Genomic DNA, 56482 nt, shown 5'->3' on the forward strand with positions numbered 1-56482 from the left:
ATAACCGCGGCTGCAGTACTAATGAGATCGACGATCTCTCGCACGCTCCACTGTCCGGCAGCTCCTGGGCAAGCTGCCACGTAGGCCGCAATGGTGGCTTCGTCCCGCGGCCATGCTTCCAGTAGCCCCGTTGACAGGTGTCGCACGTAGGGAGGGGAGGGCTTGACCCACTCGACATCGTTCATGCCCCATGGGGCTGTGAAGGTGAGCACTGGCACGCCATCCACCGTGCCGGGGCAGATGAGCGTTTCGTAGCGCCCGTCCCCGAGCTTGGCTTTGCCTTTACTGAGAGCCTCGCGCAAGTCGAGATCGACGCCCGGTTCTCGGTACATCTCCTGTGCCGCGATATCCGAGAACTGCTCAGCCGTGACCAGGTGCGCCCGCGCGAAGACGCGCCCGCTCGCCTAGGGGTCGTAGAAGGCGCGCCCTCCGGTCCACACGGGAGATTCCGTAGCGAAGTAGAGGGCTCCTTCCAGCTCTAGCGGCACAGAGGCTGCTGGCGCGCTTATCTCGGCATCCTGGGTAAGTTCTGGCCGCCCCCGGTGGGCGACCGCCCGCGATGTAGAAGGCCAAGCGGTCCAAATGCATGTTCGACCCGTAGGACGTGTACCAGACCTGATGCGGCATAGCGCCTTCGAACTGCGCCTTGTCGACGACGCGTGTGCTGACCATTGCTTCCTGGTATCCCATGGATGCTGCGCGAACGGTCATTACTCGGCCGACACGTCGTAGCGGATGACGTGGCGATCCCCAGGCAGGTTGGTGATCATGTCTCGCAAGGGGCGGTCGTCCTTGTCGTAACCGGTCCGCATGTGGACCGCTACGGGCGTCGCCGCAGGCAAACCGAGCTTCTCGGACTCGCCGCGTGTGGGCATCCGAACCGTGATCTCGTCCTGGTAGCGCACTTGGATCAGCCCAATGCTGGCCAGCACGCCACCGGGGGCGGCGACATCCTCGGGCAACATCAGCGCGGTTCCACGGACTAGCTCTTCTGGGAAGTACGAGTCAGCCAGAGCGTAGGGGTCCTGATCCACTATCCGCACTCGCTCCCGTACGACCGTCAGTGCTGTCTCGGGATCGAGTTGTAGCTGACGGGCGATCTCGGACGAAGGGCGACGGATCGTCACCTTCACCTCTTGCCGGGGCTTCCGACCGCTCTCAGCTACGACGCTGGCCCACTGATCACCGTTGGCGTCGGACCGATGACGCGAGCGGGACTCCAGTACCGACCAGTCCCAGACGGCCGGCGTGAGCCGCTTGCGCACGAAGCTACCGCGACCCTGACCAGCAATGATCAACCCCTCGTCGGTCAGTCTACGAAGGGCCAGCCGCACCGTGTTCCGACTGACTGCGTACTGCTCCATCAACTCGAACACGGTCAAGAGCTGCTCACGGGGGCACCAGGGCGGTAGCGGAGGTAGCGGAAGTAGCGGACCTGACAGGGAGGGGCTGCGGCCCCCGGAACTCCGCCTAGGAGGGACTTCCGTGACAGTCATCCCCGCGCTCGAACTCTCGGCAGTACAAGCCGCTCCGAGCGAAGACGAATTCGACCCCACTCTTCTCGCGCTCACGGTGGAAGAGGCAGCCCGTCTACGGGTGGAGGAGATCGCCAAACCTTCGGTGCGGGAGAACACGTACGTCGGGTACGAGGTCGCTGTCCGGGTGCACCTGGTCCCCGGCGTCGGTGCTCACCGGCTGGACAAGCTGGAGCCCGAACACCTGGAGCGCTTCTACACGAAGATGCTGGCCAATGGCAGCAAGCCCGCCACCGCGCACCAGGCCCACCGCACCATTCGGACGGCGCTCAACCACGCCATGCGACGCGGCCACGTCACCCGGAACGTCGCCACGCTCGCCGTACCGCCCCGAATCGAAGACGAAGAGGTCGAGCCGTACGGCCTCGAAGAGGTGCAGCGGCTCCTCTCTGAAGCGAGCAAGCTCCGGAACAGCGCCCGCTGGTCCATCGCGCTCGCCCTCGGTCTTCGGCAAGGGGAAGCGCTGGGACTGCGCTGGTCGGACGTGGATCTCAAGGCAGGCATTCTGCGGGTTCGGAAGAACCGTCTTCGGCCGAAGTACCTGCACGGTTGCGGCGGTGAGTGCGGACGCACGCCGGGCTACTGCAAGCAGCGCGTCAGGAAGAACGAGGACACGGCGAACACGAAGTCTCGCGCTGGCCGCCGCCTGATCGGGGTGCCGGACGAATTGGTCCGGCTTCTGGAGCTGCACCGGCAGGAGCAGGAGCAGGAGCGGGAGCGGGTGCGGGCCGCGCAGGAGTGGCGGGAGACCGGAATTCGTCTTCACCTCGCCCGTGGGGGCGCCCCTGGTGCCCAGCACCGACTACGACGCGTGGAAGCAGTTACTCGCGGATGCCAAGGCGCGCGACGGCCGGTTGCACGACGCCCGGCACACGGCTGCCACGGTGCTGCTCATCCTCGGAGTCCCCGAGCGCGTCGTGATGCAGATCATGGGCTGGTCGTCCACGGCGATGGCGGCCCGCTACCAGCACGTGACCGGCGGCATCCTGCAAGACGTCGCGAAGCAGGTCGGCGGACTCATCTGGGAGGTCGCGAAGAGCGACGACGGGGCGACGGAGGAAGATCCCGAACAGCCCCGTTGAGACTGCGGATGAGACTGGAAAGGCAGAAGGCCCGGTCCGCGTGAGCGGTCCGGGCCTTCCAGCTGCGGAGGATACGAGATTCGAACTCGTGAGGGGTTGCCCCCAACACGCTTTCCAAATGTTCGCCTGGGGGTCCGGGCGGGTTCGCCGACGTTCTGACCTGCGGTGCAGGGGTAGCGGACCGGTCGTATGAACGATCCTGAACGCCCCTGAATGCAACCCGAACTGCAACCCTCTGTCCTGCCTTCAGGACTGCCATAAGCTTGATCCGGGGGCTCGGCCTGGCTCCACCAGTTCAACGTCTCCAAATCCGCTATGAGATACGAGCCGACCTCCACCTTCAGGCGGAGACGTCGTACGACAGCCTCCCACCCGGAAGGCTGGAGCGCGGCGTCGGAGGAGTTCAGCGGGCGACTACCTGAAGCCTCCGCAAGATTGAGGGCGTCAGCCACGCGGCGGCTCAGGAGACGGCATCGGGCGAGACCAGCCATTCGCGAGCAGTGCTGGCGGTCGCTCTGAGCTGGGGATGCTCCCGCACGATCTCGCTTTGCCGCTCAGCAGGCAGGCCGAGCTCGTGCAAAAGATTGAGAATGACGACTGCCATGGTCACCTCCACGACGGCAAATAGCTCCTCTATGCGGTGATTCGGCGTCTTTCCCTCGTGCGTCAGGTCGTTGCGGGCCTTTGTGGTCCTTTCTGCCCACCGGTCCACGTCTGGCATGAGAAGCGCGATCGCGTCCTGGTCGGGGCGCGCGGCGAGGGCGTACAGCCGGTCCCGGAGCGTCGGGTCGTTGCGGATGGCTCCCTTGAACCTCTCCCGGTGCTTCTCAGGAACCTGCTCGAGCATGGCGTCGCGCATCGCCTTGAATTCCGCCCTGGGGAACGGCTTCTCGTCGATACGGAGACCGCGGTGGAGCACTTCGGCGGCTCCCACTGCCGTCAGGAGGTTGTTCTCCACGTAGCGGGCCGGCGCGTAGCGGAGGCCCAGGATCATGCGGGTAGCCGCTTGCAGCCGGCCGCGTGCCTCGTACCAGCGGGGCACGACCTCTTCGAACGGGAGCGATTCACACGTGAAGAAGACACGGTGGTGGTCGACTGCCTTGGCGTTTCCCCTGCCGAGCGCGGTAGGCGAGTAGAGCACATTGACGCGTCGCCTTGGCGCGGGACGGCCGTCCGGCAGCAGCGCGGGCTCCTTCTCCGCCACTTCAAGCCGGAGCCAGATCAGGCCGGCGGCTTGATGGGTCGCAAGCGAGATGAGGTCCTGCACCAGGCTGGCCGCTTCCCGCGCGCTGCCCAAGGAGAACGGGGCGGCCGGGACAACGCGCACGAACGCCGTGTCGCGCATGCGCCCGACGGTGCCGCCTTTGCGCTGGTCGAAGAACGGCAGCGTGTGCTGGTGCTGTAGGCGGAACTCTGTCCCGTCGACTAGGACCGACCGCGTCTCCACCGGCTTCACGGAGATGCTCCCAGTCCCGTCGATCTTGCCATCGGGAGCACCTAGGGACCCGTCGAACACCGACGAAGCGGCCCAGAGGCCGAGGTCCTCGACGGCGATCTCCGCGGCGGAAAAGACAGCGTCGTCCTCGCCGCTGACATGCGCCCCGACGAGGGCGGTCATCGCCACCACGGTCTGCTTGTCAGGGCTCTTCACCCGTGCGCCAATGGTTCGCTTCACACCGTTCGGGTAACAGCCGAGGAGGGAGATCTCCCGTTGCTCGGCAGCGCCATGGATGACGTCCCAGTTCCGGCTCCCCTCGTGGAACACGGTGAGGCCAGGAGAGGGCGTCGACATGATGCGGTCCTCGAACGCACCGATCAGCGAAAGCACCAGGCCGTCGTCCGGCGAGTATCGGAGGACACCGGGTATCGGCTGGTTAGGGTCGTCGGGCAGCCACCAGATGCCCGACCATTCGCCGACTTCGTCAAGGTTCAACGGGTTATTCGCCAAGAATATCCTCCGAGAAATTGCGTCTCTTGGGTCCGCAGAGAATCAAGAAGCCTTTCCCAGCCTGTCCGCCGGATGGGCGGCTCCGCAGCGCGATGAAGCTCCTAGTAGGAGGTGTCGCAACCAGCACACCGTTTCTCACCAGAAGCTTCGCGTGCTTGGCTACCCATCGTCAATTGATCTGGCCAGCCGCGCTTGCGGTACCTGAGCACCTGTCGCAGCCCGCGATCCAGAGACCCGTCCTGGACGCCGTGGGCGAGCGCTTGGCCGGTGCTCCGGAAGGCGGCAGCCCACTCGGCGACGGGTTCCGGCGGGCCTCCAGAGCGCAGTAGGGCGTCGCTGTCGGCGAGTAGGAGAGGGCGAATCTCGCCGGCTCGGGCGTTGAGCCGTTCCGCCGGAACGTGCTGATGGTCGAGCGGCGTTCCGTCGTGATGGCGCGGTCCCACATCGCCCCGCCCCTACCACTCCAACCGGGCGGCGCGCATCATGATCGTGCACAGCAGGTCGGACAACTCCCTGGGCCCGATGGTGAGATCGTCGCGCTGGCGCAACTGCTGGATCTCTCGGCTGTCGGTGACGAACAGCGCCTGCGCAGCCGTCATGTTGGCTTTCCCGCCGAACGCTGGCGTCTCCGGTTCGTAGATGCCGGCCCACCAGCGTTGGAGGTGCCCTTCGGAGACGAGGAGGTCGAAGCCGTCCCCGACGGTCATTGCTGGATTGGCTGGCGGAGCGCCAAAGGAAGGGCACCGTCGAACCACACCACGGTCACCAGTTCAGGCGGCGCCGTCCAGGCCAGAGCGTGTGTCAGGGTGGGTCGGGGCTAGGGTGAATGACCTGGACACTGGCTGCTGGTCCCAAAACTCGGCTACTCGGCCGCGCCTTGCTGTATCCGCTGCTGGGCCTTCTCGTAGAACTTGTTCGCCATCGGTGTGTCGGTAGAGGTGATGCGGACGTAGTCGGCGCTCAGCTCTCGGGTTCTAGCTTCGAAGACCGCGAGGTCGGATGCCTCGGTTAGGAAGCTGATCTCGGTGTCTGCGCGGTGCTTGAGCGCGGTGTAGGCGCGGGCAGACGCGAGATGGTCAGCCGCGGTCTTTGGCGAGCCCAGGAAAGCCGCAGTGGCTGCGACGGCTCCGGAGACGGCACCGAGCCCGCTGAAGAAGACTGCGGGGCCGACTTTGACAGCAACCAGAAGGCTGCATATTGCGGTCACGCAGGCGGGGATGAACACCATCAGTCGTCCCCACTTCTCCGCGCTCTTGGCCGCTTCGAAGTATCCTTGAGCGGCGTAGAGGCAGTTGCTCTGGATGCGCGCCAGTTCGGTCTTGATGCTCTCGTACGGCGTGTCAGAAGTAGACATAGGGTCCAATCAGGGGCGGACTTATGTGCGGGTTTGTGGCAAGAAAGCTGCACAGCCATTCCATGCCGGGCACGGAGGATCTGATCTCGTTGCGGTAGCGGGTCGTGAGGTAGCGGGCCTCGTACAGTGCGACGAGCACGGCGCGTCGGACGGCAGCGTTGGTCTCCCCCTCGAAGCGGTGGCGGAGCATCTGGGCCTCGGCAATGGATGCGTGCTCTCCGATGTAGCGTGCTGCGTACTCGCGGGCGTATTCGGCCCGGTTGCGGTCCCCGAGAATATTCCACGCTGCTTCTTTTGCCCGTTCATCCTTGATGTCCATGGCGATGAGGTAGCGAAGGATTCGCTGCTCAATCAGTGGGTGTGTGGCGCTGTTGTTGGAGTGCAGAAACCGGACCAGGGCGACTTCGATCTCGGACGCTCTTCTCTTGGCTGCGTTGAGGTACTTGAACACGTGCGTGATGGCGTGTGGGAGGCGGGTGAGGTTGTCCAGGCACCAGCTGACGGCTCGATCATCTCTGATCATGCGGAGCTGGCCGAGAACGAAGCGGACCTGGTTACCGTTGAACTTCCCCTCTTTGACGATCTTTTCGAAGTAGGCTGCAAGATCTTCGCGAGCGCGTGGGCGCCCCCTTCTGATGGCGCCGGCGAGCGAGTCATGCTGGATGTCGGTTTCGCGTTCCCGGGCGTCCTGGGGATCGAGGATGACGGTCTTGCTGGAGGAGATGGCGAGCCTCCTGGAGCGCAGTTGGCTGTTCACGCCGAGGAACAGATCGCGCAGCTCACTCCAATCGGGATGGAAGACCTTGATGTCGTCGGAGTAGCGCAGGAACCGGGCGCTGTTCTGGGCCAGGTAGGAATCGACAGGGGCCAGGTAGAGATTGGCGAGGATGCCGGAGGCGTCCGGCCCTTGGGGCAGGCCCCAGGCGTGGTTGATGGTCTGGAACCGGGTGAGAAAGTCGATGATGTGGTCGGCGGCTCGACCGTCACCACCGAGGGCTTTTAGATCGTCCCCGAGCATGGCTACGTCGATGTGCTCATAGAAGGCTGCTATGTCGAGATAGGCGACCTTAAGTGAAGTATCGGAGCGGATAGCCAGAAGAGACTTTGCCCGGTAGGAGGACCAGTTGGACCACCATCCGATGGGCTCGCCCTTGAAACGGTCCCATCGGTAGCTGGAGACGCCGGGGTGAAGCTGGCAGTCGATCTGATCAGCGATGGTGAAGACCAGCGCGTCGTAGATAAGCCGGTCTCGGGTGGAGAAACGGGCCAGTGGCCGTACGGTCAGATCGGTCTTGGGGAAGTCGATGATGCTGGTACTTTCCGGGCCGCATGCGCCGTCCTCGATGGCCCGCGCCAGCGTCTCGCGGTATCCGCGTTCCCACTGGTGTTGTATGTCTTGGTACCCGATGACGTCGGGGACCTCTGACTGGTGTTCGCCCGATATAAGCAGGTTTTTGGCTTTGGTGAGCCTGTTGGGTAGGTTCACCGGTCCCCTTTATCGAATGACGACGCCTTACCGGATGGTATCTGGGAGGGGCTGAGATTTGGTCGCGGTCTGCCTCGCTTGTGACCGGTCCCCCACCAGCCGGTGAGGCGGCAAAACCGGGCAGTTGAGGGGGATGTGACCCACTGGTCACTGAGGTGGTTCCCTGCGCCCGCTACGGTCGGCCGTATGGCCCCGACTGGCTGTCGAGTAAGGCCCAAGTCGAGAGAGGCTGGCCGCACCGACCGCACGTGCGGGCGCCCCGAGCACGGCGGCATCGTAGTTGTGCTCGGGAGTCGCCGGCCCTCGGTGCTTAGAGAAGCGCGCGGGCGACCCGTTGCTTCAGCTGCTCGTCGGCGAGGCTCTCCACCGTGCGCCACGCGGCGTCGGTGACCTCTTCGGTCTGCAGTTCGCCGATGTCGGTGATCGTACGGAAGAGGAAGCGGAAGTCGAAGTGCTGGTGGGCGGGCTCGTCCTTGGCGGGGTTGGCGTCGATGGGGTGGACGTCGATGTGTAGTGGGATCTCGCTGTGCGGGGTGACGACGTAGGGCGGGATGCCGGTCTCCTCGGCGAGCTCACGGCCGGCGGCCTGAAGGAGCGTGTCGTCCGAGGGCTCGATGTGACCGCCGGGCAGCAGCCATTTGCCGGTGGCGTTGTGGAGGATGTGCAGGACATGGCCGTCGCGGCCGACGAGGATCGCGCCTGCGGTGACGTGTCCTGGTAGGGACTTGCGGCTGGTGAGGTCGTCGCCGTCGTCGAGGAGACCTTGGACGATGTCGATCTCGCGCTTGTCCTCGGGGTGCTGGTCGAGGTACGCGGTGATGGTGGTGTGGATGTGGCTGGCCGTGATGGGCATGGTGATCACCTGTTGAAGTAGGAGAGCCAGGTCGCCGCGATAGCCTCGCGGTCAGGTGCGGGGACCTCGTGGATGCCAGGGGTGAGGTCTCCGCGGGTGAGCATCCTGATCGCGGCGAGGATCTCGGCCTGGATCAGGAAGATGAAAGGTCCAACGCTCGCGCCGTGGATGAAGTTGACGGCATTGCCGCCGTTCGCCAGATAGAAGTAATGACCAGTGGTCTGGTAGCGGGTGACGTGGTCCCCGACGACCGTGCGGGTGTAGACGTCCGGCAGGCCGGCGAGGTCGAGCTCGTCCTCGCTGGAGGTGACGGTCGCGACGTATGCGCCGTTGCGCAGGTGGGAGAAGTCCTCGCCGCACAGGGAGACCGCGCCGGTCGCGCAGAGCACCAGGCCGGCGCCAGTGAGCGCGGTCTCGCGGTCGCGTGCGACGGTGAACCCCTGGGACAGGGCCTGGGTGCGGCGTACTGGGTCGATGTCGAAGACGGTGACCTGTACGCCCTTGGCGTGCAGGAGCCGGGCAATGGAGGAGCCGAGCTTGCCGAAGCCGATCACGAGGGCGGGGCGGCCGTGGAGGATGTCGCCGCGGCCGCGCATGACGGCCTCGGTGGAGAACACGACGGACTGGCCGACGAGGTAGTCCTCGGGGTCCTTGAGCGGGGAGCGGGCCACCGAGATGACGGGGCAGGGCAGTTTGTCGAGGGTTTCGTAGCGGCGGTGGCCGTTCTCGGTGTCCTCGACGACGCCGACCAGGCGGCCGGTGAAGCGGCTGTGGAGGTCGGTGAGGGTGGGGGCGAAGTAGCCGCCGACGTCGAGGAGGGAGACGGGTTCCCCGGCGGCCCGGGATTCGAAGTAGTCCAGCGCGGTGTCCGGGTCGGTGAACAGTTCGCGGGTCAGGGTGTCGACGGCGACGGTCCGCTCGGTCTCGCGCTGGGCAGCCGGGTGGACGGACTTCGGCTTGGGCAGCACCGCCGTGAGCCGGGTCATCGCGGCAACGGCGCGGACGAATGCGGGGCGCTCGGCCAGTAGGTGGGTGATCAGGAACGACGAGGTCTGCTCGTCGGGGGCGAACTGGACGGCGATCCGGGCGAAGTATGCGTCCAGCTTGGCGCGTTCGAAGGTTTCCACGGCAGTTGCCTCTCATCCGTGCAACAGGGGCGTGCAGGGAGTTCCAGGGGGTCAGCGGCTGCGGGCAAGCCCGAACAACAGCCGGTCGGCCCCGCTTGCGGTATCCAGGTAGGTGTCGAGCTGAGAGGCGCCGGCGGACTGCGACAGCGGTTCCAGACCGAGCAGGAGAACGGCTGTGCCGGTGCGGGCGACCAGCGCTGTCCAGTCGGGGCGGCTCGGCAGCCGCAGCCTGCGGGAGGCGCCTGGGAAGTGCAGAAACACGTGGTCGCCGATGATGTGCAGGCAGCGGCCGGCGTCCCGGACCACGTCCTCCGCCCGGCCCAGTCCGCCGAGGCTGTCTGCGAGACGCCGCATGCGGGCTTCGGGCGCGTCAGCAGTGCAGGGGAGGGCGGAGGCAGGACTGTGGGCAATCAGGATGTGGGCGATCTCGCGGCCGTCCGGACCGGTGCCCGGCCAGCTCCAGGCGGCGAGCGAGACCAGTAGCCGAAGCTCGGGGCCGGTCGGAGTGAAGGTGGCGCTCACGCGGTCGTCCCTCCTACGGTCTTGAAGCAGGACCAAACGATCTTTCCGAGCGGTGTGCGGTCCTGCACTCCCCAGCCGTCGGCGAGCGCGGCCACCAAGACCAGACCGCGTCCGGACAAGTCGGTGTCGGCGGCCTGGCGAGTCTCGGGGCGCCGACGGCGGCTGTCGTGCACCTCCAGGCGTACGACGTCGTCCTCGGCGTCGAGCCGGACCAGGAATCCATGGTCGGAGACAGTGCCGTGGACCAGTGCGTTCGTCGCCAGCTCGGAGACGCAGAGGCGGATGTCGTCGATCCGTTCCGCGAGGCCCCATCCGGCCAGGGTCGCCGAGGCGAATTCCCTTGCGTGTCCCACGGATTCGGGATGGGCATTGAAGAAGCGCTGCACCGATTCGATCATTGTTGCCCTCATGACTCGGCATCCAGGAGGCGGGTGGTTCCCGGGCTGTGGCGGCGGGCCGCCGTGCTGGAGGCAATCGGCGGGCATGCGGGGTGGGACCGGCGGACCAGAAGCAGCCGGGAGCCGGCCGCCTCGATCCGCCGACCGCGTTCAGCGGCTATCGCCTTCGGGCCGAGGTGTGACGCCGCCGGGGCGAGCACGCCGTAGACGTCCGGCAGGGCCAACACGTCCAGCAGACCGGTGAAGGCCACCGAACCGGGGCCGGCACTCGCCTCGCGATCGGTGAAGACGCCGGACAGTTCCAGCTCGTGGCTGCGGCAGTACTCGGCGAGCGAGGCGACCAGCGCCTCCTGCCGGGCTTCGGAGACCCGCACCAGCCGCAGAAAGCCGTAGACGACAGGCCCGCTGACCAGGCGATGTTCCGTGAGGGGTTCCATGCGGGGGACCGTCCAAAGGGTCGACAAGTGGTGACGATCCTGAGCATGGATGTCGCCGAACTCCTGGCCAATCACCTGCCGTTCTACTTCCGTTCCACTTCCGTCCCGCCGCCATCAGGCATCTGCTTCGATGACAGTGGAAGGGAGTGAGGCGTGGCAACCGTGCACCACTGGACCGGCCTGGAGGCCAGGGCACTGCGTCTCGCCCTGCGCTTGAGCGTGCGGGCCTTTGCCGAGCACCTCGGCGTGGCCGTCGCGACGGTCTCGAAGTGGGAGAGCAAGCGCGCCGAAACCGAGCCCAGACCCGACACCCAGGCCATCCTCGACACCGCCCTCGGACGCGCGGACGCCGCCGCCCACCTGCGCTTCGAGACGCTCCTGTCGGAGATGGCCAGCACCGTGCAAGGCGCCGGACGGCGCGTCACCCCCGTCGGCCCCCGAGCCTGGGAATACGAATCGTGGGCGGACGACCTGGACCGCGTCGTGGTCGCGCTCTCCCGTCAGAACTTCGCCTTCGCCGACAGCCTGCTCAGCCGCTGGTTGGTGCGGTTCAACGCCCGGGAACTGGACGAAAAGGGCCTGTACCTTTTCGCCCGCTCGACCGCGCTGCTCGGTGACCTCAAACGCGACCAAGGCTCTGTGCTCGGCCCCCTCTCCGCCCAGCATTCCTACGCCGGGGCTCGCGCGGTCTTCATCCAGCTCGACATTCCGCGACGTGTCGCCCAGCTCGACCTCTCCCTCGCGGTGGTCACGGAAATGTCCGGCAAGCTGGAGGTCGCCGCCCGTCACTACGAAACCCTCGCCGTCGATGACCGGCTATCCCGTCGCGACCGTGCCAGGGCCCGCCTGTGGGTGGGTACGGCGCTCAGCAAGAACGGTCGCCACGACTACGCGACCCGTGTCATGCAGGCCGCGACCCGCGACTTCGAGGACCTCACCGAACCCGACGACTGGTCGGTCGCCCACCAGAAACTCGCCCTCGCCCGACGTGGTGCTGGCGACCTCACTCAGGCCCTGCACTTCATCGACATCGCACGCAGCAGCGGGGCCGCGGACTCTCCGATGCAACGCGTACGGCTGGACACCGCTCATGGCCACATCCTGCTCTCCGACGCGGCGACCCGGGATGATGGGATCCTCGTCCTCGATCAAGCCACTCGCACGGCCGCGCAGTACGGACTCGTGCACCAACTGCGCAGTATCGAGGGCATCAAGGCCATGAACAAGGGGCCGACCGGCCCCCGGCGACGGTGACCAGGGAGAGACGCGTGAGCGACAACCAGCAGGCCATCACCGAGGACCAGCGGCACCGGGCCGTGCTGATCTGGGACTACCACCAGATGCACCACCAGCTGCGGCCCGTCGACGTGGCAATCGGGCTGGGCAGCCACGATCTCGGTGTCGCGACCCACTCCGTCGAGCTCTACCGCGCCGGGCTGTTCTCGACCCTGGTCTTCACCGGCGGCAACAGCCCCACCACTGCCAAGGTCTTCCCGCGCGGCGAGGCCGTCCACTTCCGTGAGCATGCCATCGACCTCGGCGTCCCCGCCGAGGCGATCCTGCTGGAACCGGAGGCTGGCAACACCGGGCAGAACGTGACGTTCTCCCGAGAGGTCCTCGCCGCCGCCGGCATCACCCCGACGACGGTGATGCTGGTCTCCAAGCCCTACATGGAACGACGGTCGTTCGCGACCGCCCGCAAGCTGTGGCCCGACGTCGAGATCCTCTGCGCGTCGGAGCCGCTGGAGTTCGACGACTACGTGAAGTCCATCGGCGACGAGAAGCTCGTCCTGGACATGCTCGTCGGCGATCTCCAGCGGGTCATCGAGTATCCGAAGCTCGGATTCGCCATCGAGCAGGAGGTCCCGGAGGACGTGCATGCAGCGTATGAAGCCCTCATCCATGACGGCTTCACCAGCCGTCTCATCTCTTCCTGACCTGCCCGAGTCGGGCGGACTGTGCGCAATTCACCAGCCCAATCTGTTCCCGAGACTGACCACACTGGCCAAGCTGTTCGCGGCGGACTACTGGATCGTCCTAGACGACGTCCAGTTCACCCGCCGCGATTACCAGCACCGAGCCCGCCTCGGTGCCCTCGACGAACCGGATCGTCGGCAGTGGCTCACCGTCCCTACACACCTTCCCCGCGGACGGCCGACTCTCATCCGGGAGGCGCTGATCGACGATCCTGACCGGGCCCGCCGGAAAACTGCGGCGATGCTGCGGCAGTACTACGGTGCGAGCCCTTACTGGCCTGTGCTCGCACAGGCTCTGGCCCCAGTACTGGATGCCTTCGGCGCAGGCAGGACCGCCATGGTTGCCGAGATCTCCACCCGTGCTCTGCTCGGTCTGCTCGGCTGGCAGGGCAGGATCCTGACCAGCAGCGATCTTCCCGCCAGGCCGGGCCGCTCCCAGCGACTTGCTGATCTATCTGCCGTCACTGGCGCCCGCGCGTACGTGTGCGGGACCGGCGGCATGACGTATCTCGACCCGGCACTGTTCGCCGCCGAAGGCATTGCCGTCCTGCCGTTCCAGCCGCCGATGACCCACATCTGGTCCTCCGGCCGAAGTCTCAGCTCGCTGTGGGCGTTGGCGGCACTCGGCCCGCAGGAGGTGGCCGCCCGCATGCAGCGGCTCGCCTTCGACCACGGCCTGATGGTGGCCGCCGCTTGACCGCTGCCTGTTCGTGCGTCGTCCGGATCAGCGGTGTGGGCGGGTCGGACGGCTCGTGGGAGTCGCGGCTGGCTTCGACGGCTGGTCGGTGGAGGAAGAGCCACCGAAGGCTGATGCGGTAGTGCTTCGCAGGCGGGCTGCCTCGGCGCGGAGATTGGGCGCGGGCTCGCGGCTCGTGTGCTGGATGCGAGTGATCAGGACGCGGGCGGGCCTGTGAGCGGTGCCGAGCTCTCGGCGGGCGGCGGCTTCCTTGAGGAGCTGGTGGGGCTGGTGGCCGTCGGCTTCGGCGTCGGCGAGGACGGTGGCGAGGGCGGGCCAGCCGGGGTCGGCGAGTATCCGCTCGGCGTGTTCCGGGACGGCAGCGTGTACGTCATTGACCAGGGTGTGGCGGACCTCCTCCGGCGGTATGCGCTCCATCCGCGACGGGATGCCCGAGCGGACGGTGGTCTTCCACGCCCGAGCGGCATTCCTCCTCAGCGGCGAGCCGCAGGCGACTGGTCTCCCCGCAGAGTGGGCGGTGCCAGCCTGGGACTTCGAGACTGATGCCTACACCGACCGACCGGCGGCCTGGCGTACCGCCCGCAGCACCGCGCAGGATGTTGTGGCCCAGGCTCGCGGCATCGACAAGGAGGCTGTGAAGGTCGCGTTCACCGAGGCGTGCGCACAGGCTGTGGACCGCGCACAGAACCCGGGAAAGTACGGCGACGCCGACGACTGGTAGACGCTGCTCGGCTATCCCCCATGACGTCAACATGAGAGGGCGCCAACACAACTGGTTGGCGCCCTCTGTGATGGGCGGATCGCACTGGATCAGCGCTTGTTCTTCCAGTTTCGGATGGCCTGGTCGAGCTGCGAGCGCAGCCGCCTAGCGGCATCAGTGCCCGGCAGTAGTTCGGGGTACGACTCACTCGGGCGCCCAGCGATCAGGGCCCCCAGATTGGTGGAACTCTGCGACGGAAAAACGAGCGAGCACTTCTTCGCACCCATTTCCTGGGCCAGCCCGAGGAACCCCCTGCCGACGCCAAGAGGAGGTGAGGAGCTGTAGTGCTTCGCTTCGATCGCCGCGACGAGCTTGACGGTCCGTGGGTGCACCCTGGCCTGCCGGCTCCGCTCGGCTTCCTTGTAGTCGATGATGGCGACGTCGCATTCGTGTGCGACCTTAGAGTTGGCGGCGACGACGTACACGCCGAGGTGGATCTCCAGTTGCTTCCGGATGCCGGGGAAGCTGACCAGGATGTAGGTGAAGGTGCCCGACCAGAGGTTTCCCGGTGACCTGCGAAAGCGCAGCGCAGTGGCTGGAGTCGTGCCGTCCTGCGTGAGCATTGTGGTCCCGCCGGCCGCCCTCGCGGCATCGAGGCACAGCGTCAGAATCGATGCCTCGTAAAGGTCGGACTCATCCGCGCTGTTGCGGTACATGGGTTGCAGGACCCCGATCGCCTTCTCGATGGCCTGGATCAGGCTTACCCTGCTCATCGGTTGGCCTCCGCGCGCGCGTCGATCCCCTCAGACAACAACTCCCGCACCAGTTCGAGCGTGACACGCGCCCGCCCTGTTTCCTCATCCAGTTCAATTGAGGAGGGCGTTTCCAGCTCCGGGTCACCGAACTCGATGGTCAGCTCCATCCCGTGAGCCTCAGCTACGTCTAGCGCGGCCTTGCGCGATGCGTACATGGTCTCGGCGAGCGTCAGGAGGGCCGCACGGATGAGTTCGATGTTCTCGTCGTCCGTGTACGGGATCACCGCGACGTCGGACTCCTCAAGGCGTGGCAGTTTCCTCTCCGCCAGCCGACTGGCACGTGCCGCGTACTGGCTCGCCTGCTCCTGCTTGAGCTTCTCCTCCGAGACTGCCCGACCCTGCCGGACTTCTTGATCCAGCTGACTCGCCAGATCCCCCAGCTCGGCCTCTTTGAGCTGCTCCATGATGTGTGTGTACTGATCGCTTTCGAAAGACACGCGGCCCCTCCCCAAGTTCCCTTCCAGGACTGTACTCAGGGGCACCGACAGGCGGGGGCGGGTTGATCGACATCAGCCGATCGAGGCCGGACGCCTCCGGCGGAAGCGCGAGCGAGCCGCCGCCTTTCACCACGCACTCTGTTGGAGACTCACCGCCGTTCCTATGGTGGAGAAATGGCAAATGGGGTGTGGCACACCGGATATGGCCTAGAGATCAATCTGTCACTGTCTGTCCTCGGTCACCCGGGGCGTCCCGATCTGTTGCGGGAGATCACCGTGAGCGTCGCCGAACGCGACCCGCAGCTGCTCGAATGCCTCGCGCACCATGACGGCCGCGACTGTCTGTCTGAGTCGGGCGGCAAGTCGCCGTGGATGTTCATCCGCCGAGGCCGCGTCGGGGGCCGTCGGCCCCTCGTCGCCTCGCACCTGCCGGTCACGCACAAGGCCACACCGGCGGAGAGCGAGCAGCACAAGGCCACGAAGGAGCGGGTCGTCGAGACCGCCTCGCGCTACGGCCTGGACGCCGATGCCGAGGTGCCTACGGCTAACCGCCGGAGCATCTCCGACGCCCTCGTCACCGGCCCCGGAGGTATACGCATCGGGTGGGAGATCCAGTACCACCACCTCAGCCCGAGCAGCGTGCACCGTCGCTCGGCTAACGCCGTGCAGCAGGACATCACTCCGTTGTGGGTCGCGAAGGACCGGACGGCTTCCCTTATAGACCGGGCGCCCTGGGCACGCGTGGACGACATGCCCTGGAGGGATATCGCCGACGGGAAGGAGATGGTGATCCGCGGTGGCTACCGCCACCTCCAGGTCTGGAAATGCGTGGCCAGCAGCGAGCGCCACTGCCTGTTGACCGATGGCGCCGGTCACTGTGGCGAGGTTCACTCGGAATGGTTCCTGCCCGCCCTGTGCCTGCCGGAGAAGAAGGCGGTGCACCTCGAAGACCTTGTGCTGTCGAGCGCGATGGGGGAGAGCGTGCCGGTCTACGTGCCCAATCGGGGGAGCGGCCGGGCAGGGCGGCACATGTGGGTCTCGGCGGCCGACTGCGAGCGCTGGCTGCAGATGGTCGGCGAGAAGACTCCTCTTCCCGAGGCGCCAGGGCAAGAGGAGGACGACGAGATCACCTTCGCCGAGCAGGAGATCGACCGAAACTGCCGAGCGGGTGAAGAGGGTTGGTTCGTCAGCGACGCACGGCCCATTCGAGACCTGGGGCAGCCGACCGGCGGATTCACCCTGCCTCGGATGCCGGCACAGCGGTCGCGGAACCCCATGCTGATCTTGCCCGTCGAGCGGGCTGCTGCCTCTGCGGCACTGGGCTGTCCGCCGTGGGAGCTGGGGCCGTGCACGGGGTGTGACCAGCTGATGCGCCGGTACGGGCGGGACGCGGCCATGTTCTGCGGCGTGTGCCGTGAGCTCCTGAACGCTCGGTAGGCCGCGGCGGCCTGCTGGCGACAACTGCAACCAAAACTGCAACCACCAACGCCGAAGGGCTCCGCAGCAAGCTGCGGAGCCCTTCAACGTATTGCCCGGTGAGAGCAATGGCGGAGGATACGAGATTCGAACTCGTGAGGGGTTGCCCCCAACACGCTTTCCAAGCGTGCGCCCTAGGCCACTAGGCGAATCCTCCGCCGCAAACAATACAAGACGTTGAGGAGTGCTCGCGAACGCGTTCCGCCGACGTTGGCCGTGGTCGGGGCCCGGCTCGTTTTCCTGGGGGGCGATCCGCTAGTGTGGGGGCCAGCCCCTCACGTGGCGCTATCTCACCGAACTCCCCCAGGGCCGGAAGGCAGCAAGGGTAAGTGAGCTCTGGCGGGTGCGTGGGGGGCGCTTGCGTTGGGGCGGGGCCGGTTGTCAGTGGGTCCCGATAACCTCGTATACGTGTCGTCCCTTGCGCTCTACCGCCGCTACCGTCCCGAGTCGTTCGCCGAGGTCATCGGGCAGGAGCATGTCACTGCCCCGTTGCAGCAGGCCCTGCGTAACAACCGGGTCAACCACGCGTACCTGTTCAGCGGGCCGCGGGGCTGTGGAAAGACGACCAGCGCCCGCATCCTCGCCCGCTGTCTGAACTGCGAGCAGGGCCCCACGCCGAACCCCTGCGGCGCGTGTCAGTCCTGCGTCGACCTGGCCAGGAACGGCCGGGGGTCCATCGACGTCATCGAGATCGACGCCGCTTCGCACGGTGGCGTGGACGACGCCCGTGACCTGCGGGAAAAGGCGTTCTTCGGGCCCGCCAGCAGTCGCTACAAGATCTACATCATCGACGAGGCGCACATGGTCACCCCGGCGGGCTTCAACGCCCTGCTGAAGGTGGTCGAGGAGCCCCCGGAGCATCTGAAGTTCATCTTCGCGACGACCGAGCCCGAGAAGGTCATCGGGACCATTCGGTCGCGTACGCACCATTACCCGTTCCGCCTGGTGCCTCCGGGGACGCTGCGCGAATACCTCGGTGAGGTGTGTGGCAAGGAGGGCATCCCGGTCGAGGACGGAGTGCTTCCGCTCGTCGTACGGTCCGGAGCCGGGTCCGTGCGTGACTCGATGTCCGTCATGGACCAGCTGCTCGCCGGCGCGGCCGACGACGGTGTGACATATGCCATGGCGACCGCACTCCTCGGGTACACCGAGAGCGCGCTGCTCGACTCGGTCGTGGACGCCTTCGCGGCGGGCGACGGAGCGGCCGCGTTCGAAGTCGTGGACCAGGTCATTGAGGGCGGAAACGATCCCCGCAGGTTCGTGGCCGACCTGCTGGAGCGGCTGCGGGACCTGGTGATCCTGGCCGCCGTTCCCGACGCCCGCGAGAAGGGCCTGATCGACGCGCCCGCCGATGTGGTGGAGCGGATGCAGGCTCAGGCCTCCGTGTTCGGCGCGGCGGAGCTGAGCCGCGCCGCCGACCTGGTCAACACGGGCCTCACGGAGATGCGGGGCGCGACATCGCCGCGGCTTCAGCTGGAGTTGATCTGCGCCCGGGTGCTGCTGCCCGCCGCTTTCGACGACGAGCGTTCGTTCCAGGCGCGGCTGGACCGCCTGGAGCGCAACGGTGGCGGTGCGTTCATGGCCGCGGCCGCAGCTCCCGGTCCCGCGATGGGGTACGTACCGGGGCCCGAGGCGCATGGGGCTCCTGGGGCGACTGGGGCTCCGGGCGCGCCTGGGGTGCCTGGGGTGCCTGGGGGAGTGGCGGCCCCCTCCCCCTCCCCCGCTCCTGCACCTGTGATGTCCGCGCCCGTAGCTGCCGCGCCTGCGGCGGCCCCCGTGGCCGCCCCCGCTGCCGCCGAGGGTGGCCAGCGTCCCGGTGCCTGGCCCGGCTCCGGTGCGGGTGCCGGCGCTGGACAGGACGCCGGGGGGCGCCGGCCCGGTGGGTGGCCCACTGCCTCCGCTCCGGGCCAGGGCCGGCCCGAGCCGCAGCCCGCGCCCGTCGCGGCGCCGACTGCGGCCCCTGCCGCAGCAGCGCCCGCGCCCGCCGTCTCCCAGCCGGCCGCCCAGGGCGCCGTACAAGTACAGAACATGTGGCCGGGCATCCTGGAGGCCGTCAAGAACCGACGGCGCTTCACCTGGATCCTGCTCAGCCAGAACGCCCAGGTCAGCGGCTTCGACGGGACCACGCTCCAGATCGCCTTCATTAACGCCGGCGCCCGGGACAACTTTGCGAGCAGCGGCAGCGAGGACGTGCTGAAGCAGGCACTGGCCGAGTCCTTCAACGTGCAGTGGAAGATCGAGTCGGTCGTCGACCCGTCCGGCGGCGGCGGTGGCGGTGGCGCGCAGCCGCCCGGTGGCGGCGGCTTCGGTGGTGGTGGCGGCGCAGGCGGTGGCGGTTTCGGTGGTGGTGGCGGCGCAGGCGGTGGCGGTTTCGGCGGGCGCGCCCCGGCCCCGGCTCCGCGCCCCGCCCAGCCCACCCCGCAGGCCCAGCCCGCCCCGGCAGGCGCCGCCGGGCCGCAGCGCCCCGCACCCGAGGCCTCCGCGGGCAGTTCTTACGCGGCGGAGCCGACGCCGCCGCCCGCACCGGCACCCCCGCCCATGGCGATCGAGGACGACGTACCGGCAGAGGACGACGCCGACCTCGTCGACTCGGCGCTCTCCGGCCACGACCTGATCGTGCGGGAGCTGGGCGCGACGGTCGTCGAGGAGTTCACGAACGAGTAGCGCGGCGGGGGGAGCGCGGCACGCGGGCTAGGCTGCACACCGTGAAGGTCCTCGTCATCGGCGGCGGCGCCCGCGAACACGCCCTGTGCCGCTCTCTGTCCCTCGATCCCGACGTCACCGCGCTGTACTGCGCCCCCGGCAACGCCGGCATCGCCGAGGTGGCCGAGCTGCACCCGGTTGACGCCCTCGACGGCGCCGCCGTGGCGAGGCTCGCCCGCGAGCTCGGTGCCGGCCTCGTCGTCGTCGGCCCGGAGGCGCCGCTCGTCGCGGGCGTCGCCGACGCCGTGCGCGCGGCCGGTATCCCCTGCTTCGGCCCGTCCCAGGAGGCCGCCCTGCTGGAGGGCTCCAAGGCCTTCGCCAAGGACGTGATGGCCTCGGCGAACGTCCCCACCGCCCGCAGCTACGTCTGCACCACCCCCGAAGAGATCGACACGGCGCTGGACGCCTTCGGAGCGCCGTACGTCGTCAAGGACGACGGCCTCGCCGCGGGCAAGGGCGTCGTCGTCACCGACGACCTCCAGGCGGCCCGCGAGCACGCGCTGGCCTGCGACCGCGTGGTCATCGAGGAGTTCCTCGACGGCCCCGAGGTCTCCCTCTTTGCGATCACCGACGGGGTGACCGTCCTTCCGCTCCAGCCCGCGCAGGACTTCAAGCGCGCGCTCGACGGCGACGAGGGCCCCAACACAGGCGGCATGGGCGCGTACTCCCCGCTCCCGTGGGCCGACCCCAAGCTGGTCGACGAGGTCATGGCGACCGTGCTCCAGCCGACCGTCGACGAGCTGCGCCGCCGCGGCACACCGTTCTCCGGGCTGCTGTACGCGGGCCTGGCGATCACCTCGCGCGGCGTACGGGTCATCGAGTTCAACGCCCGCTTCGGCGACCCGGAGACCCAGGTGGTCCTGGCCCGACTCAAGACTCCGCTGGCGAGCGTGCTCCTCAACTCCGCCAACGGCACTCTCGATGTCGAGCCGCCGCTGACCTGGCGCGACGACGCGGCCGTGACGGTCGTCATCGCCTCGCACAACTACCCCGGTACGCCGCGCACCGGTGACCCGATCGAGGGTCTCGACGAGGTCGCGGCCCAGGACGCACCCCACGCGTACGTACTGCACGCCGGGACCCGCCGCGAAGGCGACACCGTCGTGAGCGCGGGCGGCCGGGTGCTGTCGGTGACGGCGACCGGCAAGGACCTCACCCAGGCCCGTGAGCGCGCGTACACAGCCGTCTCCCGGATCCGTCTCGACGGCTCCCAGTACCGCACGGACATCGCCGAAAAGGCGGCGTCCGGGGCCTGATCCCACCCGCCTCCTACGCCCGACGGCGTCAGCAGCGTTCCCCAAAGCCATTCCATCGAGTGACCGCTGGGCCATCCGGCTGACGGCCGCCCCACCCCCAACTAGGGTGCGGCGCAAGCATTCCGGCACTTGGCCCACCGACATTGCGATGTCAGTGGCGGGTGCCACAGTGGGGGAGTGAGCAAAGCCGTCGCAGGGCGAAGGGGGTGACGTCCGGCCGTGTCCGGTACCGGTATGGGTGTGGAGAGGGGCGCGCAGTCCGCGCGTTCCAGGGCTCTCGCCGTGCTGCGTGTCCGCAGCGCGGCGTTGGCCGTCGCCCTGCTGCCCGCGGCCGTCGCCGTCGTCCTGCTGGTGGGCGGCGCGACGGGCCATGTGGTCGGCGGGGCCTGGGACGCCGTGCGCTGGGTGATGACCGTCACGGCGGTGGTGGCCCTGCTGGCGGCCGTCGCCGTAGGGGCCGTGATCGTACGGGCAAGACCCGCCACCACCCCGACGGTGGAGGTCGCCGAGCACTCCGCACCGGATCTCTACCGGCTCGTGCGCGACCTGGCGGACCGGCTGGAGGTGCCGGCGCCGTCCGCGATAGCGCTCACGCCGGACTGCGACAGCTGGCTGGAGGACCGTACGCATCCGGCTTCGGCGTCCATAGCGGGCGCCCCCGGACGCCGCAGGTCCGCGGCAGCGCCCGTGCTGGTCATCGGGTCGCCGTTCCTGTGGTGGATGCGGGTGGCCGAGCTGCGGGCGGTGCTCGCCCCGGTCGTCGCCGGTACGGGCCCCTCCGCGCACCCCGACATAGCCGCCGCCCGCCGCTTCGTACGCGGCCTGGACGCCGCGGTCGCCGTCGCAGCCGCCCCGAACCAGGGACCACTGCGCCGGGTCCCCCTGCGCTTCGTCGGCTGGGTCTCGAAGCTCCTCCTGCACGGCTGCAGGCTGCATGCCGCCGAGATGGAGCGGGGCGTCGCCACGGCCGCTTCGGAACGCGCGCAGACCGTCGACTACGGCCTGCGGATCGTCGCCCAGGAGCAGGTGGGCCTGGCGTACGCGGGCTGGGACCGGCTCCTGACCCGGGTCGCGCTGCCCGCCTGGCGCATGGGCCGCTGGCCGTCCCGTCTCGATGCGGGCGTGGTCTCCGCCCTCACCGAACTCTCGCGCCGCGACCGCCTGGCGGACGGTTTCGCCTCCCGCCTGGGCGAGCGCCCGGCGTGCGACCTGCTCGAAGAACCGGGCTCGGTGGACGAGGCCACCTCGCTTCTCGCCGCCCGCCTCTTCCACGGCGGCCCCGCCGAGCCGGGCCCGGACTGGTCGCCGGTGGACTGGCAGCAGTACCCGGAAGAGGTCGTGGACCGCAAGTGGCGCACCGACGCCGCCCGCCTGCACCGAGTCCTGGACACCATGGGCGTACGCCGTGCCTCGGCGCCCGCGGCTCCGACCCTCATCCGGGTGATGGATCACCTGTCGACCGCCGCGGCTCCCGCCCCGAACGGGAACCGTCCGCCCGCCACGGCCGACGCCCTCAACCCGGCGGCGGAGACGCTCGCCGCCGCCATCGGGGCAGAGGTGGCCCGGGAGGAGGCAGCCGCTCCGCCGCCGGCGCCACTCGGCCTGGGAGAAGGCGACGACCCCTGGGACACCGGCCCGCTCCCGCTCTTCCCGCTTCAGCCGCCGAGGACGGGCCGTGATCTGCTCGCCGACCACGTCACCGCGATGGTCTGCTGTGCCGCCGTCGACACGGCGGGCGCCGCCCCCGGCCTGGACTGGCTCGACGGCCCCGCACTCCTGGTCGACGGCGAACGCCGTGCGGACCTGGGCACCCGAGTCCTGAGCCTGGTGGAAGACGGCGACGCGGCACCACTGCGCTCCTGGCTGGCCTCGGTAGGAGTACGGCCGGAAAAGACGGTCCGCCTGGTGTAACCCACGTGGCTTCGCCGTCCGGCCCGGCACAGCATGCGGACGTACTCGCCCACACCCCGCCCAGCACGTCACGGTGCCGGGAGGGGACGTGCCGGGGCGCTCCCCGCAGGGAGTCGAACGCAACCACCGCGAACGAAACAACGAAATACCCGAACGTTCGGCTCCCGAGGAGACGCCCCGGCTCGGCGCCGACCCCAACGCCGCCCGCCCACAAGACGCAACGCCCCCCGGAAACGCCTCTACCACGCCCCCGCTTACCGGAGGCTGACATTCCGTTAACGTCAATTCGCGACGAACGGTGACGGAGTGCGTGCGTTATGTGATGTGCTGGAGGCAAGTAGCTGACAAGTGACGCACCACAGTTGTCTCGGGGGCTAGAGGGAGGGAAGCGGCATGGGGGACGAGTTCATCCGACGCTGGGAATCGGGCGCCCTGGCGCACGCTGTTTCCGATCCCTTCGGCCAAGGCCCCCTGCCCTGGCTGCGCGGCGGCGAGCACTACTTCAGCGACAGCGGCCAGGTGATCCCCTGGTACGCCGAGCACATCGACCCCGTGACCGGAGTCAAGCTCCCGCAGCCCCGCTCCGCCCCCACCGGCGGCCCTCGCAACGCCGACGACGTACGCCAGCAGATCAAGGGCTTCGCGTCCCCCGGCGCCGCCGCCCCCGGCGAGGCGATCGACTTCCACATCACCGTGGACCCGCCCCAGCAGTTCTCCGTGGACATCTACCGCATCGGCCACTACGGCGGCGACGGCGCGGCAAAGATCACCACCAGCCCCCGCCTGGCCGGCATCGTCCAGCCGGCCCCGCTCGCCGCCGACCGCACCGTCTCCTGCCACCACTGGTGGCTGTCCTGGCGCCTCCAGATCCCGGATCTCTGGAACGTCGGGGCGTACGTCGCCGTGCTGACCACCGCCGACGGCTACCGCTCCCACATCCCCTTCACGGTCCGCGACAGCCACCCCGCCGACCTGCTCCTCCTCCTGCCGGACATCACCTGGCAGGCGTACAACCTCTACCCGGAGGACGGCCGCACCGGCGCCAGCCTCTACCACGCGTGGGACAGCCTGGGCCGCCTCCTGGGCGAAGAAGAAGCGGCCACCACGGTCTCCTTCGACCGCCCCTACGCAGGCGCGGGCCTCCCCCTCCACGTGGGGCACGCGTACGACTTCATCCGCTGGGCCGAGCGCTACGGCTACGACCTCGCCTACGCGGACGCCCGCGACCTGCACGCGGGCCGCGTCGACCCGACGCGCTACCGGGGCCTGGTGTTCCCGGGCCACGACGAGTACTGGTCGGCCCCCATGCGGCGCACCACGGAGCTCGCCCGCGAGGCCGGCACGTCGCTCGTCTTCCTCTCGGCCAACACGATGTACTGGCAAGTGGAGCTCGCCCCCTCCGCCTCCGGCACAGCCGACCGCCTGCTCACCTGCCGCAAACGCCGAGCTCCCGGCAAAGCCGCCCTCTGGCGCGAGATCGACCGCCCGGAGCAGCAGCTGATGGGCATCCAGTACGCCGGAAGGGTCCCGGAGCCGAGCCCCCTGGTCGTACGCAACGCGGACCACTGGCTCTGGGACTCGACCGGTGCCTACGAGAACGACGAGATCGAGGGCCTGGTCGCGGGCGAGGCGGACCGCTACTTTCCCCGTACGGCCCTGCCCGAGCACCAGGGGCGCATCCTGTTGGCCCACTCCCCGTACCGGGACGGCGACGGCGCCCTGCGCCACCAGGAGACGTCCCTCTACCGGGCCCCCAGCGGCGCGCTGGTCTTCGCCTCGGGCACCTTCGCCTGGTCCCCTGCCCTGGACCGCCCGGGGCACGTGGACCCACGCATCCAACGCGCGACGGCGAACCTCCTGGACCGCATCTGCAAACGCGACTGAGAAAAACACCGCCGACGCACCGCCGACGCACCGTAGGCAACCCCCAGGACACCGCCCCCACGCCCCCGCCCCGACACCCAAGCCCCGCATACGGGAGAATCAGAAGCGCTCCTGGATCAACCTACGCGGAGGAACCGTGTCCGGATTCGTAGAAAAGCCCGAGCCGCTCCAGCTGCCGGGCCTGACCCACCTCCACACGGGCAAGGTGCGTGACCTCTACCATCACGAGGCCGGCGACCTCGTGATGGTCGCGAGCGACCGCATGTCCGCGTACGACTGGGTGCTGCCCACAGAGATCCCCGACAAGGGCCGGGTCCTGACCCAGCTCTCGCTCTGGTGGTTCGACCAGCTCGCGGACCTCGCCCCGAACCACGTGATCTCCACCGACCTGCCCGAGGGTGCCCCGGCCGACTGGGCCGGCCGTACGCTCATCTGCAAGTCCCTGCGGATGGTCCCGGTCGAGTGCGTGGCCCGCGGCTACCTCACCGGCTCGGGCCTCACCGAGTACCAGGAATCCCGCACCGTCTGCGGCCTCGCCCTCCCCGAGGGCCTGACCGACGGCTCGGAACTCCCGGCGCCGATCTTCACCCCCGCCACCAAAGCGGCCGTGGGCGACCACGACGAGAACGTCAGCTACGAGGAAGTGGCCCGCCAGGTCGGCGCCGAGACCGCCGCCCACCTGCGCCAGATGACCCTCGCCATCTACAACCGGGCCCGTGACATCGCCCGCGACCGGGGCATCATCCTCGCCGACACGAAGTTCGAGTTCGGCTTCGACGGCGACCGGCTGGTCATCGCCGACGAGGTGCTGACCCCTGACTCCTCCCGTTTCTGGCCCGCGGCCACCTGGGAGCCCGGCCACGCCCAGCCGTCGTACGACAAGCAGTACGTCCGCGACTGGCTGACCTCGCCCGCCTCCGGCTGGGACCGCAAGGCGGAGCTGCCGCCGCCCGCGCTCCCGCAGGAGATCGTCGACGCGACCCGGGCGAAGTACGTGGAGGCGTACGAACGCCTCACCGGCATGAGCTGGTCCTAGAGCAGCGCCGGGGCACCGCAGAGGGCCCCGGCAACGCCCCGGCAACGCAGAAGGCCCCGGTCGGGATGACCGGGGCCTTCTGACTCTGAGCGGACGACCAGGTTCGAACTGGCGACCTCAACCTTGGCAAGGTTGCGCTCTACCAACTGAGCTACGTCCGCATGCACTGTGTTGCCGTGTGCGATGCCAACTATACCCAACCTCGCTCGCGGGCGAGGCGCACCGCGGTATGACGATTTTCCGCACCGAGCTTCGAGGCGGCCGAGGACAGATAGTTGCGCACCGTGCCGGGCGACAGCGCGGCCCGCTCCGCGATCTCCGCGACCGGCGCCCCGTCCGCCGCCAGCTCCAGCACTTCCGCCTCCCGTACGGTCAGCGGGGAGTCCCCGGCGGAGATCGCGTCGGCCGCCAACTCCGGGTCCACGTACCGGTTTCCGTCCCGTACGCTCCGGATGAGCTCGGCCAGCCGCTGCGCGCTGACGGTCTTCGGTACGAACGCCCGCACCCCCGCGGCGAGCGCCCGTTTCAGATGTCCGGGCCGCCCGTGGCTGGTCACGATCATGCAGCGGCAGCCGGGCAGCTCGGCCCGCAGAGCTGTGGCCACACTCACACCGTCGGCGCCCGGCATCTGCAGATCGAGTACGGCGACGTCCGGCCGGTGCGCCCGCGCCATCGCCAGCGCCTCGGGCCCGGTAGCCGCTTCCGCGACGACGACGAGGTCGTCCTCCAGCCCGAGCAGCGCGGCGAGCGCGCCCCGGATCAGATGCTCGTCGTCGGCGAGCAGGACCCGTACGGGCGCCACGGCGGAACCACTCACGGCACGACTCCCGGCACCGCTCCCGACACCGCTCCCGGCGCCACTCACCGCAGCACCTCCCGAACCAGCGGCACCTCAGCCGTCAGCCGGAACCGCCCGTCCCCGGCCGGCCCCGCCCGCAGCGTCCCGCCCACCGCGCTCAGCCGCTCCCGGAGCCCGGCGAGCCCCGACCCCGGAGTCCCCGCAGCGGACACCTCGCCCGCCCCGTCGTTCTCCACGACCAGCACCGCCCGCCCCCCGTCCGCCGCCAGCCGCACCGTGCAGGTGCGCGCGTCGCCGTGCCGCAGCACATTGGTCGTCGCCTCCCGTACGACCCACCCGAGCGCCGACTGCACGCCCGCCGGCAGCTCGTCACCGGGCCCCCGGTCCATCAGACAGTCGATGCCCGCCGCACTCAGCACGCCCCGCGCCCCTTCCAGTTCGGCGGGCAGATCCGCCGCCCGATAGCCCCGTACGACCTCACGCACCTCGCGCTGCGACTCCTGCGCGATCCGCTGCACCTCGGCCATCTGGTCGGCGGCCTCCGGCCTGCCGCGCCGCGCCAGCTGCACCGCCAGTTCGCTCTTGAGCGCGATGACGGCGAGATTGCGGCCCATGACGTCGTGCATGTCCCGTCCGAAGCGCAGCCGTTCCTCGGCGACCGCGAGCCGCGCGGACACGTCACGGGACAGGTCCAGTTCCCGGATGACTGCCATGAACCAGGCCGAGGACCGGGTGGTCGCCAGCGCGAACAGCCACACGAACACCACGATCACCACCCCGCCCGCGGCCAGACCGGCCCCCGCCCCGCTGGCGGCCAGCGCGCCGGCGATCAGCGCCGCGGCCACCACCGTCCCGAGCGCGAGCCGCCGGAGCGTCGACAGCATGAACGTCGACATGGCCGTGGTCAGCAGGGTGTACGGCAGTATCTGGATCATCACCGTCCCGTCCCCGATCTCGCCGGTCGCCTGAAGGGCCACGACGAGCCCCACCGAGACCCCGCCGAGCGCCAGCGCGACGGCCGCCGAGCACCACGGAGCAGGCGCCCCGTCGATGTAATGCGCGAGCGAGTGGTGGATGGTGTGCATCGCGACCGCGCACTGGGCCACCCAGAGGGCGAGCAGCGCCCGCGCGAGCGCGACGGCGCCGGGGTCGCGGCCCACCTCCTCGGTGAGGGGCGTGAGCGCACCGACCGAGATCAGCCACGGCAGCACGTACAGCGTCACCCGCATGTACAGGTCAATCTTCGCGACCTGACTCTGCTTCCCCCAGAAGCCCCTCATCCCCGTCCCCCACTTCTATCGCCGCGGCTCCCACCGGAACCACCGCTGTACGGCGAACACTGACAGTACGGTCCAGGCCACCGCCGTGCCGACGGCCCCCAGCGCCTCGTACGCCCCCAACTGTCCACTCCAGCCGCCCCGTACCAGCTCGACGGCGGGCGACAGCGGCAGCAGCTCGCAGAGCGAGGCGACCTTGTCCGGCAGCAGCTCCAGGGGCACGACGACCCCCGACCCCACCATCGAGATCAGCATCATCGGCATGATCGTGATCTGGGCGCCCTCCGCCGACCTGGTGAAGACGGTCGTGGCGGCCGCCGTCGTCCCCGCGACGGCGACGCCCAGCAGCACCCCCGCCACCACCAGCAGCGGATCGGCAGGCATCTCCACGTCCAGAAGCACCATCCCCGCGATCACCAGCACCACGCACTGCGCGAGTCCCGCCACGAGCGTGGCGGCGGCCGTCCCGGCCAGGATCTCCACGTCGCCGGGCTCCCCGGTCCGCAGCCGCTTGAGTACGAGCTCCTCGCGCCGCACCACATAGACCGTGACCAGCGCCGAGTACACCCCGAAGAGCAGCACGAACGCCACGGCCATCGGCATCATCGCCGCACCCGGCGAGATCCCGGCCTTGGCCAGGTCCAGGTCGTCGACGACCGGCCGCATCGCGTAGGTCATCGCCACCGGCAGGACCAGCGCCGCGAACAGCACCGCCTTGTGCCGTACGAGAAGAGTCAGTTCGGCCCGTGTCAGCGCCGCCATGCGTCCCACCACAGCCGTGCTCATCGCGCGGCCACCTCCGCTTCCCGTTCGTCGCTCTTCGCCGCGCGCGCGATGTTCAAGAACGCCTCCTCCAGCGAGGCCGACCGCATATCGAGCCCGCGCAGCTCCACCCCGGCCGCGTCCGCCCACGCCAGCAGCCCCGTGGCGGCCCGCTGCAGCCGGTCCGTGAACAACCGGACCGTCCGCCCCGCCAGTTCGTGCCCCGTCACGCCGAGCTGCCCGAGCGGCGGCAGATCCCCGAGGTGGTAGCCGTCCGGCAGCTCGAAGGAGATCTGCGAGGGGTACTCCGCCACCACCTCGTCCACCCTTCCCTCGGCGGCGATCCGCCCCTCGTGCAGGATCGCCAGCCGGTCGGCCAGCTCCTCGGCCTCCTCCAGGTAGTGCGTGGTCAGCAGTACGGTCGTCCCCTCGTCGCGCAGTTCCCGCACCAGCTCCCACGTCTCGCGCCGCCCCTCGGCGTCGAGTCCCGTCGTCGGCTCGTCGAGGAAGAGGATCTCGGGTCGCCCGAGCAGCGCCGTCGCCAGATCCAGCCGCCGCCGTTCCCCGCCGGACAGCTGCTTGACCCGTACGTTCTCCCGCTTCCCCATGCCCACCAGGTCCAGCGCCTCGCCCACCGGCCGCGCCCCGCTGGTGCATCCCGCCCACATCCGGACCGTCTCGCGCACCGTCAGCTCGGACGGAAAGCCGCCCTCCTGGAGCATGACGCCGACCCGGGGACGTACCTTTGCGCGCTCGGTGTACGGGTCGTGCCCCAGCACCCGGACGCTGCCGCCGCTGGGCCGGGCGAGGCCCTCCAGGAGTTCCAGGGTCGAGGTCTTGCCGGCCCCGTTCGTGCCGAGCAGCGCGAACAGCTCGCCGCGCGCGACGGAGAAGGAGAGCGAACGGACGGCCTCGAAGCCGCCGCTGTAGGTACGCCGGAGCCCCTCGGCGTCGATCACGTAGTCATTGGTGGTCATGTGCCAAGACTTCCGCCGGATCACGACCGCGGGCAGTGCGGGCTGTCATCACCGCACATGACAAATGTCAGAACCGCGGTCGCGGCACGGCGCAGACACGACGAAGGCCCCGGTCGTCATGACCGGGGCCTTCGTACACATGGAGCGGACGACGAGATTCGAACTCGCGACCCTCACCTTGGCAAGGTGATGCTCTACCAACTGAGCCACGTCCGCATTTGGTGCCACCACTGTACCCGAACCACCGGAGTGGTTGGTAAGTGATGTAGAGCGGGTGACAGGAATTGCACACTGCGCCTTCCCCCTGGAAGGGGGATGTTCTACTACTGAACTACACCCGCACGCTGCTCGGGGACCGGCCCTGCGGCCTTGCCCCTCGGCGTGCTCCAGACTCTAGCCGATCAACAGGGGTGGAGCGCAAGTCGGCTGCGCAGCGGGGTTCGAGCTCTGTCAGGACGCCTCCGCGAAGGCCTCGTAGACCTTCTTCGGGATGCGGCCGCGGGCCGGCACGTCCATCTGGTGCGAGCGCGCCCACGCGCGCACGGCTGCCGGGTCGGGTGCCACGGCGGTGTGCCGGTAGACCTTGCCCGACTTCGAGTGCTTTCGGGCCGCCTCGATGAACGGCTCCAGCGCGGTGCGCAGTTTCTTTGCATTGGCGGGATTCAAGTCGATCTCGTACGACTTCCCGTCCAGGCCGAAGCTGACCGTTTCCGCTGCTTCCCCTCCGTCGATGTCGTCGGAGAGCGTGACCACTACGCGCTGAGCCACGGATATCGGTCCTTTCCTGCGGCACTACCGCGTCTGACATCGCGTCTGACGTGCGGTGATGCCGGCCTTCCGGCTGATTTGGAGCAATGCTGTTTTTCTCGCTATTCCTTTGTACAGCGACAGGCATTGCATGGTGAAGCCCAGTTAATTCCGTCCGCGGGTCCTTCCGCAATCGGAGGCACCCGTTTTTCCCCTGATTTTTCCCGGGGTTGTCACCCCCGATACCGGAACGTGATCGGCGTCAGCCTATATCTACCCGCGTAGAATTTCAGGGCAGGTACGCTGATTGGACCGCCTTCGCACCACACCACCACCGGGAGTGCCAGTGGCACGCGTCGTAGTCGACGTCATGCTCAAGCCCGAGATCCTCGACCCGCAGGGACAGGCGGTGCAGCGCGCACTGCCCCGTCTCGGCTTCGAGGGAATCGCGGACGTCCGTCAGGGAAAGCGTTTCGAGCTCGAGGTTGATGGGCCGGTCGATGACGCCGCCCTCGCCCGCATCAACGAGATGGCCGAAACGTTCCTCGCCAACACCGTCATCGAGGACTTCACCGTGAAGGTGGAGGAGCCGAAGTGACCGCTCGTATCGGAGTCGTCACCTTTCCGGGAACGCTCGACGACCAGGACAGCCTGCGCGCCGTCCGGACCGCGGGCGCCGAGCCGGTCTCGCTGTGGCACCGCGACAAGGACCTCAAGCAGGTCGACGCGGTCGTGCTCGCGGGCGGCTTCTCCTACGGCGACTACCTGCGGGCCGGTGCCATCGCCCGCTTCTCGCCGGTGATGGAGACGATCATCGACCAGGCGAAGGCCGGTCTTCCGGTCCTCGGCATCTGCAACGGCTTCCAGATCCTCACCGAGGCCCACCTCCTGCCCGGCGGGATGCTGCAGAACAGCCACCTGCACTTCATCTGCCGCGAGCAGAAGCTGCGCGTGGAGACGAGCGAGACCGCCTGGACCGCGGACTACACCGCCGGCCAGGAGATCCACATCCCGCTCAAGAACATGGACGGCCGTTACGTCGCCGAGGAGCGCGTGCTCGACGAACTGGAGGCGGAGGGCCGCGTCGCCTTCCGCTACCTGGACGTGAACCCCAACGGCTCGCTCCGCGACATCGCCGGCATCACCAACGCCGCCGGCAACGTCGTCGGCCTGATGCCGCACCCGGAGCACGCCGTGCAGCCGCTGGTCGGCACGGGACGTACCGACGGCCTCGGATTCTTCACCTCGATCCTGAAGAAGCTGGTCAACGCATGACTCTGGACACCGTCAAGCACGCCGCGGAAACCCCCGAGGCCGAGCAGCCCTGGAAGGAACTCGGCCTCAAGGAGGACGAGTACGCGCGCATCCGGGAGATCCTCGGCCGCCGCCCGACCGGCGCCGAGCTCGCCATGTACAGCGTCATGTGGTCCGAGCACTGCTCGTACAAGAGCAGCAAGGTCCACCTGAAGCAGTTCGGCGAGAAGGTCCCCGCCAACGACGCGATGCTCGTCGGCATCGGCGAGAACGCGGGCGTCGTCGACGTCGGCCAGGGTTACGCCGTGACCTTCAAGGTCGAGTCGCACAACCACCCCAGCTACATCGAGCCGTACCAGGGCGCGGCCACCGGCGTCGGCGGCATCGTCCGCGACATCCTGGCGATGGGCGCCCGGCCGGTCGCGGTCGTCGACCCGCTGCGGTTCGGCGCGGCCGACCACCCCGACACCCGGCGCGTACTGCCCGGCGTCGTCGCGGGCATCGGCGGCTACGGCAACTGCCTGGGCCTGCCGAACATCGGCGGCGAGGTCGTCTTCGACGAGTGCTACCAGGGCAACCCGCTGGTCAACGCCGGCTGCATCGGCGTCATGAAGCACGAGGACATCCACCTCGCGAAGGCGAGCGGTCCGGGCAACAAGGTCATCCTGTACGGCGCCCGCACGGGCGGCGACGGCATCGGCGGCGTATCGGTGCTGGCCTCGGAGACCTTCGAGTCGACGGGCCCGGCCAAGCGCCCGGCGGTCCAGGTGGGTGACCCCTTCCAGGAGAAGCTCCTCATCGAGTGCACCCTGGAGATCTTCCGCGAGCAGCTCGTCGCGGGCATCCAGGACCTCGGCGGCGCGGGCCTGTCGTGCGCGACCTCCGAGCTGGCGTCGGCCGGGTCCGGCGGCATGCGCGTCGAACTGGACACCGTGCCTCTGCGCGACTCCTCCCTCTCGCCCGAGGAAATCCTCATGAGCGAGTCGCAGGAGCGCATGTGCGCGATCGTGGAGCCGGACAAGGTCGACCGGTTCATGGAGATCTGCGAGAAGTGGGACGTCATCGCCACCGTCATCGGTGAGGTGACCGACGGCTCGCAGCTGGAGATCTTCTGGCACGGCGAGCAGATCGTCGACGTACCGCCGCGGACGGTTGCCCACGAGGGCCCTGTCTACAACCGTCCGTACGCCCGCCCTGCCTGGCAGGACGCGCTCCAGGCCGACGACGCGAACAAGCTGGCGCGCCCGGCGAACTCCGCGGAGCTGCGCGAGCAGGTCCTGAAGCTGGTCGCATCCCCGAACCAGGCGTCGAAGTCGTGGATCACCGACCAGTACGACCGCTTCGTGCAGGGCAACACGGTGCTCGCCATGCCCGAGGACGCGGGCATGGTGCGGATCGATGAGAAGACGAACCTGGGTGTCGCGATGGCGACCGACGGGAACGGCCGGTACGCCAAGCTCGACCCGTACACGGGCGCGCAGCTCGCGCTGGCCGAGTCGTACCGCAATGTCGCCGCTACCGGCGCGAAGCCGCTCGCGATCTCCGACTGCCTGAACTTCGGCTCCCCCGAGGACCCGGACGTCATGTGGCAGTTCGCGGAGGCCACGCGCGGTCTGGCGGACGGCTGCCTGCAGCTGGGCACCCCGGTGACCGGCGGCAACGTCTCGCTCTACAACCAGACCGGCGAGACCGCCATCCACCCGACGCCCGTCGTCGCGGTGCTCGGCGTGATCGACGACGTGACGCGGCGTACGCCGGTCGCCTTCGCGGAAGAGGGCCAGCTCCTCTACCTGCTCGGTGACACGCACGAGGAGCTTGGCGGGTCGGCCTGGTCCCAGGTGATCCACGACCACCTGGGCGGCATGCCGCCGAAGGTCGACCTCGACCGGGAGAAGCTGCTCGGCGAGATCCTGATCTCGGCCTCGCGTGACGGAATGATCGACGCGGCGCACGACCTGAGCGACGGCGGCCTGATCCAGGCGGTCACCGAGTCCTGCCTTCGGGGTGGGAAGGGTGCGCGGCTGGTGGTTCCGGACGGTCTGGACCCCTTCGTCTTCCTCTTCTCGGAGTCGGCGGGCCGGGCGGTCGTTTCGGTGCCGCGCAGCGAGGAGCTTCGCTTCAACGACATGTGCGGGGCTCGGGGTCTGCCCGCGACCCGGATCGGTGTCGTCGACGGCGAGGAGATCGAGGTGCAGGGCGAGTTCAGCATCCCGCTGAGCGAGCTCCGCACGGCGCACGAGGCGACGCTGCCGGGCCTCTTCGCCTGACCCCGGACCAATCCTTCGGCCCCGGCCAGCTACTTGGCCGGGGCCGAAGTTTTTTTGTTCCCCACCCCGCCCCTTCCCGAACTGGGGCGCTGCCCCGGACCCTGGTCCTCAAGCGCCGGACGGGCTGGTGGGGGCCAGGGGTGCTGCCGGGGCTCCGGTCCTGGGGCCGCTGAGCCGGGGATGTGTCCGCCGCGTGGCGAAGCCGGCTCGTCCGGCAAAACCAACTCGCCCGGTGTATCCAGCTCCCCGTGGCAAATCCAGCCCGTCCGGCGTTTGAGGACACGCCCGTAGGGCGTCCGGGGTCTGGGGCTTGCCCCAGTTCGGGAAGGGGCGGGTAGGGGAAATCTCCCCGGGGTCCGGGGCGGAGCCCCGGGTTTGGTGCGGGCGCGCGAAGAGCGGCCGTTGTCGTACCCGGGGGCTAGTCTCGGGGGCATGGCATCCGCTGCCCAGAAGGGCCCCCGCCCGCGCCGTTACGACGCCGCCAAGACCCGCGCCGCGGTCCTGGCGCAGTTCGGCAACGTACACGACGCCGTGCGCGACCTCACGCCCGCGCAGCTCGCGCTCCCCACCCACCTCGGGGACTGGACCGTACGCGAGCTGGCCGCGCACGTCTCCATGGCCGTCGGCGCCGTCATCCGCTGCCTCGAACAGCCCGCCCCGCCCAAGCAGCAAGTCACCCTCCTGGACTGGCCGTTCGCAACGGCCCCCCGCGCCGCGCGGATCTCCGAAGACACGAAGGCGATCGCCGCGTCGGCGCCAGACCTCGACGCGCTGTACGAGCGGACCCGCGCCCGGCTCGCCGAGCTGCTGCCCGCCGCCCCCGACGACCGGCTGCTCGCGTCCCGCGTCGGCGCCATGCGCCTCGACGACTACCTCGTCACCCGCACCGTCGAACTCGTCGTCCACACCGACGACTTGAACCGCGCGGCCGGCCTCGCCGTCCCGTACGACCGCCAGGCCCTCGCCGCCTGCACCCGCCTCCTCGCCGACGCCCTCGCCGTGAAGGCGCCCGGCGGTTCGGTCGAGGTCCGCGTCCCGCCGTACGCCGTCGTGCAGTGCGTGGAAGGCCCCCGCCACACCCGCGGCACGCCGCCCAACGTCGTCGAGACCGACCCGCTCACCTGGATCCGCCTCGCCACGGGGCGTACGGACTGGGACACGGCCGTGGACGACGCGAAGGTCAGCGCCAGCGGCGAACGGGCCGGCCTGGCCGGGTTGTTGCCCATCCTCCGCTAGGGCCTGTCGTCATACTCCCGCCTGCCCCGCGACGCCTGGCACGCACTCTCGCCGCACCGGGCGAAAGCCCAAGTACGTCCAGTACGAGGGCTTCCGCCCGGCACGCCGAGAGCACGCACCAGACGCCGCAGGGCCCGCCCTTCGGGCGGACGGCGGGAGTTTGACGACAGGCCCTGGGGCGCTACTTGATCATGTAGTGTTGCCGACGCCAATGCAGGACGTACGCACCAAGGAGGTGAGCCCCATTACCGCTGTATCAGGTCGGGTGCTCTCACCTCGCGACCGCGCGGTCCACCGGACATAGGCACCGGAAACTGGGGACCGAGGGAGCGCCCATCGGCGTCCCGAAAGGTTTCCCATGTCTCTCTCCTCCTCGCTCTCCCCTTCTGTCATCGTCACCAGGCTTCGGGCCGCCGGCTGCGTATTCGCCGAGGACGAGGCGGAATTGCTCCTCTCCGCCGCGCAGGACCCCGCCCAGCTCTCCGCCATGGTGGACCGCCGGATCGCCGGCCTGCCCCTTGAACACGTGCTCGGCTGGGCCGAGTTCCGAGGCCGTCGCATCGCCGTGGACCCCGGGGTCTTCGTCCCTCGCCGGCGCACCGAGTTCCTCGTCGAGCAGGCCGTGGCCCTCGCCCCGTCGCGGGCCGTCGTCGTAGACCTCTGCTGCGGCTCGGGCGCGCTCGGCGCGGCGCTGGCTGTGTCCCTGGAGCGGGTGGAGCTGCACGCCTCCGATGTGGACCCCGCCGCCGTGCGGTGCGCCCGGCGCAACGTCACCGCCGTCGGCGGGCAGGTCTACGAGGGCGACCTCTACGCGCCGCTGCCCGCCGCCACGCTGCGGGGACGGGTCGACGTACTGCTGGCCAATGTGCCGTACGTACCGACCGGCGAGATAGAGCTGCTGCCCCCGGAGGCCCGCATCCACGAGGCGCGGGTCGCACTCGACGGCGGGGCGGACGGACTCGACGTACTGCGGCGGGTGACGGCACAGGCGGCGCGCTGGCTGGCACCGGGCGGCCACCTGCTGTTCGAGACGAGTGAGCGGCAGGCGCCGCAGGCCGTCGAAACCGTCGCCCGCGGCGGCCTGGTCCCGAAGGTCGTCACGTGCGACGAGCTGTACGCCACCGTCGTCATCGGGACCAGGGGCAAGTGAAAGTGAAGGGGAACAGGAAGGGGAACAGGCAGGTGGAACCAGAAACCCCACTCGCCCCGTCCCATCGCCATGGATACGTCGCGCACCCGCATCTCTGGCCCCCTCACCGGCGCCGTCACCGTCCTGGCCCTCCTCACCCTGGCCGCCTGCGGCACGGAGCCGGGGGGCACGGACGCCGGAGGTGACGGCACCGTAAAGCCGGACCTTCAGATCTCCGGCATCGACTGGACCGTCGACAGTGTGACCGTCGACGGGAAGAAGATCCCGGCGCCCGAGAAGGCCACGGTACGGATCGACGAGAAGGGCCGGGCCAAGGGCAACACCGGCTGCAACCACTTCGGCGCCGATGTGAAGGTCAAGGGCGACACGATCACCGTGGGGCCCGGCCAGACCACCGAGATCGGCTGTCCGAAGAACGTCGCGAAGTTCGAGCAGCACCTGCAACGCACCTTCACCGGTGAGCTCAAGGCCAAGATCACGGACGACAGGCTGACGCTGACCAAGGCCGGGGGCGACGCCATCGCCCTGTCCGAGACGAAGCCCGAGCCGGACGCGCAGCTCCTCGGTACCGAGTGGCGCGTGGAGTCGCTGCGTGACGGCGACACCGCGACCTCGGTGTCCGGGGAGGCCGCGGGCAAGGCGAAGCTGGTCTTCGGCGAGGACGGATCCGTGGGCGGGAATCTCGGCTGCAACCACGTCTCGGGCAGGGCGAAGGTCTCCGGGTCCACCCTCACCTTCTCCAAGATCGCCACGACCCGGAAGCTGTGCCCGCCGCCGGTGATGGACACCGAGCGGGCCCTGCTGAAGATCCTCGACGGCAAGGCGACGTACGAGATCCGTGAGCGCACCCTGTCCCTCACCGCGGCGGGCGGCAAGGGACTGGACGCGGTGGCGATCGCCAAGTAGGCCGGAGCGAGTACCGCCGGGCGGCTACGGGCTACGGGCGACGGCGGCGGCGCAGCGCGAACAGCGCCGCGCCGCCCAGCGCGAGCGCCGCCGCGCCACCGAGGGCCAGCGGCACGGTGGAAGAGTCGCCGCCGGTCTCGGCCAGGCGCTCGTCGCCCACGTGGGGGCGTACGCCGGATTCCGGGGCCCGGGCCGGTGCCTCCGATACGGCGGTCCTGCCCGGCTTCGTGGCAGCCACCGGCCCCGAATCGGGCGCCGCCGGGCCCGCCGGCGCCGCCGCCCCGCTGCCCAGTCGGACGGCGACCGTGGCCTGCGTCTTGCCCGAGGACACGACCTTCACCGTGACCTCGCGCGCGGTGTCGGTCAGTTCCGTACCGGCCCGGAGCGCGTCCGCGTCCGGCGCCTTCGCCTCGCCCGTGGTCGGGTCGATCAGCGCCGACCTCGTGTAGTCGCCCCTCGTGACCCGGTAGGCGTGGACGCCCTGGAGCGCGCCGTCGAGCGCGCCCGCCTTCGCCCGCATCTCGACGATGATCTTGTCCTGGCCGCCGAGCGGGATGCGCAACGCGCGGACGCCCGTGCCCTCGCCGTTCAGCGGACGCAGCGTGTACGTGCCGGACTTGGTGACGTCGGTGAGCTCACCGCCTGTGAGCCACTTGTTGTGGATCAGCTCGGCCGCTGTCAGTCCGGCCGCCGAACCGCCGCCGCCCATCACCGACTTGTGACTGTTGCCGTCCTCCTTGCAGCCGGCACCCAGATCTCCGTCCGGGCAGCGCAGCCGCATCTGATGGTGGTAGCCGAGATTGTGGCCGAACTCGTGGACCAGTGCGTCGATCGAGAAGTGCTCGTCCGGCATCCACGTCTTCCCGCCGCCCACCGTCCCGAGGCCGCCGAAGCCGCACTTCGCCTTCTCGTTCGGGAAGACGATCGAGACGTGGTCGTACGTGTCCTTCGCGACGCCCGTCGCGGCCAGCGCCTTCTGCGTCTCGTCCGCGATGCGGCCGGTGTCGCAGGAGGCGGCCACGGGGAGCGTGAGCGGGCCGGTCACCTGGTCCGTACCGGCGGGCCCGAAGGTGATCCTGCCCCGGGTGATCTCGTTGTAGTACGAGGCCAGGGAACCGCTCTTCCCGTAATAGGCGGACTCCAGAGACGACTCCAGCTTCGCGGCGTCCGCGAGCGCGCTGTCGCTGAAGTTCACCATCACGACCTGCACGGTGCGCCGGTCGGCGGGCGCCACCTCGCCGGCGTAGGCGGCCGGGGCCGCCGTCGAGGCGAGTACGACGCCGCAGGCGAGGGCCGACAGACGGACTCGGGAGGTCGACTGCATGTGGGGGTTCCTTCCGCCGCAGAACGAGAACAGGGGGAAGGACATCGTGATCAAGCGCGGAGCACGTTAAACCGCGAACACTGTGCGCTCGGCTCGGCTACACACAGCGACGTACAGCGACGGGCAGTTCGCACGCCGAGCCCCGCACCACCTCAAGATCAGCCCCCAAACGCCACCTCAAGATCGCGTCCCACTCCCCGGATACGCGCATGGACAGCGGAATGCGCGTGATTACGGGCCCTTGCGCCCAATGCGCCCTCGATTCGGAGCCCGCCCGTATCCCCAATTCGGACCAGTGGTCGATCTCGCCTACACTCGGTGGTGTGCCTCGTGGTGATGGACGACTCAACCACGACCTGCTCCCCGGTGAGAAAGGCCCCCAGGACGCTTGCGGCGTCTTCGGTGTCTGGGCTCCCGGCGAAGAGGTCGCCAAGCTCACCTATTTCGGACTGTATGCCCTGCAGCACCGTGGACAGGAGTCCGCGGGCATCGCAGTGAGCAACGGGTCGCAGATCCTGGTCTTCAAGGACATGGGACTGGTCTCGCAAGTCTTCGACGAAACTTCCCTCGGCTCCCTCCAGGGCCACATCGCGGTCGGTCATGCCCGCTACTCCACCACCGGAGCCTCGGTGTGGGAGAACGCGCAGCCGACCTTCCGTGCCACCGCGCACGGATCGATCGCCCTGGGACACAACGGCAACCTGGTCAACACGGCGCAGCTCGCCGAGATGGTCGCCGGCCTCCCCAAGGAGAACGGCCGCGCGACCCAGGTCGCCGCGACCAACGACACCGACCTGGTCACCGCCCTGCTGGCAGGCCAGACGGACGACGACGGCAAGCCCCTCACGATCGAGGAAGCCGCCGCAAAGGTTCTCCCGGACGTCATGGGCGCCTTCTCCCTCGTCTTCATGGACGAGGGCACGCTCTACGCGGCCCGCGACCCGCAGGGCATCCGCCCGCTGGTCCTCGGCCGTCTCGAGCGTGGCTGGGTGGTGGCCTCCGAGTCCGCCGCTCTCGACATCTGCGGTGCCGCGTACGTCCGTGAGGTCGAGCCGGGCGAGATGCTCGCCATCGACGAGAACGGCCTGCGTACCTCGCGATTCGCGGAAGCGAAGCCCAAGGGCTGTGTCTTCGAGTACGTCTACCTGGCGCGCCCGGACACCGACATCGCCGGCCGGAACGTCTACCTCTCGCGAGTCGAGATGGGCCGCAAGCTGGCCAAGGAAGCCCCGGTCGAAGCCGACCTGGTGATAGCCACGCCCGAGTCGGGCACTCCCGCGGCCATCGGCTACGCGGAAGCCAGCGGAATTCCGTACGGCTCGGGCCTGGTCAAGAACGCGTACGTCGGCCGGACCTTCATCCAGCCGTCCCAGACGATTCGCCAGCTCGGCATCCGCCTGAAGCTCAACCCGCTCAAGGAAGTCATCCGCGGCAAGCGCCTGGTGGTCGTCGACGACTCGATCGTCCGCGGCAACACCCAGCGCGCCCTGGTCAAGATGCTCCGCGAGGCCGGCGCCGCCGAGATCCACATCCGGATCTCCTCCCCGCCGGTGAAGTGGCCCTGCTTCTTCGGCATCGACTTCGCGACCCGCGCCGAGCTGATCGCCAACGGGATGACGATCGAAGAGATCGGCAAGTCCCTGGGCGCCGACTCGCTCTCGTACATCTCCATCGACGGGATGATCGAGTCGACCACCATCCCCAAGGCGAACCTGTGCCGAGCCTGCTTCGACGGCGAGTACCCGATGGAGCTTCCGGACCCCGAGCTGCTCGGTAAGCAGCTTCTGGAGACCGAGCTCGCGGCCGGCCCGGCGAGCGCCGCGGCCGAGGCGCTCCGTCGCCCGTAACGCCCCCCCTTTCACGACACGAAAGTTCCCAGCAATGTCTGAGACCACTGGTGCCAGCTACGCGTCCGCGGGCGTCGACATCGAAGCAGGCGACCGCGCCGTAGAGCTGATGAAGGAGTGGGTGAAGAAGACGCAGCGCCCCGAGGTCCTTGGCGGCCTGGGCGGCTTCGCCGGTCTCTTCGACGCCTCCGCCCTCAAGCGTTACGAGCGTCCGCTGCTGGCCTCCGCCACCGACGGTGTCGGTACGAAGGTCGACCTCGCCCGCAAGATGGGCGTGTACGACACGATCGGCCACGACCTCGTCGGCATGGTCGTCGACGACCTGGTCGTCTGTGGCGCCGAGCCGCTCTTCATGACCGACTACATCTGTGTCGGCAAGGTGCACCCCGAGCGTGTCGCGGCCATCGTCAAGGGCATCGCCGAGGGATGTGTCCTCGCGGGCTGCGCCCTGGTCGGCGGCGAGACCGCCGAGCACCCGGGCCTGCTGGGCGAGGACGACTTCGACGTCGCCGGTGCCGGTACGGGCGTGGTGGAGTACGACCGGCTGCTGGGCGCGGACCGTATCCGTAAGGGTGACGCGGTGATCGCCATGGCGTCCTCCGGTCTTCACTCGAACGGGTACTCACTCGTCCGGCATGTGGTCTTCGACCGCGCCGGCTGGTCGCTGGACCGCGAGGTCGAGGAGTTCGGCCGCACCCTCGGCGAGGAGCTGCTCGAACCCACCAAGATCTACTCGCTGGACTGCCTGGCCCTCACCCGCACCGCCGAGGTGCACGCTTTCAGCCACATCACGGGCGGCGGTCTTGCGAACAACCTGGCCCGTGTGATCCCGGACGGCCTGCACGCCACGGTCGACCGCTCCACCTGGACCCCCGGCGCGGTCTTCGACCTGGTCGGCAAGGCCGGTCAGGTCGAGCGGCTCGAACTGGAGAAGACCCTCAACATGGGCGTCGGCATGATGGCCGTCGTTCCGGAGGAGTCGGTGAACGTGGCCCTGGAGACCCTCGCCGACCGCGGCGTGGACGCCTGGGTCGCGGGAGAGATCACCGAGCGCGGCGACCACGCCACGGGCGCGACGCTTACGGGTGACTACGCCAAGTAGTCACCCGGGGCAGCACAGAACCCGGTCCGGGGCCGAGGCCCAGGACCGGGTCGAGTGTGTGATGCCTGTTCGAGGTGTACGGACGTCAAGCGCCGCGACGATGGGCCGAAGGACCGGACTCTTCGTCCTCGTCCCCGTCATCGTTGTACTGAGCCGCGTACTGTGCGTACGGGTCGTCTTCCTCGTCGTCGTCCTCGAACGGCTCGCCATTAGGCGGCTGTTGCGAAGTCGTCGAAGCGCCCAGCTCGTTGGCCAGACGCGACAGGTCAGTCCCGCCGCTGCTGTACTTCAGCTGGCGGGCGACCTTAGTCTGCTTGGCCTTTGCCCGGCCGCGCCCCATGGCTCGACCCCCTCGGTGACGGGGCTCGACGGCCCCAGAGTCTTGACACGCGTTCATGGTTCGGAACGGACTCCCCTCGGAGAGACCGGTCCGTAGGGCATCAACGGTACCTGCTTCCGCGGCCATACGGTACGCCGCCCGCATGCAACGCCTCGGCACAGAACCCGCGAGGAGCCCCGTCCTCGCTGGTCAACTGCGATTTTAACCTCTTCTTGAGGGTCGACCCGCCGACGGGGGTGAGTCATGTCTCGTCATGTCTCCTCATGCCCCACCGAACGGCGGGCCGGCCCTCCCCGCGGGTCAGCTCCGGCGTGCCTCAGCCATCCTCTGCTCGGCGATCCTGTCGGCCGCCGCGGCCGGCGGAATGCCGTCCGCCTTCGCACGTGCGAATATCGCCAGCGTGGTGTCGAAGATCTTCGCGGCCTTCACCTTGCACCGGTCGAAGTCGAAGCCGTGCAGCTCGTCGGCGACCTGGATCACGCCACCGGCGTTCACCACGTAGTCGGGCGCGTAGAGGATCCCGCGGTCCGCGAGGTCCTTCTCGACGCCGGGGTGGTCGAGCTGGTTGTTGGCCGCGCCGCACACCACCTTCGCCGTGAGCACCGGGACGCTGGCGTCGTTCAGCGCGCCGCCGAGCGCGCACGGGGCGTAGATGTCGAGACCCTCGACGCGGATCAGCGCCTCGGTGTCCGCGGCGACGGTGACGTGCGGGTGACGCTCGGTGACGCGGCGTACCGATTCCTCCCGCACGTCGGTGATCACGACTTCGGCGCCGTCCGCCAGAAGGTGCTCGACGAGGTGGTGGCCGACCTTGCCGACGCCCGCGACGCCGACCTTGCGGCCGCGCAGCGTCGGGTCGCCCCACAGGTGCTGGGCCGAGGCCCGCATGCCCTGGAAGACGCCGAACGCGGTCAGCACGGAGGAGTCGCCGGCGCCGCCGTTCTCGGGGGAGCGGCCGGTGGCCCAGCGGGTCTCGCGGGCGACGACGTCCATGTCGGCGACGTACGTACCGACGTCGCAGGCGGTCACATACCGGCCGCCGAGGGAGTCCACGAACCGGCCGTACGCGAGGAGCAGTTCCTCGCTCTTGAGCGTCTCCGGGTCACCGATGATCACGGCCTTGCCGCCGCCGTGGTCGAGTCCGGCCATGGCGTTCTTGTACGACATGCCGCGCGCGAGGTTCAGCGCGTCGGCGACGGCCTCTTCCTCGGTCGCGTACGGGTAGAAGCGCGTGCCACCGAGGGCCGGGCCCAGGGCGGTGGAGTGGATGGCGATGACGGCTTTGAGGCCTGAGGCGCGGTCCTGGCACAGCACGACTTGCTCGTGGCCGCCCTGTTCCGATCGGAACAGGGTGTGCAGGACGCCGTCGGTTGCGTCGGTCACGGTGGTGACTCCCAAGTACGAGGCGGCTTCGCCCTCCTGCGGGTGGGGAGGGCCGATGGGCAAGAGAGTAAGACCTGGGGAGCCGCAGGGGTGCGGCAGTGCTGAGGATCACCCCCTGGCGGAGTAGGCGTGGGACGATTTCTCTCCGGTTTCCTTCCGGTTCTTTGAGCTTATTTCCGGTCCGAGTGAGGAGCAGGCGTGGCCCAGGAGTCCTCGGTGATCGTCCCGTACGTCTCCTATTTGCGGGTGTACGAACCGCTGGCGGCCTTCCCCGAGCCCGAACGCGGCCATTGGGCGCGGTACGCGAAGCACGAGCGGCTTCCCACGGCCCAGGACGAACTGAGGCGGTCCCTGGTGGACTTGCTGCCCACTCCGCCCGTCCCGGTGCCGGTGCACGAGAGCGGCGACGCGTTCGTGACCGAGGTGGACGGAGTCCTGTGCGTTTGTCCCTGGCGGACGAGGCTGCGCGGCTGGCTGGCGCTCGAGGAGCTGCCCGACCTCTTCCCGGAGCCGTTGCTGGACGCGGCGCTGCCGTCGCTGGTGCGCCGGCAGGCGGCAGCGGACTTCGAGCGCTGGCTGGAGCGCAACCCGGACGCGCGTCCGTGGATCAGGAGCTCGGCGTGGCACGTGCCGGTGCGCTGGTTCGCGCTCTTCTCGGGCGAGGAGCGGGAGTACGCGAAGGCGGAGGGCGAGGAGGCGCCCGTACTGCGCTACCGGACGCCGATGGCCCAGGCGCGGCGGCGGGTGGCGCGGGCCCTGAAGGTGCTGCGGGAGCATCTCGACGCGGAGGCCGGGGGTCCGCTCGTCGACGGCCTGGTGGACGTGGGGCGCTGGCTGGAGGAGTTCCACCCCCGGTCGCTGGTCGAGCTCGATTACGGCGGCCTGGCGCACGTACTCCCCGAGGAGCATCTGGCCGGGGATCTCTCCGCGGCGGACGTGGCCGAGGGGATCGCGGCGCTGCGGGCCGGGGACGGCGCGGCGGCCGGTGAGGCGTACGGGCGGCTCACTGAGCGGTGGCGGGTGGTGCGCGAGCGCCAGTTCGCGAACTGACAGCATTCGGGGTCGGCTCCGGGTGGCCGGGACGTAGGTCCCGATCCGGGCCTTTGCCTCAAGGGTGACGGACAGCACTAAGCGGGCTCTTGCGCCCATCACCCATCCTCATGCCAAAATAGGACAAGGAGTCCGGCGAGGGCTCCTTCCGTCCATGTAAGGGCGGAATGGCTCGGTATTGCGCACTATGGGGGGTCTGGTGGCTCCTGATCGCTCTGTGACTGATCGTCACTGTGACGTGACTGTCCGCTATGGCATGGTCCATCGGCTTCGTCGCTGATGAACACCTGGGAGGGCAATTCCATCGGTTTGGCCGACGTGGCTGGACGGATGGTGTAGTTGTAGTGCCGAGGACAAGCCGTTCGTCCTATAACCGACTCGGCCCGCGTCCACCATTTCGGGCAACGCGGGTCAAGGTGCAGAATTTAGAGGAAAGAACCGTGATGGTTCGGTTCTCCCGAGGAGGCCGCTCATGACCGCTCGCACCCCTGACGCCGAGCCGCTGCTGACCCCGGCTGAGGTTGCCACGATGTTCCGCGTGGACCCGAAGACGGTTACGCGCTGGGCCAAGGCAGGCAAGCTCACGTCCATCCGCACGCTTGGTGGACACCGGCGTTACCGCGAGGCTGAGGTCCGCGCACTGCTTGCGGGCATTCCGCAGCAGCGCAGCGAGGCCTGAACAACCGCATAACCCCGCTTTACCGGGCATTCCTCCGGGTCCCCCAACCCGGACGCCCACCTGAGCACCACACGACAGGCGTCTGCCCCAACAGGCGCCACATCCATGCAAGACGGGTGCGTCGTCGATCGCGCTGGACTCCGCCGGGTCCAGCGCGATCTTTTTTATGCCCGCGAAGAGGGCGCGGAGACCGCTCTGACCTGCGGTCCGCCGGCTTCCGGGGAGGCTTCGGGAGGCCCCTCCGGAAGGGTGCAATTGCACATATTAAATTGGCTGGTTGTAGGGAGGGCGTAAGCGCACTGGTTTCCAAAACTCATGCGGTGACACCCGTCACAGGGCTCAACTCTTGTTAAATCCGGGCCCACCAGCGATAGGGGCCTCACGGCGCCGGGGGGTTCTTGACCTCGACGTCCTCGACGCTGGCGGCGGCCTCACCGACCGCGCCGGACTCGTCGGCCGCGGTGTCCTCCGCGGTCCTCGCCGGCTTGACCGGCTTCACCGGCTCCGGCTCCATGGCGAGCCGCAGGAGCCGATGGCAGATGGGGCAGTGTCTCGTGACGTGGCGATAGCCCGTCGAGGCCGCCAGATGGGCACGTAGCAGTGCACGCGTCTCGTGCCTGGCCGTTGATGCCGCCATGCGTCACCTCCCCGGTGCGGGCCCCCCGATGCCCTGATGCCTGGGTACCGGTGGCAGATGACGCAGTCAAGACACAAGAAGGCCCGAATCCTTACGGATCCGGGCCTTCTGTTACTTCGTATCGTGCGGTCCTGACGGGATTTGAACCCGCGGCCTCCACCTTGACAGGGTGGCGAGCACTCCAAACTGCTCCACAGGACCTTGATTCGCTTCGCCGTACTGCGTGGCGCTGCGAAGACAGACTGTACAGCAGGTCAGGGGGTGCGGGCGAACTCACTCAAGGCGACGGAGGAGTTACGGCGCCGCGGCGTCGATCGCCTTGACGATCCGCTTGTCGGAGACGGGCTGGGGCGTCCCCAGGGCGTGCGCGAAGTAGCTCACCCGCAGCTCCTCGATCATCCAGCGGATGTCCAGAACCCCCTGCGGCACGGGCCTGCCCTTCGGCAGCTGCTCCAGCAGCCAGGCGTACTCGTCCTGCATCTCGTGGACCTTCTCCATGCGCGTGGTGTCGCGCTGGACGGCCGTCGGCATCTGCTGGAGCCTGCGGTCGACCGCGACCAGATAGCGCATGAGATCGGGCAGCCGGCGCAGCCCCGTCTTCGTGACGAACCCGGCCGGCACCAGGGCCGCCAGCTGGTCGCGTACGTCGGCGACGTTGTTGACCAGGGTCAGGCTGTTGGTGGCCTTCAGGCGGCGCTCACAGGCCTGCCAGGCGGCCAGGATCTGCTGGACCTGGTTCACCGTGCGTACGGTCGCGTCCACGAGGTCGGCGCGGACCTTGTCGTACAGCTTCCGGAACGATTCCTCGTCCCAGGCCGGGCCGCCGTGGTCCGCGATCAGTTTGTCGGCGGCAGCGGTGGCGCAGTCGTCGAAGAGCGCCTGGATCGAGCCGTGCGGATTGCGGGAAAGGGCCAGTTTCTGCTGATTGCTGAGCTTGTCCGAGGCGAACTTCGCCGGATTCACCGGGATGTTGAGCAGGATGAGCCGACGCGTGCCGCGCCACATCGCCTGCTGCTGCTCCGCCTCGGTGTCGAAGAGCCGTACGGCGACGCTCTCGCCCTGGTCGACGAGGGAGGGGTAGGCCCGGACAGGCTGTCCGGCTCTCCTCGTCTCGAAGACGCGGCTGAGTGTGCCGATGGTCCAGTCCGTGAGGCCCGTACGTTCGACCGACTCGCCCGTCGGGCCCGCGGTGGCGGCGGCGGCCTTGGAGAGTGCCTGGCGGGCCTTGGGGCGCAGCTTCAGCCGCAGGGCCTCCAGGTCCTTGTCCTCGGCGAGGTTCTTGCGACGCTCGTCGACGATCCGGAACGTGATCTTCAAGTGATCGGGGACGCGGGAGAGATCGAAGTCGTCGGCCTCGACCGGGACGCCGACCATCCGCTTCAGCTCGCGCGCGAGCGTGAGAGGCAGCGGCTCCTGCAGCGGCGCCGCCCGCTCCAGGAACTTGCGGGCGTAGTCCGGCGCCGGGACGTAATGCCGGCGGATCGGCTTGGGGAGGGAGCGGATCAGCTCGGTGACCACTTCTTCCCGCAGACCGGGGATCTGCCAGTCGAAGCCCTCGGAAGTGACCTGGTTGAGGACCTGGAGGGGGATGTGGACGGTCACGCCGTCCGCGTCCGCGCCGGGCTCGAACTGGTAAGTCACCCGGAACTTGAGCTTCCCCTGTCGCCAGGAGTCCGGGTAGTCGTCCTTCGTGACTGCCCCGGCCTTCTCGTTGATGAGCATCTCGCGCTCGAAATCGAGAAGTTCGGGCTCTTCGCGCTTTTTGTGCTTCCACCACGAGTCGAAGTGCGCGCCGGAAACGACATGTTCGGGGATGCGCCGGTCGTAGAAGTCGAAGAGCGTCTCGTCGTCCACGAGGATGTCGCGGCGGCGGGCGCGGTGCTCCAGTTCCTCGACCTCGGTGAGGAGCTTGCGGTTGTCGGCGTAGAACTTGTGGTGCGTACGCCAGTCGCCCTCGACCAGTGCGTTGCGAATGAAAAGATCGCGGCTGGTCTCCGGATCGATCCGGCCGTAGTTGACCTTGCGCTGGGCGACGATCGGGACGCCGTACAGCGTGACCCTCTCGTACGCCATGACGGCCGCCTGGTCCTTCTCCCAGTGCGGCTCGCTGTACGTGCGCTTGAGGAGGTGCTGGGCGAGCGGTTCGATCCACTCGGGCTCGATCTTCGCGTTGACCCGTGCCCACAGGCGTGACGTTTCGACCAGCTCGGCGGACATGATGAAGCGGGGCTGCTTCTTGAAGAGCGCCGAGCCGGGGAAGATCGCGAACTTGGCGCTGCGGGCGCCGAGGTACTCGTTCTTCTCGGTGTCCTTCAGGCCGATGTGGGAGAGGAGTCCGGCGAGCAGCGACTGGTGCACGGACAGCTCGGGCGCGTCGTCCTCGTTGACATGTATGCCCATCTGCTTGGCGACGGACCTGAGCTGGGTGTAGATGTCCTGCCATTCGCGAATGCGCAGGAAGTTGAGGTACTCCGACTTGCACATCCGGCGGAAGCTGGAGGAGCCGCGCTCCTTCTGCTGCTCGCGGACGTACCGCCAGAGGTTGAGGAACGCGAGGAAGTCGGACGTCTCGTCCTTGAAACGGGCGTGCTGCTGGTCCGCCTGCTGCTGCTTGTCCGACGGGCGCTCGCGCGGGTCCTGGATGGAGAGTGCGGAGGCGATCACCATGACTTCGCGCACGCAACCGTTGCGGTCGGCTTCGAGGACCATGCGGGCGAGGCGCGGGTCGACGGGCAGCTGGGCGAGCTTGCGCCCCTGCTCGGTGAGCCGCTTCTTCGGGTCCTTCTCCGCCGGGTCCAGCGCGCCGAGCTCCTGGAGGAGCTGGACGCCGTCGCGGATGTTGCGGTGGTCCGGCGGGTCGATGAACGGGAACTTCTCGATGTCGCCGAGGCCGGCGGCGGTCATCTGGAGGATGACGGAGGCGAGGTTCGTCCGCAGGATCTCGGCGTCGGTGAACTCGGGCCGGGTGAGGAAGTCGTCCTCGGCGTACAGCCGGATGCAGATGCCGTCGGACGTACGGCCGCAACGGCCCTTGCGCTGGTTGGCGCTGGCCTGGCTGATCCGCTCGATCGGCAGGCGCTGGACCTTGGTGCGGTGGCTGTAGCGCGAGATGCGGGCGGTGCCCGGGTCGATCACGTACTTGATGCCGGGGACGGTGAGCGAGGTCTCCGCGACGTTGGTGGCGAGGACGATCCGCCGGCCGGTGTGGCGCTGGAAGACGCGGTGCTGCTCGGCGTGCGAGAGGCGGGCGTAGAGGGGGAGGACCTCGGTGTGCCGCAGGTTCTTCTTGTTGAGCGCGTCGGCGGTGTCGCGGATCTCGCGCTCGCCGGAGAGGAAGACGAGGATGTCGCCGGGCCCCTCGGCCTGGAGCTCGTCGACGGCGTCGGCGATCGCGGTGATCTGGTCGCGGTCGGAGTCGTCGCTGTCCTCTTCGAGGAGCGGGCGGTACCGGACCTCGACGGGGTACGTACGGCCGCTGACCTCGACGATGGGCGCGTCGCCGAAGTGACGGGAGAAGCGCTCGGGGTCGATGGTCGCGGAGGTGATGACGACCTTGAGGTCCGGGCGCTTGGGCAGAAGCTGGGCGAGGTAGCCGAGGAGGAAGTCGATGTTGAGCGACCGCTCGTGGGCCTCGTCGATGATGATCGTGTCGTACGCGCGCAGCTCGCGGTCCGTCTGGATCTCGGCGAGCAGGATGCCGTCCGTCATGAGCTTGACGAAGGTCGCCTCCGGATTGACCTGATCCGTGAACCGGACCTTCCAGCCGACCGCCTCGCCGAGCGGGGTGTTCAGCTCGTCCGCGATGCGTTCGGCGACAGTGCGGGCAGCGAGGCGGCGGGGCTGGGTGTGGCCGATCATGCCCTTCACGCCACGGCCGAGCTCCATGCAGATCTTGGGGATCTGCGTCGTCTTGCCGGAGCCGGTCTCGCCCGCGACGATCACGACCTGGTGGTCGCGTATCGCCTCGGCGATGTCGTCCTTGCGCTGGCTGACCGGCAGCGACTCCGGATACGTGATCTCCGGCATCCGGGCAGCACGCTGCGCCAGACGGGCGGCGGACTTCTCCGCCTCGTCGGCGATTTCGTCCAGTACGGCCTGGCGGGCCTCGGGCTTGCGGATGCGACGGGCGCCGTCGAGACGGCGGCCGAGCCGGTGGGCGTCGCGGAGCGGCAGCCCCCCGAGCACGGTCTGGAGGTCGGCGAAGGAAGTAGACATACCTGATTCAGGATCTCACCCGCCGGTCGCGACTGGCGAACCCATTTCGGCGGGGGTGGGGCATGGGGTCGGGGGCGCGGGCGGGAGAGGGGAGCGGGGCGCTCGGGGCGGGGCGCTCCGGGGCGGCGCCGCCGGAGCCTTTACGCTTTACCGGACGTCGTCCCGGACAGGAGATCCAGCCCCCATGCCCCAGGCCAGCCGCCAGAGCCGCAGCGCGGTGACCGCGGCGACTGCGGCGCCCGGGGAGATGGTGAGCGTGCTGCTGGGGACGTTGCTCGCGGTGGCGGTGCTGCTGCTGTGTACGGACACGGCGGGCGGGCGCGTGTCGGCCGCCGAAGCTCCGGCCGCCGAAGCTCCGGTCGCTGAAGCCTCGGTCGCCGAAGCTCCGGTCGCGACGGTGATGGCCGCGGCCACGGCGCCTGCTTCCGACGAGCCCGGCTGCCGTGAGAGCCACCGGGACGGCATGGCGAACACGCCCGCGGCTCCGCCGCGCGGTGGGGCGGCGTACGAGCTGATGCCGGCCCTCCACGAAGCCAGGGCCGGGGCGGCCTCCTGGGGCGCCGACGCCTTGGCTCCGCATCCCTCACCGGAACACCGGCCACCGCCGCTGGATCCCCCGACGCCGATAGACCTCTCGATCCTGCGCGTCTAGGCGCCGCCCGGCGGGGCTTCTTTCCCCACCCCGCCCCTTCCCGAACCGTGGGCGAGCCCCCGGACCCCCGGACACCCTCCGGGCGTGTCCTCAAACGCCGGACGGGCTGGATAGGCCCACCCAGGACTTGATCCGCCGACCGGCCTCGGCTTTGCCGGGCGGGCCGGCTGGCCCGGTTCCGTCCCGCCGGCAGATTCCGGCTTGCCGGCACGGTTCAGTTTTCTGCGCGGGCTTGAGTTGCCCGGCGGGGATTGCCTTCAGGCAAGACCGGCCACCTTGCCCGGCCGGGCCCGGCCTGCCGGCCGTGCGCCGCCCGGCCGGTAAGGCTTGCCGGTGCCGGTGCCGGTGGCAGTGGCAGTGGCAGTGGCGGGACCGGTGTCGGTGGGCTCGGTCGGGCCTCATCGCCTCGGCTGGAGCCTTTCCGTGCGGCGGCGATGGTCCGCCGCCTCCTCAGCTCGTCCGGCGTTCGAGGACCGGGGCGGGGCCGAGCCCCGTTCGGGAAGGGGCGGGGTGGGGAATGGCCCCGCCCGGCTTCCGGCTTCCGGCTCCCGGCTCCCGGCTCTCCGCGCCGCCAGCCACCCGCGCCCGCCCCCTCACCTCCACCTCCCGCATCCCACCTCCCTCCCGCATCCCGTTCAGGAGCACCGAAACACCCATGAGCTCTTCCTCCTCACCCAAGAACTCCGCCCGCCGCGGCATCGCCATCGGCGCGGCCGTCGCCGCCGCAGCCGTCCTGCTCGGCGTCGTCTCGTACACCGCCACCAAGCCCGGCGAGACCCGCACCACCGTCTCCGCCGACGCGCCCGCCGCCGAGGTCTCCGCCGATCCGCAGGCCGGTGTCTACCCGGAGCTCGCGAAGCTCGCCCGGCGCGACCCCGAGGACTCGCTCGCGCAGGGCCGGGCCGACGCGCCCGTCGTGCTCATCGAGTACGCCGACTTCAAGTGCGGCTACTGCGGAAAGTTCGCCCGCGACACGGAGCCCGCCCTCGTGAAGAAGTACGTCGACGACGGCACCCTGCGCATCGAATGGCGCAACTTCCCGATCTTCGGCAAGGAGTCCGAAGCGGCGGCCCGCGCGGCCTGGGCGGCCGGGCAGCAGGGCCGCTTCTGGCAGTTCCACGCGGCCGCCTACGCCGACGGTGCCAAGGAGAAGGGGTTCGGGGACGCCCGGCTCAAGGCGCTGGCCGAGGAGGCGGGGGTCGAGGACATCGCCCGCTTCAGCCGGGACACGGGCAGCGAAGCCGCCGCGAAGGCCGTGAAGAAGGACCAGGAGGAGGCGTACCAGCTGGGTGCCACCTCCACGCCGTCCTTCCTCGTCAACGGCAGGCCGATCGCCGGCGCCCAGCCCGCCGAAACCTTCACCACGGCCATCGAAGCGGCGGCGAAGACCGCGAAGGCGGGCGAGTGAGCGCCGACATCGGGTATCTCGCGGCCTTCCTCGGCGGGCTCCTCGCCCTGCTCAGTCCCTGCAGCGCCCTGCTTCTCCCCGCCTTCTTCGCGTACTCGATCGACTCGACGTCACGGCTGACGGCCAGGACCGGCATCTTCTACGCCGGCCTCGCCACCACCCTCGTACCGCTGGGCGCGGCCGGTTCGTACGCCGGGCGGCTCTTCTACGGGCACCGCGACCAGCTCGTCCTCGCCGGTGGCTGGCTGATCATCGCGCTCGGCGTGGCGCAGATCCTCGGCATGGGCTTCGCGTCCCGCCGTATCGCCGCTCTGTCGGGTCGGATCAGGCCGACGACGGCGGTCTCCGTGTACGCGCTGGGCGCCGTCTACGGCCTGGCGGGCTTCTGCGCGGGCCCCATCCTCGGCAGCGTCCTGACGGTCGCGGCCGTCAGTGGCAGTCCGGTGTACGGCGGACTGCTGCTGGCCGTCTACGCGTTGGGCATGGCCGTGCCGCTGTTCGTGCTCGCGCTGCTCTGGGAGCGGTTCGAACTGGGGAGACGGCAGTGGCTGCGGGGGCGGGCGTTCAAGGTGGGGCGCTTCGAGCTGCACACGACGTCGCTGCTGTCCGGGCTCTTCTTCGTTGCCCTGGGCGCGCTCTTCCTCGTGCTCGACGGGACTACGGCCCTGCCCGGTCTCCTGGACGTGGACGACTCGTTCGCCGTCGAGCAGTGGGTGAGCGGCCTCGGCGAGTCCGTCCCCGACGCCGTACTGCTCACCGGAGTGGTGGCGGTGGTGGCCGTGGCGCTCGCCCTGCGCGCCCGACGCCGCAAGGCACCCGCGGAGGAGGGATAACGCGAAAGGCCCCGTCCGGTGGACGGGGCCTTCGAGGTGGTGGCTGGGGCCGGGATCGAACCGGCGACCTATCGCTTTTCAGGCGATCGCTCGTACCAACTGAGCTACCCAGCCACTCGGATCTCTCGATCCGCAGCGGTCCTGACGGGATTTGCTGTACCCGATTGCGGCTGCGCCGCGGGCGCGGCCTCCCACCTTGGCAGGGCGGCGAGCGGCCTTTTTTGGGTGGTGGCGGAACGCGAAAGGCCCCGTCCGGTGGACGGGGCCTTCGAGGTGGTGGCTGGGGCCGGGATCGAACCGGCGACCTATCGCTTTTCAGGCGATCGCTCGTACCAACTGAGCTACCCAGCCACTCGGATCTTTCGATCCGCAGCGGTCCTGACGGGATTTGAACCCGCGGCCTCCACCTTGACAGGGTGGCGAGCACTCCAAACTGCTCCACAGGACCAAGCGTGGTGCGAGAACAAGTCTCGCACACGGTTGTGCGTGCCCCCAACGGGATTCGAACCCGTGCTACCGCCTTGAAAGGGCGGCGTCCTGGGCCACTAGACGATGAGGGCTAGAGCCCGCCTGGGCGCTTTGCAGCGCGTCGGGGACGTGAGAAGCATATGGGATGGCGGGACCGTTCGCCAAAACGCTTTACGGGGAGGGTGACGGGGAGGTCGGCGAAGGGGTGGGGGAGGGGGTGGCGGAAGGGGGTGCTCCGGGCCTGTTCTCGGCCGGGAGGTGGCGGCTGACCTCGGCAGTCGTCAGGCCCAGGCCGCCCAGCGTGACCTCGTCCCAGGCCTGCAGCCGCTTGGTCGTACGGTCCAGATAGAGCACCGACGTACGCACCTTCTCCGGCTCGTCGTTCTGCAGCGCGCGCAGACCGCCGCCGCCCGTCGAACCCTCGATCTTGAGGCGGGTGCCATGCTTGAGCACCTCCGTCTTGCGGTTGTGGACGTGCCCCGCCAGGACCAGCGGAACCGTGCCGTCCGTCTCGCGCGCCGCCACCGGGTTGTGCGCCACCGCGATGTCGACGGGCGTGCCGGCCCGCTTCTGGTCGCGCAGGGCCGAGGCGAGGCGGATGCCCGCCATGCGTTCGGCCGGGTCGCCCTGCGCCGCGACGGAGCGGTCCGGGGTGAACTGCGGGTCGCCCGTGCCCGCCACCCGGAGGCCCGCCACCGTCACCGCTTTGCCCTCGTCGAGGACGTGGACGCCCTTGAGCCGTTCGAGGTAGCGCTGGGTGGCGAGCGAATCGTGGTTGCCGCGCACCCAGACGTAAGGGGCACCGAGGTCGGAGATCGGGTCGAGGAAGCCGTTCTCGGCGGCCGTGCCGTGGTCCATCGTGTCGCCGGAGTCGATGATCACGTCGATGTCGTACTGCTCGACCAGCGAGCCGATGATGTGCCACGACGCCGGGTTGAGATGGATGTCCGAGACGTGCAGGACACGCATCGTGGCCGGGTCCGGCTGGTAGGTGGGGAGAGTCGAGGTGGCGTCGTACAGCTTCGTCACATTGGTGACGAGCCGCGCCAGCTCCTTCTGGTAGACGTCGAACTCGCTGACGATGCTGCGCGCGTTGCCGACCACCGAGGGTGCGGAGGAGAGCAGGCCGGAGAACTTCGGCTCCAGGACCGACTTCGGGTTCCAGGTGGCGTACGCGCTGATGCCCGAGGCCGTCAGCAGGGCGAGCGCGAGGCCGCCCGCCGCCAGGGCGCGGCGCGGGCGCCGGTAGACGGCGAGGCCGAGGGCGGTGGCGCCCGACACGACGGCGACGCAGGAGCGTACGGCCAGGTCCGTCGTGCCGTCGGCTACGTCCTGGGTGATCTCTTCCTGGAGGCCGGAGAGGCGTTCGGGGTGCTCGACGAGGGCCTGGGAGCGGACCGGGTCGAGCTGGTCGACGTCCACGTCGAGGCGGACGGGGGCGACGTGTGTGTCGAGTTCGAGGGCGCCCAGCGGGGAGACGTTGATCTTCGTGCCGCCGGCGGCGGACGCGCGGAGCGTCATGGTCGTGTCCATCGGGCCGACCGGCGTACGGACGCTGCCGACGATCAGTAGGCCGAGCCAGGCGCCGCAGAGCACCACCGCGGCGAGGCCGAGGGCCCGCGCGTAGGGATGCGGGGTGTGGGTGAGGGTGCTGGTGGGGGTGGTGGTGCGGGAGCGGTAGTGGCGTTGCAGTCGGGACGGCAGCTGGGTCAGCAGGCGGGCCTTCGTGGCACGAAAAGGGGCGCGGGCCATTGGTCCCCTATGCCCATGGGGGCGGCGGCCCATGCCCGGCGGAACTCACCCCACCCCATCGCACGGAATTACGTGACAATGGCCGGGTGCTGGAGATGACGCGTGAGGAGTTCGAGGAACTGGTCGCCGAGGCGCTGGACAGGATCCCGCCGGAGCTGACGCGACTGATGGACAACGTCGCGGTGTTCGTGGAGGACGAGCCGGCGACGGACGACCCCGACCACGGCCCGGACCTGCTCGGACTGTACGAGGGGACCCCGCTGACGGACCGTGGCGAGTGGTACGCGGGTGTGCTGCCGGACCGGATCACGATCTACCGGGGGCCGACGCTGCGGATGTGCGAGTCCCGCGAGGACGTCGTCGCGGAGACGGAGATCACCGTCGTCCACGAGGTGGCGCACCACTTCGGGATCGACGACGAGCGGCTGCACGCACTGGGGTACGGGTGAGCCGGCTGAGCCACGCGACCGGTTCTGATGGCGTGATCGACCCCGATGTCGATCTCCATGTGCCCGCGCACCGCGCCGAGACCGCCGGGCGCGGCAAGTGGCGGGTGCTCGCGGCGATCTCCGCGGGCGGTGTCCTGGGGGCGCTGGCGAGGTACGGCGCGGTGGTCCTGTGGCCCGGGAGCGTGTGGACGGTCTTCGGCGTCAATGTGGTGGGCTGCGCGCTGATCGGCGTACTGATGGTGCTGGTGAGCGAGCAGGGCCGGGGGCACGCGCTGCTCAGGCCGTTTCTCGGGGTCGGCGTGCTCGGTGGCTTCACGACCTTCTCGACGTACGCCGTCGATGTGGCGCGGCTGCTGGAGCGGGGGGACGCGCTCACCGCGATGGGGTACGCCGCCGGCACGCTCGCGGGGGCGCTGGGTGCGGTGTGGGCCGGCGTGGCGGTGACGCGGGCGGCCGTGGCGCGGGCGGGGGCCGCCTCGTGAACTGGCTGCTGGTGGCGGTGGGGGCGGCCGTCGGGGCGCCGCTGCGGTATCTGACGGACCGTGCGGTGCAGGTGCGGCACGACTCGGTGTTCCCGTGGGGGACGTTCGTGGTCAACGCGGGGGCGAGCCTGTTGCTGGGGGTGCTGACGGGGGCGCTGGTGTCCTCGGGGACGTACGCGCTGCTCGGGACCGGGCTGTGCGGGGCTCTGTCGACGTACTCGACCTTCAGCTACGAGACGCTGCGGCTGGCGGAGCGCGGCTGGAAGTTCCTCGCGGTGGCCAATGTGGGGGCGTCACTGCTGGTGGGGCTCGGCGCGGTCTTTCTCGGGTTCGATGTCGCGCGGGGGCTGGTGGAGTAGCGGTCCGCGGGGGGCGCCTCCTTGCGTGTCTCTTGTGGGCCAAAGGGAGTTGGGCAGTGAAATCCCGCCCGCCGTGCCCCGGAGGTGCCGCCCGTGCGCCAGTTGCTCCCGCCTGCCCGATTTGCTCCTGTCAGATTGGCCGCCGCCGCCCTCGCGGTCGCGGCGTCCGCGGGATGCATGAGCGTGAGCGACGAGGGAGGCAAACCGGCGCCGTCCCGTTCGGCGGCCGGGCAGGGGGCCGCGGCGGCGGAACCCGACGGCGGGCAGGCGCGGACCGGGACGGGAATCGGCCGTACGGGCGGGCGGTCCGAAGCCGGCCGCGACGGCGGCGAGAAGGCGGACGACGGCAAGGCGGTGGATGATCCCTCGGCGAGTCCCGGCGCGTCGCCGGGCGCCTCGGCCGCGCCGTCGAAGAGCGGCCAGGCCCCGCCCCGGCGTGACGGCCCCCGGCCGAAGCCGCGCCCCGGCGTGCCGACGCCGACGCAGGACACGCC

49 protein-coding genes, 9 tRNA genes, 1 other RNA gene and 4 pseudogenes are annotated in these 56482 nt (G+C 69.3%); 29 read left to right on the forward strand and 34 right to left on the reverse strand.

The window, feature by feature from the left end:
- Window positions 1–672: pseudogene (locus tag J7E91_RS24650) on the reverse strand (histone deacetylase); the annotation flags it as partial.
- 38 nt (window positions 673–710) lie between these two features.
- Window positions 711–1376, reverse strand: coding sequence for a GntR family transcriptional regulator (locus J7E91_RS24655; protein WP_308377036.1), 666 nt, complete (start codon window positions 1374–1376; stop codon window positions 711–713).
- Between the two features lie 220 nt (window positions 1377–1596).
- Here J7E91_RS24655 and J7E91_RS24660 point away from each other — a divergent pair.
- Window positions 1597–2617: pseudogene (locus tag J7E91_RS24660) on the forward strand (tyrosine-type recombinase/integrase); the annotation flags it as partial.
- 460 nt (window positions 2618–3077) lie between these two features.
- Here the strand turns inward: J7E91_RS24660 and J7E91_RS24665 are convergent.
- The 9 genes from J7E91_RS24665 to J7E91_RS24705 form a co-directional block, all read right to left on the reverse strand.
- Window positions 3078–4565, reverse strand: a complete 1488-nt coding sequence (locus tag J7E91_RS24665) for a HEPN domain-containing protein (protein ID WP_214908410.1) — start codon at window positions 4563–4565, stop codon at window positions 3078–3080.
- Window positions 4566–5020: 455 nt separating this feature from the next.
- Entirely contained in the window at window positions 5021–5272 is a 252-nt protein-coding gene (locus tag J7E91_RS36210; protein WP_251016203.1) for a thiopeptide-type bacteriocin biosynthesis protein, read from the reverse strand.
- Between the two features lie 155 nt (window positions 5273–5427).
- Complete coding sequence (locus tag J7E91_RS24675) at window positions 5428–5919, reverse strand: SLATT domain-containing protein (protein WP_214908412.1); 492 nt, start codon at window positions 5917–5919, stop codon at window positions 5428–5430.
- A complete protein-coding gene (locus tag J7E91_RS24680; protein ID WP_214908413.1) occupies window positions 5906–7405 on the reverse strand; it encodes an RNA-directed DNA polymerase in 1500 nt (499 codons plus the stop codon). The genes J7E91_RS24675 and J7E91_RS24680 overlap by 14 nt, the downstream gene beginning before the upstream one ends.
- A 310-nt stretch (window positions 7406–7715) precedes the next feature.
- Entirely contained in the window at window positions 7716–8258 is a 543-nt protein-coding gene (locus J7E91_RS24685; protein ID WP_214908414.1) for an NUDIX hydrolase, read from the reverse strand.
- A 5-nt stretch (window positions 8259–8263) separates the two neighbouring features.
- The gene (locus J7E91_RS24690) at window positions 8264–9385 is read right to left on the reverse strand and encodes an adenosylhomocysteinase (RefSeq protein ID WP_214908416.1); all 1122 of its coding nucleotides are present in this window, start codon (window positions 9383–9385) and stop codon (window positions 8264–8266) included.
- 51 nt (window positions 9386–9436) lie between these two features.
- Window positions 9437–9907, reverse strand: a complete 471-nt coding sequence (locus J7E91_RS24695) for a hypothetical protein (RefSeq protein WP_308377027.1) — start codon at window positions 9905–9907, stop codon at window positions 9437–9439.
- Complete coding sequence (locus J7E91_RS24700) at window positions 9904–10305, reverse strand: ATP-binding protein (RefSeq protein WP_214908467.1); 402 nt, start codon at window positions 10303–10305, stop codon at window positions 9904–9906. The genes J7E91_RS24695 and J7E91_RS24700 overlap by 4 nt, the downstream gene beginning before the upstream one ends.
- 8 nt (window positions 10306–10313) lie before the next feature.
- Window positions 10314–10742 (reverse strand): hypothetical protein, encoded by a 429-nt coding sequence (locus J7E91_RS24705; RefSeq protein ID WP_214908417.1) that lies wholly within the window; start codon window positions 10740–10742, stop codon window positions 10314–10316.
- A gap of 153 nt (window positions 10743–10895) precedes the next feature.
- Between J7E91_RS24705 and J7E91_RS24710 the strand changes: the two genes are divergently transcribed.
- From J7E91_RS24710 to J7E91_RS24720, 3 genes are read left to right on the forward strand one after another with little or no spacing between them, the layout of a single operon-like run.
- A complete protein-coding gene (locus J7E91_RS24710; protein ID WP_214908418.1) occupies window positions 10896–11996 on the forward strand; it encodes a helix-turn-helix domain-containing protein in 1101 nt (366 codons plus the stop codon).
- Between the two features lie 14 nt (window positions 11997–12010).
- On the forward strand, window positions 12011–12679 hold the full coding sequence (locus J7E91_RS24715) for a YdcF family protein (protein WP_214908420.1): 669 nt from the start codon (window positions 12011–12013) through the stop codon (window positions 12677–12679).
- Window positions 12645–13415 (forward strand): WbqC family protein, encoded by a 771-nt coding sequence (locus J7E91_RS24720; RefSeq protein WP_251016205.1) that lies wholly within the window; start codon window positions 12645–12647, stop codon window positions 13413–13415. Before J7E91_RS24715 ends, J7E91_RS24720 begins: the two co-directional genes overlap by 35 nt.
- Before the next feature lie 27 nt (window positions 13416–13442).
- Here the strand turns inward: J7E91_RS24720 and J7E91_RS24725 are convergent.
- Window positions 13443–13814, reverse strand: a pseudogene (locus J7E91_RS24725) (mobilization protein); the annotation flags it as partial.
- 7 nt (window positions 13815–13821) lie between these two features.
- On the opposite strand from J7E91_RS24725, the gene J7E91_RS24730 reads away from it, so the two are divergent.
- Window positions 13822–14136 (forward strand): hypothetical protein, encoded by a 315-nt coding sequence (locus J7E91_RS24730; protein ID WP_214908423.1) that lies wholly within the window; start codon window positions 13822–13824, stop codon window positions 14134–14136.
- Between the two features lie 89 nt (window positions 14137–14225).
- On the opposite strand, the gene J7E91_RS24735 is transcribed toward J7E91_RS24730, so the two are convergent.
- The gene (locus J7E91_RS24735; RefSeq protein ID WP_214908424.1) at window positions 14226–14888 is read right to left on the reverse strand and encodes a hypothetical protein; all 663 of its coding nucleotides are present in this window, start codon (window positions 14886–14888) and stop codon (window positions 14226–14228) included.
- Complete coding sequence (locus tag J7E91_RS24740; RefSeq protein WP_214908425.1) at window positions 14885–15367, reverse strand: hypothetical protein; 483 nt, start codon at window positions 15365–15367, stop codon at window positions 14885–14887. Before J7E91_RS24740 ends, J7E91_RS24735 begins: the two co-directional genes overlap by 4 nt.
- Before the next feature lie 174 nt (window positions 15368–15541).
- Here J7E91_RS24740 and J7E91_RS24745 point away from each other — a divergent pair, with 174 nt between their 5' ends.
- The gene (locus J7E91_RS24745; protein ID WP_251016206.1) at window positions 15542–16804 is read left to right on the forward strand and encodes a hypothetical protein; all 1263 of its coding nucleotides are present in this window, start codon (window positions 15542–15544) and stop codon (window positions 16802–16804) included.
- 108 nt (window positions 16805–16912) lie between these two features.
- On the opposite strand, the gene J7E91_RS24750 is transcribed toward J7E91_RS24745, so the two are convergent.
- Window positions 16913–17000 (reverse strand) — tRNA-Ser (locus tag J7E91_RS24750).
- 109 nt (window positions 17001–17109) lie between these two features.
- On the opposite strand from J7E91_RS24750, the gene ffs reads away from it, so the two are divergent.
- From ffs to J7E91_RS24780, 6 genes are all read left to right on the forward strand, one after another.
- Window positions 17110–17208, forward strand: an RNA gene (gene ffs / locus J7E91_RS24755) — signal recognition particle sRNA small type.
- A gap of 43 nt (window positions 17209–17251) precedes the next feature.
- Window positions 17252–19507: a DNA polymerase III subunit gamma and tau gene (locus J7E91_RS24760; RefSeq protein WP_214908426.1), complete on the forward strand. Its 2256-nt coding sequence runs from the start codon at window positions 17252–17254 to the stop codon at window positions 19505–19507.
- 41 nt (window positions 19508–19548) lie between these two features.
- A complete protein-coding gene (gene purD / locus J7E91_RS24765; RefSeq protein ID WP_214908427.1) occupies window positions 19549–20802 on the forward strand; it encodes a phosphoribosylamine--glycine ligase in 1254 nt (417 codons plus the stop codon).
- Window positions 20803–21036: 234 nt separating this feature from the next.
- Window positions 21037–22713, forward strand: a complete 1677-nt coding sequence (locus tag J7E91_RS24770; protein ID WP_251016208.1) for a hypothetical protein — start codon at window positions 21037–21039, stop codon at window positions 22711–22713.
- A gap of 393 nt (window positions 22714–23106) precedes the next feature.
- The gene (locus J7E91_RS24775; RefSeq protein WP_214908431.1) at window positions 23107–24597 is read left to right on the forward strand and encodes a N,N-dimethylformamidase beta subunit family domain-containing protein; all 1491 of its coding nucleotides are present in this window, start codon (window positions 23107–23109) and stop codon (window positions 24595–24597) included.
- A gap of 136 nt (window positions 24598–24733) precedes the next feature.
- Window positions 24734–25633, forward strand: coding sequence for a phosphoribosylaminoimidazolesuccinocarboxamide synthase (locus J7E91_RS24780; RefSeq protein ID WP_214908433.1), 900 nt, complete (start codon window positions 24734–24736; stop codon window positions 25631–25633).
- 88 nt (window positions 25634–25721) lie between these two features.
- Here the strand turns inward: J7E91_RS24780 and J7E91_RS24785 are convergent.
- The 8 genes from J7E91_RS24785 to J7E91_RS24820 all read right to left on the reverse strand — a co-directional run bounded on the left by J7E91_RS24785 (window position 25722) and on the right by J7E91_RS24820 (window position 30216).
- Window positions 25722–25794 (reverse strand) — tRNA-Gly (locus J7E91_RS24785).
- Between the two features lie 29 nt (window positions 25795–25823).
- Window positions 25824–26450 carry a response regulator gene (locus tag J7E91_RS24790; RefSeq protein WP_374224775.1) on the reverse strand — a complete coding sequence of 209 codons (627 nt, stop codon included), beginning with the start codon at window positions 26448–26450 and terminating at the stop codon, window positions 25824–25826.
- A 44-nt stretch (window positions 26451–26494) separates the two neighbouring features.
- Complete coding sequence (locus tag J7E91_RS24795) at window positions 26495–27712, reverse strand: sensor histidine kinase (RefSeq protein WP_214908435.1); 1218 nt, start codon at window positions 27710–27712, stop codon at window positions 26495–26497.
- Window positions 27713–27727: 15 nt separating this feature from the next.
- Entirely contained in the window at window positions 27728–28495 is a 768-nt protein-coding gene (locus tag J7E91_RS24800) for an ABC transporter permease (protein WP_214908437.1), read from the reverse strand.
- Window positions 28492–29448 carry an ABC transporter ATP-binding protein gene (locus J7E91_RS24805; RefSeq protein ID WP_214908439.1) on the reverse strand — a complete coding sequence of 319 codons (957 nt, stop codon included), beginning with the start codon at window positions 29446–29448 and terminating at the stop codon, window positions 28492–28494. Before J7E91_RS24805 ends, J7E91_RS24800 begins: the two co-directional genes overlap by 4 nt.
- A 140-nt stretch (window positions 29449–29588) precedes the next feature.
- A tRNA-Gly gene (locus J7E91_RS24810) sits at window positions 29589–29664 on the reverse strand.
- 53 nt (window positions 29665–29717) lie between these two features.
- Window positions 29718–29789: transfer RNA gene (locus J7E91_RS24815), tRNA-Gly, on the reverse strand.
- Window positions 29790–29898: 109 nt separating this feature from the next.
- Entirely contained in the window at window positions 29899–30216 is a 318-nt protein-coding gene (locus J7E91_RS24820; RefSeq protein WP_028815111.1) for an Lsr2 family protein, read from the reverse strand.
- A 325-nt stretch (window positions 30217–30541) separates the two neighbouring features.
- On the opposite strand from J7E91_RS24820, the gene purS reads away from it, so the two are divergent.
- From purS to J7E91_RS24850, 6 genes are all read left to right on the forward strand, one after another.
- Window positions 30542–30793, forward strand: coding sequence for a phosphoribosylformylglycinamidine synthase subunit PurS (gene purS / locus J7E91_RS24825; protein ID WP_028815110.1), 252 nt, complete (start codon window positions 30542–30544; stop codon window positions 30791–30793).
- Window positions 30790–31470, forward strand: a complete 681-nt coding sequence (gene purQ, locus J7E91_RS24830) for a phosphoribosylformylglycinamidine synthase subunit PurQ (RefSeq protein WP_214908441.1) — start codon at window positions 30790–30792, stop codon at window positions 31468–31470. The genes purS and purQ overlap by 4 nt, the downstream gene beginning before the upstream one ends.
- Window positions 31467–33716, forward strand: coding sequence for a phosphoribosylformylglycinamidine synthase subunit PurL (gene purL / locus J7E91_RS24835; RefSeq protein WP_214908442.1), 2250 nt, complete (start codon window positions 31467–31469; stop codon window positions 33714–33716). Before purQ ends, purL begins: the two co-directional genes overlap by 4 nt.
- A gap of 432 nt (window positions 33717–34148) precedes the next feature.
- Window positions 34149–34952 carry a maleylpyruvate isomerase family mycothiol-dependent enzyme gene (locus tag J7E91_RS24840; protein ID WP_214908443.1) on the forward strand — a complete coding sequence of 268 codons (804 nt, stop codon included), beginning with the start codon at window positions 34149–34151 and terminating at the stop codon, window positions 34950–34952.
- 358 nt (window positions 34953–35310) lie between these two features.
- The gene (locus J7E91_RS24845) at window positions 35311–36102 is read left to right on the forward strand and encodes a putative protein N(5)-glutamine methyltransferase (RefSeq protein WP_214908444.1); all 792 of its coding nucleotides are present in this window, start codon (window positions 35311–35313) and stop codon (window positions 36100–36102) included.
- 69 nt (window positions 36103–36171) lie between these two features.
- Window positions 36172–37008 (forward strand): META domain-containing protein, encoded by an 837-nt coding sequence (locus tag J7E91_RS24850; RefSeq protein WP_214908445.1) that lies wholly within the window; start codon window positions 36172–36174, stop codon window positions 37006–37008.
- 31 nt (window positions 37009–37039) lie between these two features.
- Here the strand turns inward: J7E91_RS24850 and J7E91_RS36830 are convergent, their stop codons facing one another.
- Window positions 37040–38332 carry an LAETG motif-containing sortase-dependent surface protein gene (locus J7E91_RS36830; RefSeq protein ID WP_214908446.1) on the reverse strand — a complete coding sequence of 431 codons (1293 nt, stop codon included), beginning with the start codon at window positions 38330–38332 and terminating at the stop codon, window positions 37040–37042.
- A 323-nt stretch (window positions 38333–38655) separates the two neighbouring features.
- Here J7E91_RS36830 and purF point away from each other — a divergent pair, with 323 nt between their 5' ends.
- Together purF and purM are read left to right on the forward strand one after the other, a co-directional pair.
- Window positions 38656–40179, forward strand: a complete 1524-nt coding sequence (gene purF, locus J7E91_RS24860) for an amidophosphoribosyltransferase (RefSeq protein ID WP_214908447.1) — start codon at window positions 38656–38658, stop codon at window positions 40177–40179.
- A gap of 34 nt (window positions 40180–40213) precedes the next feature.
- Window positions 40214–41281 (forward strand): phosphoribosylformylglycinamidine cyclo-ligase, encoded by a 1068-nt coding sequence (gene purM / locus J7E91_RS24865; RefSeq protein WP_214908448.1) that lies wholly within the window; start codon window positions 40214–40216, stop codon window positions 41279–41281.
- Window positions 41282–41366: 85 nt separating this feature from the next.
- On the opposite strand, the gene J7E91_RS24870 is transcribed toward purM, so the two are convergent.
- Together J7E91_RS24870 and J7E91_RS24875 are read right to left on the reverse strand one after the other, a co-directional pair.
- A complete protein-coding gene (locus J7E91_RS24870; protein WP_028815102.1) occupies window positions 41367–41621 on the reverse strand; it encodes a DUF3073 domain-containing protein in 255 nt (84 codons plus the stop codon).
- Window positions 41622–41921: 300 nt separating this feature from the next.
- Window positions 41922–43004, reverse strand: a complete 1083-nt coding sequence (locus J7E91_RS24875) for a Glu/Leu/Phe/Val dehydrogenase dimerization domain-containing protein (protein WP_214908450.1) — start codon at window positions 43002–43004, stop codon at window positions 41922–41924.
- 198 nt (window positions 43005–43202) lie between these two features.
- Between J7E91_RS24875 and J7E91_RS24880 the strand changes: the two genes are divergently transcribed.
- Window positions 43203–44054, forward strand: coding sequence for a hypothetical protein (locus J7E91_RS24880; RefSeq protein WP_214908453.1), 852 nt, complete (start codon window positions 43203–43205; stop codon window positions 44052–44054).
- Between the two features lie 472 nt (window positions 44055–44526).
- On the forward strand, window positions 44527–44733 hold the full coding sequence (bldC, locus tag J7E91_RS24885; protein ID WP_003949541.1) for a developmental transcriptional regulator BldC: 207 nt from the start codon (window positions 44527–44529) through the stop codon (window positions 44731–44733).
- Between the two features lie 379 nt (window positions 44734–45112).
- Here bldC and J7E91_RS24890 read toward each other — a convergent pair whose 3' ends face one another.
- From J7E91_RS24890 to hrpA, 3 genes are all read right to left on the reverse strand, one after another.
- On the reverse strand, window positions 45113–45370 hold the full coding sequence (locus J7E91_RS24890; protein ID WP_214908477.1) for a DUF6274 family protein: 258 nt from the start codon (window positions 45368–45370) through the stop codon (window positions 45113–45115).
- Between the two features lie 126 nt (window positions 45371–45496).
- Window positions 45497–45571 (reverse strand) — tRNA-Asp (locus J7E91_RS24895).
- Window positions 45572–45664: 93 nt separating this feature from the next.
- Window positions 45665–49585: an ATP-dependent RNA helicase HrpA gene (gene hrpA, locus J7E91_RS24900; RefSeq protein ID WP_214908455.1), complete on the reverse strand. Its 3921-nt coding sequence runs from the start codon at window positions 49583–49585 to the stop codon at window positions 45665–45667.
- 184 nt (window positions 49586–49769) lie between these two features.
- On the opposite strand from hrpA, the gene J7E91_RS24905 reads away from it, so the two are divergent.
- The 3 genes from J7E91_RS24905 to J7E91_RS24915 all read left to right on the forward strand — a co-directional run bounded on the left by J7E91_RS24905 (window position 49770) and on the right by J7E91_RS24915 (window position 52478).
- Window positions 49770–50237: a hypothetical protein gene (locus J7E91_RS24905; protein ID WP_214908456.1), complete on the forward strand. Its 468-nt coding sequence runs from the start codon at window positions 49770–49772 to the stop codon at window positions 50235–50237.
- Between the two features lie 655 nt (window positions 50238–50892).
- Window positions 50893–51645, forward strand: coding sequence for a DsbA family protein (locus tag J7E91_RS24910; RefSeq protein ID WP_214908459.1), 753 nt, complete (start codon window positions 50893–50895; stop codon window positions 51643–51645).
- Window positions 51642–52478, forward strand: a complete 837-nt coding sequence (locus tag J7E91_RS24915; RefSeq protein ID WP_214908461.1) for a cytochrome c biogenesis CcdA family protein — start codon at window positions 51642–51644, stop codon at window positions 52476–52478. The genes J7E91_RS24910 and J7E91_RS24915 overlap by 4 nt, the downstream gene beginning before the upstream one ends.
- 37 nt (window positions 52479–52515) lie before the next feature.
- On the opposite strand, the gene J7E91_RS24920 is transcribed toward J7E91_RS24915, so the two are convergent.
- From J7E91_RS24920 to J7E91_RS24940, 5 genes are all read right to left on the reverse strand, one after another.
- Window positions 52516–52592, reverse strand: a tRNA-Phe gene (locus J7E91_RS24920).
- Window positions 52593–52752: 160 nt separating this feature from the next.
- Window positions 52753–52829: transfer RNA gene (locus J7E91_RS24925), tRNA-Phe, on the reverse strand.
- A gap of 22 nt (window positions 52830–52851) precedes the next feature.
- Window positions 52852–52926 (reverse strand) — tRNA-Asp (locus J7E91_RS24930).
- A gap of 39 nt (window positions 52927–52965) precedes the next feature.
- Window positions 52966–53038: transfer RNA gene (locus J7E91_RS24935), tRNA-Glu, on the reverse strand.
- A gap of 79 nt (window positions 53039–53117) precedes the next feature.
- Entirely contained in the window at window positions 53118–54698 is a 1581-nt protein-coding gene (locus tag J7E91_RS24940; RefSeq protein WP_251016209.1) for a metallophosphoesterase, read from the reverse strand.
- 86 nt (window positions 54699–54784) lie between these two features.
- On the opposite strand from J7E91_RS24940, the gene J7E91_RS24945 reads away from it, so the two are divergent.
- The 4 genes and pseudogenes from J7E91_RS24945 to J7E91_RS24960 form a co-directional block, all read left to right on the forward strand.
- Window positions 54785–55147: a metallopeptidase family protein gene (locus J7E91_RS24945; protein WP_028815096.1), complete on the forward strand. Its 363-nt coding sequence runs from the start codon at window positions 54785–54787 to the stop codon at window positions 55145–55147.
- A 35-nt stretch (window positions 55148–55182) separates the two neighbouring features.
- Complete coding sequence (locus J7E91_RS24950; protein ID WP_214908475.1) at window positions 55183–55629, forward strand: CrcB family protein; 447 nt, start codon at window positions 55183–55185, stop codon at window positions 55627–55629.
- Window positions 55626–55988 (forward strand): CrcB family protein, encoded by a 363-nt coding sequence (locus J7E91_RS24955; protein ID WP_214908465.1) that lies wholly within the window; start codon window positions 55626–55628, stop codon window positions 55986–55988. The genes J7E91_RS24950 and J7E91_RS24955 overlap by 4 nt, the downstream gene beginning before the upstream one ends.
- A 183-nt stretch (window positions 55989–56171) precedes the next feature.
- A pseudogene (locus J7E91_RS24960) lies at window positions 56172–56482 on the forward strand (hypothetical protein); the annotation flags it as partial.

The organism is Streptomyces sp. ISL-99 (assembly GCF_018614005.1).
In the GTDB taxonomy this organism is placed as follows: Bacteria; Actinomycetota; Actinomycetes; order Streptomycetales; family Streptomycetaceae; genus Streptomyces; species Streptomyces flavidovirens.

Coding starts and splice junctions, on each gene's coding strand:
- J7E91_RS36210 (WP_251016203.1), bottom strand. CDS start 5,272: ATGACCGTCGGGGACGGCTTCGACCTCCTCGTCTCCGAAGGGCACCTC.
- J7E91_RS24675 (WP_214908412.1), bottom strand. CDS start 5,919: ATGTCTACTTCTGACACGCCGTACGAGAGCATCAAGACCGAACTGGCG.
- J7E91_RS24685 (WP_214908414.1), bottom strand. CDS start 8,258: ATGCCCATCACGGCCAGCCACATCCACACCACCATCACCGCGTACCTC.
- J7E91_RS24700 (WP_214908467.1), bottom strand. CDS start 10,305: ATGATCGAATCGGTGCAGCGCTTCTTCAATGCCCATCCCGAATCCGTG.
- J7E91_RS24705 (WP_214908417.1), bottom strand. CDS start 10,742: ATGGAACCCCTCACGGAACATCGCCTGGTCAGCGGGCCTGTCGTCTAC.
- J7E91_RS24720 (WP_251016205.1), top strand. CDS start 12,645: ATGACGGCTTCACCAGCCGTCTCATCTCTTCCTGACCTGCCCGAGTCG.
- J7E91_RS24730 (WP_214908423.1), top strand. CDS start 13,822: ATGCGCTCCATCCGCGACGGGATGCCCGAGCGGACGGTGGTCTTCCAC.
- J7E91_RS24735 (WP_214908424.1), bottom strand. CDS start 14,888: ATGAGCAGGGTAAGCCTGATCCAGGCCATCGAGAAGGCGATCGGGGTC.
- J7E91_RS24745 (WP_251016206.1), top strand. CDS start 15,542: ATGGCAAATGGGGTGTGGCACACCGGATATGGCCTAGAGATCAATCTG.
- J7E91_RS24770 (WP_251016208.1), top strand. CDS start 21,037: ATGGGTGTGGAGAGGGGCGCGCAGTCCGCGCGTTCCAGGGCTCTCGCC.
- J7E91_RS24775 (WP_214908431.1), top strand. CDS start 23,107: ATGGGGGACGAGTTCATCCGACGCTGGGAATCGGGCGCCCTGGCGCAC.
- J7E91_RS24795 (WP_214908435.1), bottom strand. CDS start 27,712: ATGAGGGGCTTCTGGGGGAAGCAGAGTCAGGTCGCGAAGATTGACCTG.
- J7E91_RS24800 (WP_214908437.1), bottom strand. CDS start 28,495: ATGAGCACGGCTGTGGTGGGACGCATGGCGGCGCTGACACGGGCCGAA.
- J7E91_RS24805 (WP_214908439.1), bottom strand. CDS start 29,448: ATGACCACCAATGACTACGTGATCGACGCCGAGGGGCTCCGGCGTACC.
- purL (WP_214908442.1), top strand. CDS start 31,467: ATGACTCTGGACACCGTCAAGCACGCCGCGGAAACCCCCGAGGCCGAG.
- J7E91_RS24840 (WP_214908443.1), top strand. CDS start 34,149: ATGGCATCCGCTGCCCAGAAGGGCCCCCGCCCGCGCCGTTACGACGCC.
- J7E91_RS24845 (WP_214908444.1), top strand. CDS start 35,311: ATGTCTCTCTCCTCCTCGCTCTCCCCTTCTGTCATCGTCACCAGGCTT.
- J7E91_RS24850 (WP_214908445.1), top strand. CDS start 36,172: ATGGATACGTCGCGCACCCGCATCTCTGGCCCCCTCACCGGCGCCGTC.
- J7E91_RS36830 (WP_214908446.1), bottom strand. CDS start 38,332: ATGCAGTCGACCTCCCGAGTCCGTCTGTCGGCCCTCGCCTGCGGCGTC.
- purM (WP_214908448.1), top strand. CDS start 40,214: ATGTCTGAGACCACTGGTGCCAGCTACGCGTCCGCGGGCGTCGACATC.
- J7E91_RS24870 (WP_028815102.1), bottom strand. CDS start 41,621: ATGGGGCGCGGCCGGGCAAAGGCCAAGCAGACTAAGGTCGCCCGCCAG.
- bldC (WP_003949541.1), top strand. CDS start 44,527: ATGACCGCTCGCACCCCTGACGCCGAGCCGCTGCTGACCCCGGCTGAG.
- J7E91_RS24890 (WP_214908477.1), bottom strand. CDS start 45,370: ATGGCGGCATCAACGGCCAGGCACGAGACGCGTGCACTGCTACGTGCC.
- hrpA (WP_214908455.1), bottom strand. CDS start 49,585: ATGTCTACTTCCTTCGCCGACCTCCAGACCGTGCTCGGGGGGCTGCCG.
- J7E91_RS24905 (WP_214908456.1), top strand. CDS start 49,770: ATGCCCCAGGCCAGCCGCCAGAGCCGCAGCGCGGTGACCGCGGCGACT.
- J7E91_RS24910 (WP_214908459.1), top strand. CDS start 50,893: ATGAGCTCTTCCTCCTCACCCAAGAACTCCGCCCGCCGCGGCATCGCC.
- J7E91_RS24940 (WP_251016209.1), bottom strand. CDS start 54,698: ATGGCCCGCGCCCCTTTTCGTGCCACGAAGGCCCGCCTGCTGACCCAG.